Below are 57671 nucleotides of genomic sequence, written 5' to 3' on the forward strand. Positions count from 1 at the left end.
AGATGTGTATAAGAGACCAGGGTGGCTTTGGCTCGACGGTCCCTTTTTTTAGTGGAGACGGCCAGTGAATCCCCCATGCTGGCGTGTCAGAGTCGAAGAGAACTGTGCTTTTTCTTCTCCTCCACTATGCTGACTCCACTCATAAAGGAGTTTTTTTTATGTAAATTTTGTGAATTGTATTGTTCAACACTTTGTTCATTTTTGTCTACAAAGAAAAAGGGAATCAACGGTATAATGGAGATTGGATCAAGGGCAACATTTAATAGATAAAAATTGGTATTTCATATTGACACAAAACGTACATATGACGACGCCCAGCGAGTGTGGTATCGTCCAAGATTTTACATTTTGGAAGGGAGGATATAAACATGGGAAATGAACATCAAATGCACGAGATGTCACCGGCTGCCGGAACCGCAACCTTTTCAGATTTATGGAGTCCGGATGTGATGCTTTTGTCGTTACTCGTGACTACTGTCTATTTTCTCATAACCGGTCCTATGCATAAACGTTTTGAAAACGCTACACCGGCGACTAGCAAGCAAAGATTACTTTTTGTGTTGGCAATCGTGTTGTTTTACACCGCACAAGGAAGCCCTATCAGTTATTACGGCCATCATTACATGTTTAGTTTGCACATGCTGCAACAATCGATCTTGTACTTTGCCCTGCCACCGCTTATGCTTCTCGCAATGCCTGAATGGCTTTTGGCCAAGATTTTCCGTCCGAAAGCGATGAAGTTCATACTAAACTCTTTGACACACCCGTTAGTGGCAGCGCTGTTGTTCAACTCACTGTTTTCGTTTTACCATGTTCCATTTATTTTTGATGCCGTCGCGATTAACCATGAGTGGATGACGTTTTATCATGTCATTCTCGTGATTGCCGCATTTGCGATGTGGTGGCCGATTGTGAGTCCGTTGTCTGATAACAAGCGACAACTGGCTGGATTGAAAAAACTGTCGTACGTTTTTGCAAACGGTGTCTTGATTACGCCCGCCTGTGCGCTGATTATTTTTGCTTCGGAACCGCTGTACGCTACGTATATAGCTGCGCCACAGCTATTCCAAAGCCTCGACGCGTTTAACGATCAGCGTCTTGGCGGAATCATTATGAAGTTGGTACAGGAGCTTGTTTACGGCTGTGTGCTGGCCTATGTCTTCTACCATTGGTACAAGGCAGAGAAGCAGGACGACATGCCGATGGATCAATCTTTCGGTGCTGAAAAGCCGACTTTTTAAATATGCGCGAACAGCAGAAACGTTTGTTGAATGAGGTGAAAAAATGGGGCTCATATTGCCTACGGTAAGTACGGCTTTTATCGTCATTAGCGGAATTCTCGTTGCGATTGGCTGGTACGCCATTGCGAAAAAGCAAGTAGAAAAGCATATGAAGATTATGAAATGGGCTGCGATCTGTGCCACGATTTTCTTTATCACTTATGTATCCAGAACGGCCTTTGTCGGAAATACGCATTTTGGCGGACCAGACAGCATCAAGCCAATCTATCAGACGTTCTTGTTCTTCCACATCATCCTGGCAACAGTCGGTGGTGTGATGGGTCTGATTACACTCAGATACGCTTACACGAAAAACTATGCTTCTCATCGTAAAATCGGTCCTTGGACGTCCATTGTGTGGTTTGTCACTTCCATTACAGGAGCGGCGGTTTATTTGCTGCTGTACTGGATTTATCCAGGTGGCGAGACGTCTGGCGTACTGGATGTAATTTTTGGTAAGTAATCGTTTTAGTAGTTTTTTGGGCATTGGATACAATGTAGTTAGTTTATCCAGTCATGATTCGGATGTTCAGATAGAAGGAAACAGGAGGTACAAAACGTGGACCAGCAAATGCCGATGCAGGAATCGCTTGATGCCGATGCTGCTTTGCAGACACAGCCGGTAGGGCCAGCTACCTTTCAGGATTACGTACAACTGACGAAGCCTGGTATTACCCTGTCAAACTTGATGACCACTTTTGCTGCTTTATGGTTAGCGTCCTACGGTTATCCGAACTGGAAACTGGCTTTATTCACCATGCTAGGAACCGCTTTGGTCATTATGTCGGGTGCGGCTTTAAATAATTTCTACGACCGTGATCTGGACAAAAAAATGAAGCGGACGCAAAATCGTGCGGTAGCGACGGGAAGAATTTCTGCTCGTAACGCGATCCTCTTAGGGATTGGCCTGCTGTTGGCAGGGGTTACTGTGTTGGCTGTATATGCGAATCCCTTGGCGGCGGTTTGGGGATTAATCGGTCACATTTTTTACGTGTTGATTTACACGCCGCTGAAAAGAGTAACAACTCTCAATACGGTGATTGGTGGTATTTCAGGTGCAGCTCCTCCAGTGATTGGGTGGGTAGCAGTAACAGGCACCATGGACATGACTGCTTGGCTGTTGTTCCTGGTCTTGTTCTTGTGGCAGCCTCCCCATTTTTTGGCGTTGGCCATGCTGAAAACAGAAGAATACCGTGCAGGTAATCTGCCGATGCTACCGGTAGTAAAAGGCTTTGCCGAGACGAAGCGACAAATGGTGCTGTGGGGTTCGGTGTTGTTCCCGGCTTCTTTGCTGCTGTTCGTCCACGCTAGCCTAGGCTATGTGTATTTGCTCGTCATGGGCGTGATGGGGATTGTGTACATGGTTCTGCTTTTACAGGGGTTTAAAACCAAGGATGATCTTACTTGGGCACGCAAACTGTTCGGCTATTCTATCCTTTATTTGACCGTGTTTTGTGCAGCGATCGTCATTAGTACCATGGTCAACTATTATTGACACGAAACACTCACTAAATGTTCACGGAACATCCCTTGCTTAGCAGGGGATGTTTCATTATCGTAAAAGAGGACATAGAACGAGGTGTTGTTTGATCCTCACAAGAAACAGGGTGAATTACTATGGAAAAATGGCTGAAGCCGTTAGCTTTTCTTGCTACCGTGATCATGTTTATCGTGATGGTAGCCGGTTCGCTTGTTACCAAGACAGATTCAGCACTCGGCTGTGGAAATGACTGGCCGCTGTGCAACGGTAAATGGGTTCCGGAATATACGTTGGCATCCATTATTGAATATTCTCATCGCCTGATTACAGGTGTTGCCGGTATTGTTGTTGCGATTTTCTCTGTACTTTGCTGGCGCTATTACAAAGGCAACCAAGAAGTTCGCAATCTCGCTATTTTTGGTTTGTTTTTCATCGTAGTGGAGTCCATTCTCGGCGCTTCTGCCGTCATTTGGCCACAGTCCTCATCTGTTTTGGCTCTGCACTTCGGATTCTCCTTGCTTGCTTATTCAGGCGTGTTCTTGTTGAGTGTGTTCGTTTATCAGCGGGAAAAAACGCAAAGCTTGGTGAAAACGACCGTCTCAAAAGGCTTCCGCAACTGGATGTGGTTCGTCGCTACTTATACGTACGCTGTCGTTTATCTCGGAGCGTATGTCAGACATACGGGTTCAAGTATGGCATGCAGTGACTGGCCGCTGTGTCAGGGACAGATTATCCCAGAGTTGTACGGACAGACTGGTATTCATTTTGCTCACAGAATCGCTGCGATGGTGTTGGGATTCTTGTTGTTGGGGACAATGATTTACTGCATACGTCATTTCAAGGAAAAACGGCGTGACTTGTACGGTGCGAGTATCCTGAGCTTTATTCTTTGCATCGCGCAGGTGTTCAGCGGTGGCTTCGTCATTATTTACAAGCTTCACCTGTACGCTACGCTGACTCATTCCATGATTATCACCATTTTGTTCGGGATCATCTGCTACATGTGCTTGCAGACGTTGAAGTCACCGACAAATGAAAAGCTGAGAAGATAAGAGGAAAGCTGCGCTCCTGATTCGTGGAGGGTAGCTTTTTTTATATGATGTGGCTGTGGTGGGGAAGAAGTGCATTTCCAGTCTACGCTTCGGCCTACGCCCTGCAAGGGGGATTCATTGTCCGCTAAGACGCCATTTATTTCTTAGCTGGGTGGAGCTCCAGAGGCGCTTGGACTGGAAATGCACTTCTTCCAACGCTACTTTCGATAAAACCAATTGCGAGTGGATTCAAAGATGCTTCATGTCCTACTTTCACGATGGTGTAAACGTAGCGGAGTAGGTACACAGCTGTTGGAAAGTCCTGTCACATGTTCGGAAGGAGACCGCCCGAACGAAGAGAGGAAAAAGGCGACTGGAGAACATGTGACAGGGCCTCGCCCCCACCCCAACCGATTGAGGACATCGAATTACAGACCGTCAGGCTATTGCCCAGACGGTTTTTCAACATTCATCGGAACAAAAACACCATTTTCCCAACGATACATTTGCAAAGCAGTCTCAGGCTTGCCCGGCAGCAGTTCACCTGTATCCGGGTTTAGCTCCTGCTTCGTTTGCCAGTGGTAGAGCAGTGGTTTTGCTTCGTCATCATGTACGACTTGATAACTGCCGACCGTCCGGAAAAGTTGACCACCTGGCACCGAAACCGTTTCCTGCAGCAGTCCTTCCCATGCTTTGACCAAACGACCTTTGTCCAAATACCACAGATTCGCCTCGTAGACCGATATGCCTGATCCGCCAGTATGCTGGACGGTTTCAAATACTCGTTTTTCTGCGAGTAGACGCGGTTCAACTTCAGTGTTCTTATCAATCTCGGAGTAATTCACTTCACGCGTATAGTCCCAATGATCCAATTGCAGGCGCGGTGGATTCCATTCCTCTTCCGCGATGAGGGCATACGTACGATCAGGCTTTTGATCCAAAACGTAAAAATTCCCGATATGTACGCTGCCGTTATGCTTGGCGACAATTTCTGGTTCCGGGTCATCATCGAGATTGACGAGTTGAAAATCAAAGTTGTCGGAAACAACTGGATCTTTGGCTTGCTTGTTAATCCAATCCATTATTTGGGTCTTGGTAGGCTCTCTGGAGGCAAGGGAAGAGGGGGCAGTGAGGACGAGACTGGAGACGGCAAGTCCTACTGTCAGGGTGAGCAACAGGCGGGAATTACGCAACGGTAACGAGCTCCTTTCCGGGATGAGATCGATGAATCGTGACCTTTTCAGTTGGAAGACGAGCAGTCAGGAGCAAAAGTAACGGGGAAGTGGAGTAAATTTCAACCGCGAACCGGGCTGTCTTTTGTTACAATGAAAAGCAAACACATGATCGTGGAGAGTGATAGTAGACATGCGGATATTACATACAGCCGACTGGCATTTCGGGCGGCAGCTGGAAGGGCGGGACCGACGGATAGAACAAACAGCTTTTGTGGACGAGCTCTGTCACATCGCTGATGAGCGGGAAGTGGATTTGGTGCTCATTGCTGGGGATGTGTACGATTCGGTCAATCCGCCTGCTTGGGCGGAAGAGCTTTTTTATGATGCATTGGAGCGCTTGTCTTCGGAAGGCAGGCGAGGGGTTGTCGTGATCGCGGGGAACCATGACCAGCCTGAGCGAGTGCGGGCAGCAGCGCCGCTTGCCACAAAGCACGGAATTGTTTTGTTGGGGTTGCCGAAGGAAGCGCCACTGCTGACGCAGGAAGCATCGACTGATCGCGTGCAACTTGTGCAGGGAGGCCCTTCTTGGCTAGAAATGAAGATTCCTGGCTGCGCAGCGAATGCGGTCATTTTGGCTTTGCCGTATCCTTCTGAATCGCGATTAAAGGAGCTGTTGAGCGAAAGCTTTACCCAGGAGCAGATGCAGCTTGCTTTTTCCGAGCGCATTGCACAATTGCTTGCTGATCTGTCTGTTCATTTTCGTGAGGATACGGTCAACCTGGTCACGAGCCACTTGTTTGTCATGGGCGGTAAGGAAACAGATTCCGAGCGACCGATTCAAATTGGGGGAGCGTTGACTGTATCACCGCAGGCTTTTCCGAAGAACGCTGATTATGTGGCGCTCGGCCATCTCCATCGACTGCAAAAGCTCAGTGACAAGCCGTTGGTGCGTTACAGCGGTTCACCGATTTCGTACAGCTTTTCCGAAGCAGGTCAGAGCAAGGCAGTCGTACTGGTCGAGGTGGAGCCAGGGCAAGAAGTGCGTGAGGAGATCATTTATTTGACGAGCGCACGGCCATTGGCACGTTGGAGGGCGACGGAGGGAATCGAGCAAGTCGAGCGCTGGTTGGAAGAGGGACGAGATGCAGGGGCGTGGATTGACTTGGAGCTGCATGTATCTGGCGTGATCGACCCGGCAGAATTTCAGCGTGTCCGCAAGCTTTCGGATGATTTCTTGAAAATACAACGTGTTGTCGTGAGAGAAGAGCGTGAGGAGGAAGAGGAACAGCGAGTCGAGCTGACAGAGCTGACGTCCGATCAATTGTTCAAACGCTTCTATGAACGGAGACGGGGAGCAGATCCGGATGAGCAGCTGGTGGCCTTGTTCCAGCGTCTATTGGCAGAAACCGGAGGAGAGGGGGAAGAAGAGTGAGACCGATACGATTGAAGCTGGCAGGGATGCACAGCTACAGAGAAATGCAAGAGGTCGATTTCGAAGTGCTATGTCAGGCGGGACTGTTTGGGATATTCGGTCCGACTGGAAGCGGGAAATCGACAATCTTGGACGCGATCACGCTAGCGTTGTACGGGCAGGTCGTCCGGTTGGGCGGGGGAAACCATCCGAAAGAAGTGCTGAACCAGCTGGAGCAGCGCGTATTTGTGTCCTTTACCTTTGAGCTGGGGACTGGCGATGAGCGCAAGCAATATACGGTGGAACGGGAATTTGGCCTGGATAAAAAGGGAAACAAGAGACAACCGGAAGTAAGGCTGATTCAGTCGGGAGCCTTGACCGGAGAGCCGGATGTCGTATTGGAATCCAAAGCCACGTCCGCGACTGCCGCGATTGAGGCGCTGATTGGTCTCACTTTGCAGGACTTTACCCGGGCGGTCGTTTTGCCACAGGGGCAATTTTCCCGTTTCTTGACGCTGAAGGGCAGTGAGCGCAATGAAATGCTGCAGCGAATGTTCCGCCTACATATTTATGGGGAAAAGCTGAGCGAGCGCGTACGGCACGCGTTGGAGCAGGTCAAGGAACAGATGCATCGCTTGCAACTGGCGAGTGCAGCTCTGGGTGACGCAGGTCCGGAAGCCTTGGAGCTGGCGAGACATACATGGGAGGAAGCTGCGCAAAAAGAGCAGGAATTCACCCAGCAAAAGCAGGAGCTGGCCGGGAAGCTAAAGGAGCTGGAGCAGCTGAACCAGTGGCATCAGGAGCTATTGCAAGTCCAGGTGCAACTACAGCAGCAGGAAGCAAATGAAGCGGAAATGGCATCCCTAACCGCGAAGATTCGCGAATGGGAATCGAGTATTCGATTGTGGCCATTACTCCAGCAATATGAGCGTTTGGATCAGGAATGGCATGCGACCGGTACGGCATTGGAACGCAGCCGCGAACAACAGGAGAGTGCTCGTTTGGCCGTAGATGAGGCAGAGCAAGCATATCAGAAGGTTCATGCCGAATTGGCTGTACAGGAGCCGTTACTGATTCAGCAAAAGGGCAGGCTGGTACAGGCACAGGAGTGGGAAGAGGAGCTAAAGGCGATCCGGGAAGAGTGGACAGGTCTGGAGCGAGAGTGGAATGAAGTGTCAGTCGCCTTGACCAACATAGAACAACAGTTGGAAAAGGATGAAGCCGAATTAAAAAACTGGGAGCTAGCGTGGGCGGATCTGCAAGAACAGATGAAGCAGGTCACGATCTCTCCTGAATGGCGAGCACAAATAGCGGCAGCCAGAGAAGCGAAGCAGCAGTGGGAACGAGACTATGCCAAGGTACGTGAGCTGGAAAAAGAACAACTCGCAGCAGAGGAGCACATCCAGGCGGCAACCCATACGGCCGATGAGAACAAGCGCAGCTGGGAAGTGTGTGCGAATCGGTTGGCACAAAAAAGAGAAGAGCTGGCAGCACCTACCGACTCGGCTTTGATGAGCGAAGCAGAATGGGAGAAAGCAAGAAATGTACTGGCAGACATGAAGCAGGTAGGTCGCCAGTGGCGGGAAGTATTGCAGGCTTTCTCATCATGGCAGGAGAAGTCGCAACACATCGTCCAGGAGCGTAAGCAGTTGGATGAGCGCAATCAAGAGCTGACTGGGGCAGTAGAGACAAGCGAAGCACTTGTGAAGAGTCAACTGGTCCAACGAGATGAGCTGCGCCAAGAATGGGAACGCTGGCAGCAGGAAAACATGGCGCGATTTTTGCGCGAACGTTTAGAGGAAGGCAAGGAGTGTCCGGTATGTGGTTCCGAACACCACCCACACGGGCACCAGAACCATACAAAAGCGTCTGAAGTGGGGACGGAGGGTGATGCCCTGCGTGCCCGAATCAAAGCGTCAGAAGAGGCTTTGCGTGCGGCTGAGCAAGAAGCAGGCAAGACCAAGGAAGCCTGGTTGGCAGCAAAGGGAGCGCTTGCTGCTTTTGATGAGCGCCTAGCAAGCGTAAAGGCTGAACAGGAACAGCTGGAAGCGCGCTTGGAAGCGATCAAGGCAGAGTGTCGCGGGTACGGACAGCCTTGGATCGTGGATTCTTTTGAAGAGCTACTCGGAGTCTATCAGCGCGAGGAAAAAGAACGGATCGCCAAGCAAGCGGAAAGAGAGCGACTAAAAGCAGAGCGTGAGCAATTGCAGCAGCAGCTGGAGGCCTTGCGTGAGGAAGAAGCGGAAAAGAAACGCTTGATGGAGCGGAGCACGCTGTTGCTCGAGCAGGCACAGAAGGCAATCAATGACAATAAAGCTCGCCTAGACGCTGCATCCATGCAAGAAAAGCAATCCAGAGAAGAGCTCGACGCGAAGCGCAATGAGCTTCCCATCGAGGAAATCGAACAGCGGTACGAGGAAATCGGAAAATCAGATCGCCGTTTAGCAGAACTACAGCAGGTACGATCCGAGAAAGAAACGCTGCGCGGAAAGCTGACGATGCAAGTAGAAGCCGCCAAGTCGCGCAAGGTAGAGGGCAAATCACGGGAAGCGGCGCTGAAGGAAAAGCTTGAAGATAGAAAGCGCATGTGGGAACAAAAACATGCCCAATGGCTGGAACGCACGGGAGGACTTACTGCGCAGGAGTGTCTGATGCGGGTAGAGGATTCTCTCCTCGGTTTGCGTCAGGCAGTCACGTTGGCAGAGACAAAGCGCAAAGAGACCGCCGAGGCGCGGGAAACGGTGCAAAACAATCTGGTCAAATATTCGGAGACGTTGGCCATCCTCACACGGCAACGCACGGAAGCTCACGAGACATTGTACCAAGGCTTGCAAGAAACAGGTCTCGGCACTGTCGAGTATGTACGGGAGCGGTACGCAGAGCGCGAGCAATTGCCACAGGCACAGGAACAAGTCGAGGCTTACACGCGAATCGCAGGGCAGCTTCGTTACGAAGAAGAAAGACTACAGCAAGCAGTAGCAGGCCGTTCGTTTACGCAAGAAGAGCTCACCACTGCAAAAGAGGCATGGGAGCAATGGGAGCAAGCCTTCCAGGAGGCGCAAAAGCAAGTCGCTGTCGCCAAAGAGCACGTAGATCGCATGGAAAAAAATCATGACAAATGGCAAGAGCTTCATAAAGAGATGGTACAGCAGCAGGATGAGCAGAGCCGCTTGGAAGAGTTGAAAAAGTTGTTTGAAGCCAAGGCGTTTGTCCAGTTCATTGCGGAGGAAAAACTGGTATCAATCGCCAGAGACGCTTCGTATCACCTGAAGCGGATGACCGCCAATCGTTACGGGCTGGAAATCGGCGACGAGGGCGAATTTGTTTTGCGAGATGAAGGAGCTGGAGGAATGCGCCGTCCAGTAAGCACATTGTCTGGCGGGGAAACATTCCTGACTTCCTTGTCGCTGGCTCTTGCCCTGTCGATGGAGATTCAAATGCGTGGCGGCCGCCTGGAGTTTTTCTTCTTGGACGAAGGCTTTGGGACACTCGATCCGGAGCTATTGGAAGTCGTTATGGATGCGCTTGAACGACTGCGCATGGACGATTTTACCATCGGGGTCATTAGCCACGTCCCGGAAATACGTGTGCGCATGCCGCGTCGTCTGGTCGTGACACCAGCAGAACCGATGGGAAAAGGCAGCATGCTGCATCTGGAAATGGAGTAGGGAAGGGGAAAAATCATGGCAGTCCAATTTATACTGGGGCGGGCAGGAACGGGGAAGACAGAATCGATCCATCGGCAGATGCAAGCCCGGCTACGGGAAAAGCCGTTGGGTTCGCCTATGATTCTGCTCGTACCGGAACAGGCCAGCTTTCAGGAAGAGTATGCGCTCGCCACACTGCCAGAGCTAGGCGGTGTGATGGGGACACAAGTGCTCAGCTTCGGTCGATTGGCTCACAGGCTCATGCAGGAGCTGGGCGACCTGACTACCGTGCCTGTTGACGATCTGGGCAAGCATATGGTTTTGCGCATGCTTTTAGAGCGGCACAAGGAAGAGCTGAACGTATTCGGGCGCTCGGCGACACAGCCTGGGTTTGCTTCTCAGCTCGGTCGCTTGATTAGCGAGTGCAAATCGTATGGGGTATCCTTCACCGATTCCGAGAATCTGGAGTGGGGAGGAGCTAATCTCAATCAAAAAATACATGACCTTCGCTTGATTATGAATGCGTACGAGGCTTACTTGTCGGAGGGGTATTGTGATGCGGATGACATCCTGAACCGAGTGGCCACAATGGTACGTGATTCCATGTACATCAAGCAGGCTGAAATATTTATCGATGGCTTTACCGGGTTTACGAATCAAGAGCTGCGCTTGATCGAACAGTTGATGCAGCACGCCAAGCAGGTGACGATTGCACTGACGCTTGACCCGAATGAACGGGACGCCTCTGTGGATGAACTGGGGCTGTTCCACCCTACACTGCGAACATACCAAGCCTTGACACTGATGGCGCGTGAATCGGGTGTCTCAATCGCCAAGCCGCTTTTATTGGCCGAGGCACAGCGATTCAGGAGCAGTCCATGGCTTCGTCAGGTCGAACAAGTGTATTTCCAATGGGGAGACCCGCCAATCCCGGATCAGCCCGGACGTTCGGACGAAGTGACGATGCTCTCAGCAGTGAACAGGCGAGCAGAGGTAGAGGCTGTGGCGCTGAAGCTCCTGACTCTGTCGAGAGAAGAGGGGTATCGCTGGAAGGACATGGCGATTTTGCTTCGGGAAATTGGTACGTACGCTGACGAGATTTCGGCTGTATTTACCGAATACGGCATCCCGCACTTCTTGGACCAGAAGCGCTCTGTCATGCACCATCCCTTGGTAGAGCTGGTGCGCTCGGCATTGGAGGTCATTGTCACAAAATGGCGCTACGACGCTGTTTTCCGCTGCTTGAAAACAGACCTGCTCCTGCTGGATATCACCGATGAGCATACAGCCCGGAAGGAAATCGACCGACTGGAAAATTACGTGCTGGCTCATGGTGTCTTTGGCTATCAATGGGCAGAAGAATCTGCTTGGCATTTCCGCGGGCAAGCTGGCGCTGAGGAAGACGCGAAAATCGATGAGTTGAGACGCAAATATGCAGCGCCGCTCCTGTTCTTTGAAAAAGAGATGAAGCAAGCAACGGGCAATAACGTACAGGAAATGACTCTTGCCCTGTACAACCTTCTGATCGCGCTGGATGTGCCTAACAAGCTAGAGAATTGGCAGCGGAAGGCAGAAAATGACGGTGATCTCGATGCAGCACAGGTGCACGGACAAGTATGGACGGGATTGATCGAGCTGATGGATCAGGTCGTGGAGGTCATGGGCGACGAGAGCATGGATCTGGCGACATTTGCTCGTGTGCTCGACAGCGGTCTGGAGACGATTGAATTGGGACTCGTTCCCCCGGCGCTGGATCAGGTGCTGATCGGGGCCATGGAGCGCTCCCGTCAACCGGATGTCAAAGCTCTGTTTTTGCTTGGCGTAAACGAGGGCATTATTCCGTTGCGTCCAAAAGAAGAAGGAATTTTGGATGAGGCGGAACGTGAGCGACTGGCTGAAATGGGAATGTCTCTGGCACCGAGTGCAAAGCAACGGCTGATGGCTGAGCCTTACCTGCTGTACCAAGCGATGACGAGACCATCGGAGAGACTAATCCTGAGCTGTGCGTTGGCAGATGAAGAGGGCAAGGCACTGCTGCCCTCCTCCGTGTTTACACGCATCCGGGAAGTGCTGCCGGATATCCCGCATCAGGTGTTTTATAACGAACCAACCGGGCAGCACGAGACCGATGCATTCTTGCTCGGTCATCCGAGACGTGTGTTCCGCCACCTGTTGACGCTATTGCGATCTATGAAGAAAACAGGAGAGCTGCCAGATTTCTGGTGGGAGGTATACGATTGGTATATTCGTACCTCTTCCGATGTCAAACGGGAGCAGTGGCTGTTGTCCGGCTTGCGTTACTTCAATCGACCGCAGGAGCTGGATTTAGAAACGAGCACGACCTTGTACGGCAAACAACTAAAAATGAGCGTGTCTCGTCTGGAGCGGTTCCAGTCATGTCCGTTCTCGCATTTCTCTTCTCACGGTCTCAGATTGGCAGAGAGAACGATGTACAAGCTGGAACGTTTCGATGTGGGAGAGCTGTTCCACGCATCACTCAAGCGAGCTGTTGAAAAAATGAACGAAGACAATCTGGAGTGGAGCAAGCTGACGGAAGACAATAGCATGCAGCTTGCAAATGTGGTTGTAGAAGAACTGGTTCCTGCGACTCGCAGCAGCATTTTGACGCGGACCGCCCGATATCGTTATTTGTCCGGCAAGCTGAAGCGAGCAGTTGGCCGCGCGATTTACGTACTCGGGGAGCATGCGAAGCGCAGCCGTTTTGCACCAGTAGGACTGGAGGTTTCGTTTGGGCCGAGTTCAGATTTGCCGGGATTGGCTTTAACGCTTGAAAATGGCGTGGAGCTTCAGGTAATCGGACGAATTGACCGCGTTGACCAATCACTGGATAGTGAGGTCCCGTATTTGCGCGTGATTGACTACAAGTCCAGTCCCAAGCAGCTGTCTCTCTCCGACGTGTGGAATGGCCTGAACTTGCAACTGCTCGTCTATCTGGATGTCGTCGTGGCAAATGCGGAGGAATGGCTGGGGAAAAAAGCCGAAATGGGAGGCGTTTTCTACTATCAGGTAGCCGATCCTTTTGTGACGGCAAAACGCTTGCTAACGGTTGACGAAGCGGCAAAGGAGCGGGCAAAGCGCTTGCGCATGAAAGGCTTGATGCTCGCAGACCCAGAGCTGGCACGAATGATGGATGGCTATGTAGAGCAAGGGGCGTCAGAGCTGGTGCCATTTGAAATAAAAAAGGACGGAACGCTTTCGTCGCGATCATCTGTGGCAACAGCCGAGCAATTCCAAGCCTTGACCTCCTATGTTCGCGATACCGTGAAGCAAATCAGTACGCGCATGACCAACGGGGAAATCCAGATCGAACCGTACACAAATGGGACGATGACCGCTTGCGATTACTGTTCGTACAAGCCAGTATGCAAGTTCGATGGAGATGCAGGCGGGAATGAGCACCGACAGCTTGCCAAGTGGAACAACAAGCAAATATGGAGCATGCTGGCAGAACAGCAGATGGCAGGAGAAGGAGGAATGACCGATGGCGGATCAACAATTGCAGGCCAAGCCTGAACAATGGACGGACGAGCAATGGCAAGCGATTATCCAGCGCGGGAATAATCTCCTGGTGGCAGCGGCAGCAGGCTCAGGGAAAACCTCTGTTCTGGTTGAGCGGATTATCCGACGCATCATGGACGAGAAGGACCCGGTTGGTGTCGATCAGCTGTTGGTGGTGACCTTTACCAATGCGGCAGCGGCAGAGATGCGTCACCGGATTGGCGATGCATTGCGAAAAGCATTGAAAGATGACCCGCACTCTTCTCATCTGCGTCGACAACTGGCTCTACTCCAGCGGGCGACGATTACGACACTTCACTCGTTTTGCTTGGGGATTTTGCGCCAGTATTACTATCTGATTGAACTCGATCCTGATTTTCGCATTGCCGATCAGATGGAAGGCGAGCTTTTGCGGCAGGATGTCTTGGAGGAACAGCTGGAGAGCTGGTATGAGAATGACGTGGATTTTCATGCATTAGCTGATGTGATGCTGGACGGTCAGGACGATCATGCTCTCACCATTTTGCTGCTCAGGCTGTATGAGTTTTCACGCAGTCATCCGGCACCAGAACAATGGCTCGGGGAAGCGGCTGGAATGTTTGCGGTTCACGATAAAAACGGTCTGGACGGACTGGAGTGGACCAGAAGCGTGCTACGTTCTGTGGAGCTGGCACTCGGTGGAATGACGGCTAAGATGCGCAGGGCAGTTCTATTGGCAGGCTCACCGGAAGGGCCTGCTGGCTATTTGCCTTTGCTTGAGGCGGAAGCAGCTGCCCTAGAGCGTGCTGGAGCGGCTTGCATAGATGGCTGGGAAGCGACTGTCGGAGCTGTCCGAGGAGTTGTATTTGCCAAGCTGCCTCCAGTGAAAGGTACAGATCCGCTCGTGAAGGAACAGGTGCAAGACCTGCGAAACAGCGTGAAAAAGGAACTGGCAGAGCAAATCGAGCAATACTTTTCTACGACAGCCGAGCAGTACGTTGCGGATTTGCAGCGGATTGCTCCTCACATGCAGACATTGGCAAGACTGGTGACAGCATTTTCGGACGCATTTCAATTGGAGAAGCGCTCGCGTGGCTTAGTCGACTTTGGCGACTTGGAGCATCTTGCTCTGCGCGTTTTAACCGAAACGAATGAGTCTGGGGAGACTGTTCCTTCGTCTATCTCGACCCAATTGCGTGAACAGTTCGCTGAAGTGCTGGTAGACGAATATCAGGATATCAACCTCGTGCAGGAGACCATCTTGCAAATGGTTTCCCGAGACGGAGCGGATGGTCAGCCAGCGAATCGCTTCATGGTAGGTGATGTGAAGCAGAGTATTTATCGGTTCCGCTTGGCAGAGCCGAAGCTGTTTCTCGAAAAATATGTGACCTATCAAAAAGATAGGGACGCTGACGAAGCGTGCATCGGACGGCGTATTGATCTGGCGGCAAACTTCCGTAGTAGAAGAGAAGTCGTAGATGCCGTTAACTTTTTGTTTCGTCAGATCATGTCTCACGGGGTAGGTGAGATTGGTTATGATCCTTCGGCGGAGTTGATCAACCGTGCGTCTTATCCTGAAGCACAGCCGAACCGTTTGCAGGCAGAGATGCATCTGATCGACCGGAATACAGCGATAGCAGAAGAAGGTCAGGTGGTAGTTGCCGAGTCAACTGATGAGGGCGAAGCAGGTATTCCCGAGACAGCAGGAGAGTCCGCAGAGGAAGCGAGTGTAGCACAGCTGGAAGCGCGACTAATCGCCAGCCGCATTCGACGTTGGATGGAGCCAGGCGAGGGAGAAGAGCCACTGCTCGTTTTCGATAAAAAGGCTGGGGGAATGCGTCCCCTGGCCTATCACGATATCGTTATTTTGCTTCGTGCGACCTCAGGCTGGGGGCAGACGATGCAAGAGGAGCTGCACGCGGCAGGAATTCCCGTGTATGCGGAGCAGACTGCGGGTTATTTCGCGGCGACGGAGGTAGAAACGATGCTCTCCTTGCTGCGTGTCATTGACAACCCGCTCCAAGACATTCCATTGGCAGCTGTATTGCGGTCTCCTATCGTCGGCTTGCGGGAGGAGCAGCTTGCTCAAATCCGCATTCACTACGCGACAGGGCCGTTTCACCAAGCCGTACTCCAATATGCAGAGGAACGCCCGGCCCAAGAGTCGTGGGAGAAAAGGCTACGACAGTTTTTTGGCCGATTGGATCTATGGCGGACAGAGGCTCGCAGAGTTGCTTTATCGGAACTGCTGACGATGCTATACCGGGAGACGGGCTATCTCGATTATGTGGCGGCTCTGGAAAACGGTCAGCAGCGACAGGCCAACTTGCGTGCGCTCTATGATCGTGCGAGACAATACGAAGCTGGCTCCTATCGAGGTTTGTTCCGCTTTTTGCGCTTTGTCGACCGTCTGCAAGAAGCGGGCAATGATATGGGTGAAGCACGAACCATCGGAGAAAACGAGGATGTCGTACGCATCATGACGATCCACAAAAGTAAGGGGCTGGAGTTCCCGGTTGTTTTTGTGGCGGGTATGGGCAAGCAGTTTAATACGATGGATTTGAAAAGCCAGTTTTTGCTGCATAAAGATCTGGGCTTTGGCCCGATGGCAATCGAGCCCTCCATGCAGCTGCGCTATCCGAGTCTGGCTGCGCTAGGCATCCGGCAAAAGCTGCGTCGGGATATGCTGGCAGAGGAAATGCGTGTGCTTTATGTGGCTTTGACGCGTGCACGCGAGAAGCTCATTCTTGTTGGTTCATCGAGGGATCTCGCAAAAAGTGTGACGGACTGGGGCAGACAGGATGACAGCGAGCGGCTCAGTGACGAAGACTTGATTCAGGCAAAAGGATACCTGGATTGGGTAGGGCGTGCGATGCTGCGACATCCTGGCGCAGGATTACTGCGGGCATATCCAGAGCAACAAGGATCAGGAGATGTCGTGAGAGTCAGAAGTGTGCTGGATGATTCGGTTTGGTCGTTTCATTTCTATCAGGCAGATGAGCTCCGTGCTCAAGGAGAGTCAACCAACGACGAGGCGTTTTTGTGGGAGCGCATGACCAGACGAGAGGCGATTAAGGAACGACCGTCTGATGACACGTTGCGAGAGATTGTCGACACGAGGTTAGGATGGCAGGACCCGCATCCCATTGCGCCACGCGTCGCTGCGAAATGGAGTGTCAGCGAACTCAAGCGACATGCCAAAGTCAGCAAAGGCGGACAGCCACTCACACTGCCGTCGATTACGGAAAAGCCAAAGTTTTTGTCTGATCAAAAATCCAATCGACTGACAGCAGCAGAAAAAGGGACAATTACGCACTTAGTGTTCCAACATCTCGATTTGAAGCGTCCGCTGGATGAAGCGGATATTCGGGAGCAGGTGATGGTACTCGCGGCACGTCGCTTTTTGACTGATGAGCAGGTACAAGCAGTAGATGTTCCACAGATCGCCCGATTCTTCGCTGATCCTTTGGGGCAGCGAATGAAGTCGGCGGCGGTCGTGCATCGTGAATTACCATTTACCCTCGTGCTTCCTGCTTATGAAGTAGAAGCGGAGTTAGGTGAAGAGAGCAACGAGCAGGTTGTCGTTCAAGGGGTCATTGATTGCCTGTTGGAGGAACAGGATGGAAGCCTCGTCCTGATCGATTTCAAGACAGATTGGATGGCAAAAGAGGCGACTGCGGTAGCCATCGAAGAGATGAAAAGAAGATACGAAGGGCAGATCAGGCTATACGTTCGGGCGATCAAGCAGATCATCAAGCCAAAAGGGAACCTGTCTAGTTATCTTTATTTACTCTCAGGTGGATTCTCTCTGTCGTTTTCGGATGAAAGCTTGGAATAGTATGTTGGGCCGTCAGGGTTAATATTCTGGCGGTCTTTTTGTTTATTACTGCTGCTGTGGTTGAGGAAGAAGCGCATTTCCAGTCTACGCTTCGGCCTACGCCCCACAAGGGGAGATTGACTGTCCGCTTCGAAATGAATGGCGGGAGCGCTTCAAACGTAGCAGTTTCGATGAAGGATTCCATAAGTGAAGCTGAAATTCCCCGCCATTTATTTCGAAGCTAGGATGGGCTCCAGAGGCGCTTTGACTGGAAATGCGCTTCTTCCTACGCAACTTTGATTAATAAATACGAAAGTAAATTCGAGGAGGCTACTTTGAACTGCCCCCCACTATGAACGAAAAGCGGGAAGAGATCAAAGCGGTAGAAAGCACTGTCACATGTTTGGAAGGAGACCGCCCGAACGAAGAGAGGATACAGGCGACTGGAAAACATGTGGCAGGGCTTCACCCGATCACTACGGTTAGAAGACAAACATTAATGGTTTTACGAAATGGGAACATACGTGCTATAATCAGTTAAAATTTTCCGAATCTACATAATGGTCAAACAAGGAGCGAGTCCAATGAAGATGTTGTTCAAGTATAACTGGCAGGTACGGGACGAATGGATGGAATGGTGCAAGCAGCTTCCACCAGAAGAATTGCTGCGAGAGCGCACAGGTGGGGCTGGCACGATTTTGTACACCTTGTTTCACATTGCTGACGTGGAGTATAGCTGGCTTCGGGGCGTGCAGGGAAAGCCGGATATTCAGGTATCGTACGCAGATTACAGGTCACTGGAAAAGGTAAAAGCACTGTCAAATGCCTGGCGCGTAGAATTGCGTGATGTCATCGAGAATTGGTCAGACGAGATGGAGAACGAATCAGTAAAGGTCGCCTGGGATGATGAAGTGTACACGAAGGGGGAGCTGCTTCGCCATGTCATCGCCCACGAGATTCATCACATGGGACAGTTGTCCATTTGGGCAAGAGAGCTCGGGATTGCGCCAGTTTCCGCCAATGTCATTGGGCGCGGATTAGCACGAAGCTAGCCCTGACAAAATCCGATCCAAGCTGCGTCTGTGCATAATTTTCCTCCAAACGGATCATACTCCAACTGTTTTCAATCACGGTTGGAAGTGAATGACCCGCTTGGGAGGTCGCACATGATGTCATGGAAAAATCAATTGCTGAGGAAAAAGTCAGTTGCACAAATGCTGGAGCAGGTGGATAAAAACGAAAGCTCTCTCAAAAAGTCACTAGGTGCTTTTGACCTCACGATGCTGGGCATCGGCGCGATCATGGGAACAGGGATTTTTGTGTTAACGGGAGTTGCCGCTGCCTTGCACGCTGGACCGGCACTTGTTTTGTCTTTTGTTATTGCAGCACTTGCCTGTGTGTTTGCCGCACTCTGCTATGCGGAATTTGCTTCGACTGTTCCGGTGTCGGGAAGCGCTTATACATACAGCTATGCGGCATTTGGCGAATTTGTCGCGTGGATGATCGGGTGGGACTTGATTCTCGAATATGGAGTGGCTTGTGCTGCGGTGGCAAGCGGATGGTCGGGGTATGCCCAGGGATTGCTAGCCGGGTTTAACATCCACTTGCCGAATGCGCTCACGAGTGCGTTTGATGCATCAAAAGGAACGATCATCGATCTACCTGCGGTCCTCATCATTATCATCATTACAGCTTTGTTGATGATGGGAACGAGAGAGTCAGCCAGCTTGAATACCATCATGGTGTTGATAAAAATAGCGGTAGTTGCCCTGTTCCTCGTCGTTGGAGTCATGTATGTTAAACCGGAAAACTGGAGTCCATTCATGCCGTTTGGTTTTGCGGGAGTAGCGACTGGTGCCGCAACGGTGTTTTTTGCTTTTATTGGATTTGATGCGGTGTCTAGTGCGGCCGAAGAAGTCCGCAATCCCCAGCGCGACATGCCAATCGGGATCATCTCGTCCTTACTCGTCTGCACGATTTTGTATATTGCAGTCTCACTGACATTGACAGGGATTGTTCCGTACAAATTGTTGAATGTCAAAAATCCGGTCGCGTTTGCGCTCACCTATGTCAATCAGGACTGGGTAGCAGGCTTCATTTCGTTGGGAGCCATTGTCGGGATCACGACAGTGTTGTTAGTCATGATGTATGGACAAGCCCGGATGTTTTTTGCGATGAGCCGAGATGGCTTGCTCCCTGAGCTCTTCTCGCACGTACATCCCCGCACACAGGTACCACAAAAGAGCACGCTCGTCGTGGCAGTATTAGTTGCAACCTTCGGTGGATTATTGCCCCTCTCTAGCTTGGCCCAGCTCACTAACATCGGAACGCTGTTTGCTTTTATTTTGGTCTCGATTGGACTAGTTGTACTGCGCCGCACTCACCCGCAATTACCGCGGGCTTTCCGGGTCCCGTTTGTTCCGCTTGTCCCCTTGCTTGCGGTTCTCTTTTGCGGATATCTCGTTTTCAACCTGCCTACGCTGACCAAGCTCGGTTTTCTCGGTTGGCTGTCGGTCGGAGCGATCGTCTATTTCCTTTATGGGCGCAAACACAGTCGATTGGCAAAAAAAGACGACTCCTCCCAAACATAAATAGCTGGTTAATCCGTTTAGGCATGTTTTTCGTGAGCATGTCTTTGTTTGCTATCTGACAAAGCGATCCCATCCATGGTAGAGTAAAAGCAACCAAAACGACGAGGGAGAGCAGGCTATGAAGCGAAAACGAGCAGATCGACCTGGTTGGAGACGCGTGAAGCGATTGGGCTACCAGCAAAAGTGGGTAGAAGCTTTATCTTTCTCTGGGTACACTGTCCGCCTTTCTCTGGACGAAGTAAGTGAGCCTGCCTATATGCCTGTCGGGGATAAAACACTGTGTGTGGGCGATAGAGGATATGTGTACTTGCAATATTTTCCCCATGGTCAAGCTTATGCCGTTACGAAAATGATGGATGAGTTAGGGAATACCGTGCAATGGTATATCGATATTTGCCGGGGACATGGCAAGGATGAGAACGGGCATATCTGGTATGACGATTTGTACCTCGACATCGTGGTACTGCCGACAGGAGAAGTATACCTGCTTGATCAGGATGAGCTCGATGAGGCATTGAAAAAAGGCGTTATCACGAGCGAGGATCACCAGTTTGCCTCCGAGACCGCTGATCTTTTATTACGAAATATTTTGTCGGGCAAACGGGATGACTTTGATTTTCCGAATTTTTTTGTATAAACGTATGAAAGAACGAAGGCGGTTGTCGCTTTCGTTCTTTTTTTGCTCGACGTACCGTATTTTGGAGTGGAGTCGGAGGCTCGGAGCTTGTCCTAGTCCAAAATAACCATATTTTTATTTCGTGTAAAAAACTGTATGTTACGCCTTAAAAATGAAATACGATTTTTATGTACACACAAACTATTTTGGAGGAGAAGTATGAAGAGATTAGTTCAATCCTTACTCGCAGTAACACTCATGTTCAGTTTAACGCTAAACAGCAACAGCGTATCAGCAAAATCGGAGAAAGAAGAGCTTGGTGTACCGAATCAGTTCCTTGATGATGAGCAGCTAGAGGAAAATGACGCGAAATTCAAAAGTGAATACCAACTTGATAGCACGTATATTTCCGACAACCTAATCAGTTATCCAAAACCTGGGGATGTGTTCGTATCAGTTTCTAATCCTATTATTGCGCAGACAGATGTTCCTACAAACATTCGACCTGCGCTAACATTCCTGGTGCCAATTACTTTTGACAATGATCCGTCAACAGTAGTATCGCTCTATAAGGTTGAAGGAAAATCACCAGTCAGCGGAAAATTGGAGATTAGAAATAACACACTCTATATTCGTCCTGACAAGACTTTGGAATCCAATACGAAATATGCGATCGAGATTGACAAAGGAGCAATTGTAAGCACCATTGATTCTACTAAATCGATCGATAAGTATTTATTACAGTTTGTGACCAGCAACAACGAAGCGCCTATAGTAATCGATGTAAAGCCGTATGGAGAGGAAACAAAAGTGGATGTAGATGCGGTTATTGCAATTAAGTATGATCGCAAAGTGATAAGTGGAACAAAGAAATTCCTATTAATGAATGACAATGGTGCGAAGGTTCCTGCAACTTTTACTGTCAGTAATGACACTGTAACGATCCAACCGAAAGCGCCTTTAAAAAATAATGTAGAGTACTACATAGATGTAGCCCAAGGAGCAGTAAAGGATACATCAGGGAATGAAAGCTATAAATATTTTTCCGTGTTTTCAACAGGCACTCCATCTGATTCAGGGGCCATTCCTGAGGATCCAGAACCAATTGATCTTGAATTAGGTGACATTTCAATAGAGTTTGAGTAGAAAAAATCAGTGAAGATTGGATTGAAATTTGCGACTGCTACATTAAAGGGCGACAAGTGTATAGGGTGAAATGTAAAGAAAGAAGGGGTGTCTCTCTCCCAGAGAGGGCCCTTTTTTCCTTTTTTGAAGGAGATAAATATATGATAACGTGGTCACTCGGACATTTGGTCACTCTCGCTAATCTGAAGCGTACGGGCAGCAATTCAGCTCGTGGCGAATCAAGGATTTGCCGATTATGCCGTCCCGATTACGCTTGGTCGTGATCTTTTCTGGATATGGGAGTAGAAGTAGCCATCATGATCGGAGAGGGCAATATTTTTCGTGGAAACATGGCCGATCCACGCAAGGATTCTACCGCGAAGCAGTATGTGGAGGTTTCTTTTGACGAGGTGGTCAGAAGAGATTTGCGTGTCATGGATCAGTCCGCAATGATTTTGGCCAGAGACCACCAATTGCCTCTGCACGTGTTTAACTTTGACCAACTGGGAGCCATGGCGCGGATTTGTCGAGGGGAGCAGGTAGGTACATACATTAGCACAGAGCTTGCGGTAGCCTAGGACAAGAAAATAAAGTCCTTGACTGCCGCAGACAATTACATCTCACCTGGTGTTTTCTGCCCGATGCGGGGGATATGCCGAAGCTTGATCACGGTGAGTATGGCGATAGCGATCATGAGCCCGCCACTAACGGCCACAACAGCATGCATGCTGTCGGTAAATGCTATCTGGGCGCCATGAAGAAGTGTTGAACCAATAGGTTCGCCGACTTTCCACTGTTGCTTCATGATCAGCCCCTTTCTGGGTCGCTAGCGTTTCACCGGTGACTTCACTATAAACCGTTACGTTACGTAATGGTCAAGGAGCCTTATGAAGTTTTTTCCAATTCGTCTAAAACTTTATGACCTCGGAACATTTAAAAGCTCCTTCTTCCTGCTTTTTTGTTTACAATGGATAACAGGTTGTTGAATTGGTTTGAAAGGATGTCGTACATGAGTAAAACAGTTGTACTGGCAGAAAAGCCTTCGGTTGGACGCGACATTGCGAAAGTATTGCAGTGTCACAAAAAAGGAAACGGCTTTTTTGAAGGAGATAAATATATCGTAACGTGGGCGCTTGGGCATTTGGTCACTCTCGCTGATCCTGAAGCGTACGGGCAGCAATTCAGCTCGTGGCGAATCGAGGATTTGCCGATTATGCCCTCCCCATTGCGCTTGGTCGTGATCAAGGAAAGCAACAAGCAATTCCAAGTCGTCAAACAACAATTGCGTCGCAACGATGTCGGGCAGATCGTCATTGCGACGGATGCAGGGCGTGAAGGAGAGCTCGTTGCCCGGTGGATTCTCGAGCTGGTTCACGTGAATAAACCAATCAAGCGTTTGTGGATTTCCTCGGTGACAGATAAGGCGATCCGTGAAGGCTTCCGCAATCTAAAGGACGGCAAAAACTATGAAAACTTGTTTGCCTCCGCCGCTGCTCGTGCAGAAGCAGACTGGCTCGTAGGAATCAATGCCACCCGCGCTTTGACGTGCAAGCATAACGCACAGCTCTCATGCGGTCGAGTCCAGACGCCAACACTCGCTATTGTGGCATCGCGAGAAGAGGAGATTCGTCGCTTTACACCCAAGCCATTTTACGGGCTGTCTGCGGTGGCTCAAGGTCCGATTCAGCTCCAATGGCAAGATCAGCAAACGAAGGATGTCAAAACGTTTTCCAAGGAGAAAGCGGATCAGCTCACAGCTTCGCTCAAACAAGAGAAAAGCGCAAAAGTCATCGAGATTACTCGTGCACACAAAAAGACGTATGCTCCACAGCTGTACGATTTGACGGAGCTGCAACGGGATGCCAACCGGATGTTTGGCTACTCACCAAAGCAGACGCTGTCTATCATGCAAGGGCTATATGAGCATCACAAGGCCGTGACGTATCCACGAACGGACTCTCGTTATCTCTCTGCTGATATCGTCGAGACGCTGCCGGATCGAATCAAGGCTGTCCAAATGAAGCCATATGCGCCTCTCGCTGCCAGAATCCTGCGTGCGCCGATCAAAGCGAACAAATCGTTCGTGGATGACAGCAAAGTATCAGACCATCATGCGATCATCCCGACAGAGCAAGCTGTTTTTCTCGGTGATTTGAGCGATAAGGAGCGCAAGATTTTTGACCTCATCGTGAAACGCTTCCTGGCTGTTCTGCTGCCTGCCTTCGAATACGAGCAAACGACCATCCAGACGAAAATCGGGAATGAAACGTTCCTGGCAAAAGGAAAAACCGTGCTCTCCCAAGGCTGGAGAGAGGCGTATGACCACGATGTAGAAGAAGACGATGCGAAGGATGACGTAAAGGAACAGATTCTGCCTTCTCTAGCCAAAGGAGATCGCCTGCACATCCAGTCGATATCCCAGACTAAGGGCGAAACGAAGCCGCCAGAGCCTTTCACAGAAGCGAGTCTGCTGTCTGCGATGGAAAACCCGGCGAAATACATGGCGAACGAGAGCAAGGATTTGATCAAAACGATTGGGGAAACGGGCGGACTGGGTACGGTAGCCACTCGCGCGGATGTGATCGAGAAGCTGTTCAACAGCTTTTTGCTAGAAAAGCGCGGCAAGCATCTTTTTGTCACCGCAAAAGCTAAGCAATTGCTAGAGCTCGTCCCAGATGAAATGCAGTCGCCGACCTTGACCGCCCAATGGGAGCAAAAGCTCGGTGCCATCGCCAAGGGAAGCTTGAACAAGCGAGCGTTTATCGAAGAGATGAAATCGTACGCCAAAGAAGTCGTCCAACAGATCAAGAACAGCGATCAGACTTTCCGGCACGACAACCTGACCAGAAGCAGGTGCCCGGAGTGCAATAAGTTTTTGCTGGAGGTAAACGGAAAGCGCGGCAAAATGCAGGTGTGCCAGGATCGGGAATGCGGCTATCGCAAAAGCATTGCCAAGCAGACCAATGCCAGATGTCCAAAATGCCACAAAAGATTGGAGCTGCGCGGAGAAGGGGAAGGACAAACCTTTGTCTGCGGTTGTGGGCACAAGGAGAAACTGAAGACCTTCCAGGAGCGTCGCGATAAGGAAAAGGGCAGCAAGGTTTCGAAGAAAGAAGTAACCAAGTATTTGAAGGGGCAAGACAAGGAACAGGACGAAGGAATCAACTCAGCGTTGAAAGACGCCCTGTCCAAATTAAAGTTCGATTAAAAAGGCATGAAACAAAAGCATGAAACAAAAGGCGGCCGACTATTCCTGTCAGCCGCCTCATTATATTTACTTTTTCTCCAGCACAGCAAAGTAATTTTCTTCATCGTCTGCGAAGTTAAAGACGCGGCCCGAAGGCATCGTAACAATGTCTCCAACCTTCACACTTTTATTCATGAGGTCGTTACGCAATTCCTCGATATTTTCCGAAAAGAGCAGAAGCGAAGGAGTGCCAAGATTCATTCCGGGCGACATTTTCGCAACCCATTCTTTATTGTGCAGAACGATGCTTGTTTCAGCGCCTTGTGCGGGAGCAATTTCAATCCATCTCATTTCACCGTTCTTCTCTTCTGAAACAACACGAAACCCTAGTTTTTCTGTCCAAAAGCTCACTGCTTGATCCTGGTTATTGACATACAGCATGATTTGACCGACTTTGCTAATCATCATAGCCATTTTCCACTCCCTACATGGTAGTTAAAAACCCGACGCTCCTAATCCTTTCCATCCCGACGGTATCTGATACACGATGCCAACGGACTTGTCTTCATCATAGCATGAATAATCAGACAGGGTTTCTTTTCGATTGCGCATTCTAGAAAAAGGAATTGCATTTCGTAAAAGAGGAGCATATACTCACAATTAAAAGTGAGTAATCACTCGCTAATTAAAAAGATCATCTAGAGCTTGTTTCTGTGGCTTGTTTTTTCCTCATAAAAAGAAAGTGATTACTCACTCTATTACGTAGGTAGGGGGAAGCGTTTATGAAACCAGTTGTTCGCTCTATATGTATCGGGGGACTGTTACTGGCATTGTCGGGCTGCAATTGGACATCCGAAAATCATCCGTCTCTGTCCGGCACAATTGAGGCCATCGAGCTGCCGATCGTAGCGGAAGTAGGCGGATTGGTGACAAACGTTACGGCAGAAGAGGGAAGTGCAGTAAAGAAAGGACAAGTGCTAGCCCAAATCGATAAACGAAGCTACCAAATTACTGTGGCAGAAGCACAGGCAGCATTGGACCAAGCGACAGCTAGACTAGAAGAGGCGAGGGCTGGTTCACGCGACACGACGATCCAAAGAAGCTTGGCCAACGTCCAGCAAGCAAATGCGAATATCCAACTGGCACAAGCGAGAAAAAATCAGGCGGAAGCAGGAAAAGCACGAGCGACTGAGCAGATGACGCAGGCAGAATCGCAATGGCAGGGGGCGCAGCAGACCCTTTTGTATCAACAAAAAAGACTCGAGGAAGCAACAGCGCTCTTCGAAAAAGGAGCAATCTCTGCCAAAGACCTCGACACGCAAAAAGAAGCAGTGAACCAGGCAAAAACGCAGGCAGATCAATGGACGGCACAAGTAGCTCAGACACAGGCACAGTACCGTTCTGCACAAGAAGACATCGCTGCTGCTGCGGCCCAAATCGGTACAGCACAAGCCGCGCAAGCCGGAGCGCAGGCGGATCTCGATCAGGTGAAGGAAGGAAGTACCGATTACGCAATTCGGGCACTGCTCGCCACCCAGCAGCAGGCAAAAGCGAAACTGGATCAAGCCTTATTGCAGTTGGAAAAGTCCAAGATTACTGCAACAGACGATGGTACTCTCTTGCGCTCCTCTATCGAACAGGGGGAAGTAGCCAAAACAGGCGCTACCTTGTTTACGATGATGAAGCCAGATCTGCTCGAGCTCGTCGTGTACATCCCGGAAGCACAATTGAATCGGGTGAAAAAAGGGCAAGAGGTTGTCATCAAGGTGGATGCCTATCCTGAGGAGACCTTTACGGGAACGATCAGTCGCATCTCAGAAAAAGCAGAGTTCACGCCGAAAAATGTACAGACGCCAGATGAACGCACCAAGCTTGTGTTCGCTGTTACGATACACATCACAGAAGGACTCGACAAAATCAAACCTGGCATGCCTGCCGATGTGCTGCTGGCAGACGAGGAGGGAGGCCAATGAACGCCGCTATCCAATGCGAGCAATTGACGAAGCGTTTCGGAGAGCGAGTAGCGGTGAACAGCTTGACGCTGACGGTTCCGAGAGGTTCGATTTACGGTTTTTTGGGTCCGAATGGCTCAGGGAAATCGACCACAATCCGGATGCTTTGCGGTTTGTTGACCCCGACGACGGGAAAGGGGACGGTACTTGGGTTCGACGTCATGACACAGAGCGAGGAAATCAAGCAACGGATCGGGTATATGTCACAAAAGTTCAGCCTGTATGAAGATTTGACAGTAGAAGAGAATCTCGATTTTTATGCCGGAGTTTATCAATTAAACAGCGCAGAACGTAAGCAGCGGAAAACGGAACTGATTGAGATGGCAGGCTTGACCGGCAGGGAAAAGCAGCTTGCGGGTTCGCTTTCAGGGGGATGGAAGCAACGCCTCGCGCTCTCCTGCGCTCTTTTGCACAAGCCGGAGCTGTTGATTTTGGACGAACCGACAGCAGGAGTCGATCCTGTTTCCCGCCGGATTTTTTGGGACGTCATTCATGAGCTGGCGAGACAGGGGATCACGGTGCTGGTGACCACACACTACATGGATGAGGCGCAGACATGCGATTGGATTGGCTTTATCTTTTTTGGCAATCTGCTGGCGGAAGGCACTCCCCAAGAATTGATTGATCGCTTGGGAGTAGGCAATCTGGAGGATGTCTTCATTGATTTGGTTAGGCAGGAGGAAGCCAGACAGGCGGCGGAGGAGGGAGTCCGATGAGGCATTTTGTCTGGGAGCGTTACTGGTCTGTCGTGAAGAAGGAAGTCATCCAAATCAAGCGAGATCGTCCCAGTCTGGCGATTGCACTGGTCATGCCGCTGATGCTGTTGTTTTTGTTCGGATATGCGGTCAACACAGACGTCAATGACATCCATATGGCAGTCTGGAATCAAAGCCCTTCTGCTGCCAGCCGAGAGCTGGTGGATCAGTTCGTCAATACACGTGTATTCGAGGTGGCAGCCCATGTAAGTGGCTACGAGGAGATCGAAGCCATGTTAGACGATGGCTCCGTAAATGTAGCGCTCATTATCGGGCCAGACTACACCCGCAAGCGTGATCGCAACGAGCCGGTAGATGTGCAGATGCTTATTAATGGTTCCGATCCGAATATCGCCCGGACTGCCACTTCTCAAGCTCAGTTGATCGTTCAACATCAAGCGATCACGTTGCAGGAAATAAAGCTGCAAAAACAAGGCTTGGGGGAGCTGGAACAACCACTCGGCTTGGATACACGCGTGCTGTTTAACCCCAATATGGAGAGTATTGTCTTCAATATTCCCGGCCTGATCGGCTTGATTATGCAAAACGTCACGATGATTCTGACGGCATTTTCCCTCGTACGAGAGAAGGAGCGGGGAACGATGGAGCAGTTAATCGTGACTCCGATACGCCCATTGGAGCTGATGCTCGGCAAAATTACCCCTTATGTAGGTGTAGGTCTCTTTTCGTTTTGTCTGGTGCTATTGGTTGGAACGTATTGGTTCGGGGTTCCGGTCAAAGGCAGCATTTCGCTTCTGGTGACGTTGTCTGTCTTGTTTTTGGTGACGACGCTTCTCTTGGGCATTTTCATTTCTACGGTGGCAAAGACTCAGCTTCAAGCGATGCAAATGGCATTCGCCTTTATCCTGCCCAGCGTGCTTCTCTCCGGCTTTATGTTCCCGCGCGATTCAATGCCGCTCGTGATACAATGGTTAGGCGGGCTCGTCCCGTTGACCTATTTTCTGGAAATCTTGCGGGGGATTTTCTTAAAGGGCGTGGACATCGATGCGCTCTGGAAGGATGTCGTCGGAATGAGCAGCTTTTGTCTCTTGATCCTGACCGTCGCGATCCTGCGATTCCGCAAGAAGATCGAATAAGAGGAGCGTAATGGGTGATGAACAAGCCGCCAACATTTGTAGAAGGCCTGTTGCAATATGTAGAAGAGTTGAAAGACGAGAGTGAGATGACGGAGAAGCAGCGCAATATTTTGCGTGCATCAGTGAAGCTGTTCGCCGAAAAAGGCTTTCATGCCAGCTCAACCTCTGAAATTGCCAAAGAAGCAGGAGTGGCAGAGGGAACGATTTTTCGCCACTACAAATCGAAAAAGGATATTTTACTTGCCGTCGTAGCACCTGTGTTGGTCAAATTCGCGGCACCGTTTATTTTGAAGGATGTCCGTGAGATCTTCAAAGAGCAGAATAAAAAAACATTCTCCCAAATCGTGACAGAGCTATATCGAAACCGGATCGACTTGGTGCTGGCGAATGAAAAGCATATTCGCATTTTGCTGCAAGAAGCCTTTTTCCACGACGAAATCAGAGAAGCACTGATCGCTACAGTTTTTACAGGTGTGAAGGAGATGGCAAATAAGCTGATCGAGGCAAAGGTAGAGGTGGGCGAATTGCGTCCGCTCCCGACACAGGCTGTCTTTCGGGCGATCCTGTCCTCGATGATCGGCCTCGTTTTGTTCCGGCAAGTTTTGGATACCGATGAATTTACACAGTTCAGCGACGACGAGCAAATCGCCCTGACCGTAGATATTTTGCTAAACGGGATTGGAAATCACTCTATCTAAAAATTTTTATCGATAAGTGAACGTTTTTCTCTCGATTTGGGTATAGAAATCTCTTCTGGGAATGGTATAATTGCAAACAACTTTTTGCTGTTTTTTATGATGGAGGAGAGTAAACCATGCAATTGTTATCAGAGAGAGAATGGCTCGCGTATCGAGAGAAAAACAAAGATCGTGCGCGCATGCTGATTTCTTGCCCGGACCGCGCGGGTATCGTCGCGGCGGTGTCGAACTTCTTGTTCCAACAAGGAGCAAACATCGTTCAATCTGACCAGTACACGACCGATCCGGAAACAGGCCGGTTTTTCATGCGCATTGAATTCGATCTCATTAATCTGGACGAGCGCTGTGAAGAGATCAAGAAAGCATTCATCCCTGTAGCCGAGAGCTTTGGCATGGAATGGTCCTTGGTCGAAGCGAACAAGCGCAAGAAGGTCGCGTTGTTTGTTTCCAAAGAAGATCACTGTCTTTTGGAGCTCTTGTGGCGCTGGAAGTCCGGGGAGCTGTTCGCGGATATCGCGGTTGTCGTCAGCAATCATCCTGACATGCAGGAGACTGTCGAGTCCTTCGGTATTCCGTATCGTTGTATCCCCGTTACGAAGGATAACAAGCCGCAGGCAGAAGAAGCGCAGCTGGCAGCAGCAGAGGGCGTTGATCTGATCGTTCTGGCTCGCTACATGCAGATTTTGTCTCCGCGCTTTTTGGATGACTACGCGATGCGGATTATCAATATCCACCATTCCTTCCTCCCAGCCTTTGTCGGAGCGAAGCCTTACGAGCAGGCGTATCGCCGTGGCGTGAAGCTGATCGGGGCGACTGCTCATTACGTCACAGAAGAGCTGGACGCAGGGCCGATTATCGAGCAAGACGTTCAACGTGTATCGCATCAGGAGGACGTCGAGGCACTGAAGCAGCTGGGACGCCAGGTAGAGCGTACAGTGTTGGCGCGTGCAGTTCGTTGGCATCTGGAGGATCGGGTGCTGGTGTACGGCAACAAAACGATTGTGTTCCCATAAGCATTGCGGATAAGAAGAGGCTATTCCTTGGAGGAAAAGCCTCTTTTTTGCATGTTTTCTGGAAGAAGGCTGCACTCACGAAGATCTCTCACGCTTTAGCAAATCCAAAAACTGAGCCACAACAGGCCGCTGATCTGTCTCACCGTCACGCGTGCAGACATACAGGGGACGCTTGATCTCTACGCCTGGCACGGTTACTCGACCGACCTCACCACGCTCTACCATTTCCCTAACGGCCAGAGCAGGAGCCAGCATCGTCCCATATCCCGCCCGGACGGAGTGGATAGATTCGACCAGACCGTGATACTGCATACCGACCTGTGGACGTTTCACACCGTGCTCGCGACAGAGAGCAAAAAGCCAATCGCGGGTAGAACTACCTTGTTCCCGCAACAAAAACGGCTCCTCCACGAGCTGCTCCATACTGATCTTTTTTCCTGCAAGCGGATGGTGAGCAGGCAATATAAACCAATAAGGCACATCCATCAGATGATGCCGATTGATAGGGAGCTCATCCCACGATTCCTTGATAATAACGGCCACGTCGACCTCACAGCTAAGAAGCAGTTCAATGGATTGCATGGAATTGCGCGTGCGAATTTCCACATCCACTCCTTCAAAATCGCGCTTGTACTGAGCCAGCCACTGTGGCACGAGATAATGCGAGGGGAGAAAGGTAGAAGCAATGCGGAGCTTTCCTTTCTTTCCTTGCTTCATCTCTGTCAGCTGTGTTTCGATTTCGCGTTCCCAGTCGTAAATACGACGTGCTTTTTCAAAAAGAAAACGCCCCTCATAGGTGAGAGAAATGCCGCGACCATCCGGGACGAGCAAGGTCATGCCCCATTCATTTTCGAGCTTGCGGATTTGGGCACTGACGGCAGGCTGGCTGATCGAGAGTGCGATTGCTGCCTCGGTGACACTACCTCGTGACGCTACTTCTACAAAAATGCGGAGTGCATGTAAATTCATTCTGTACCTCGATTCATAACTTTTGTTTATGAGTTGTAGATAAAGATGTATTAGAAATGATGAGTGATTGCGCGTAAGGTATAGCTCAGAAAGACAGAAAACGAGTAGAGAGAAGGATCAGGAGATGAGAGAGGTCAGTGGAAAGACACAAGTCGTGGCAGTCGCACTGGTGACAGCATTATGTATGATAGGAGATTCGATGCTGTATGTGGTGCTTCCTCTTTTCTGGAAGGAGGCGGGGTTAACTTCGTTGTGGGAAGTAGGGGTATTGCTGGCGGTAAACCGCTTCATCCGTGTACCACTCGGGCCCCTTGTTGGAAAATGGTATGAGCGCTCAGGAGGACGTACGGGTTTGATTTTGGCAGTGGGGCTGGCTTTTCTAACGACGCTTTCGTACAGCTTGGAAGGCTTTTGGCTGTGGCTTGTGATGCGATGCTTGTGGGGAGTGGCTTGGACATTTTTAAGGCTAGGTGCGTATTCCTTGATCGTGACTGTTTCCGAAGGGCATAATCGCGGGCAGCTCATGGGCTTGTACAACGGACTGTATCGATTAGGGAGCCTCGGGGGTATGTTGGTCGGAGCAATTCTGGCTTCTTGGTACGGGCTGTCTGTTGCTTCCATCGCTCTCGCGGTGCCTTCCTTGTTTGCGGCGATTCTCGTTTTTCGCTATATAAGGCCTTCCTTTAGCAGTCAGGATCAGACAGGCGTGAATCGGATGGTAACAGGAAAACGTATGTGGAATCAGGGAGCGGTGCTGATGACGATGATTACGGCACTACTCGTCACGATGGTGTACCAAGGGATATTTACCTCCACGTTAAGTAGAGTGGTCGAAGTGCGCGATCCATTTATTGTGGCCGGCGGAGTCGTGTTAGGGGCAGCAGTCATTGCGAGTCTGGTACAAGGCATACGCTGGGGATGGGAACCATGGGCTGCCCCGTTAGTTGGTACATTGTCTGACAAGCATGGCAGGACGAAAATGTTCATCGTGACTTTGCTTGTCGCTTCGTTTCTGTTTGCTGCGTTGCAGGGAACGACACGCCTGCAAGGAACGAACGCACTCTTGATATGGTTTGCCATTTTATTCGGCATTCAGTTGACCGCGACGATTATCACGACTGTGCTGGATACAATCGCGGCGGATGTAGCAGCGAGACAGGCCAACAGCCATGCATGGATGACACAATATTCAGTCGTGAGCGATCTGGGCGCGGCGTTGGGGCCGCTCCTTGCCTTTTGGCTGGATGAACATGTAGGACTGAGTGTGATGTACATCGGAATTGCTATTGTGCTGTTTATGCTTGCACTCGCCTGGTTGGGACGACCGAAGCTGATCAAGATGGAAAACGTCTCTTGATCGTGGCCATGACGTGGGCAATCGCAGCCTCTTTATCAGGACCATGCAGCAGCATATGATTGGAATTCTCGTACCAAGAAATGTGCGGGGAAGCTGCTTCATCCACACTGGTCGCGAGTATTTGTGCACTCACGGCGTGGACAGTATCATCCCGCCTTGCTTGCAGTAGGACGTATGGCGTCGTAATTTTGGACAAAAGCGGCTTCGTTTCTGCCAACAGCCTGCGAAATTGCAGCATGCTGCTAAAAGGGATTCTGCCGATGCCATGTATGTAGCGTTTGGAGTGGGTAGAGAAATCCTCACGCAAATAGTGCATCGCCTCTTTGACATCCCAATATTTATAAGGAGTGTTGAGGGTAAACAGCAGGGCGACGGGGTATTTCGTCGTCAAGTGAAAGGCGAGCAGTCCCCCCATGGAAAATCCGATGACCACGATGGTGTCAGCGCGCATGGCCAGTCGCTTGTAGCCTTCTTCTGCCGAGCGGAGCCAGTCGTGGCGGGTGCTTTTGGCCATGTGACGACGAGTAGTCCCATGACCCTCCAAGGTAGGGCATTCCACGTGATAGCCAGCCTCGCGGAGCTTTTTGGCGAGTGGGAGTATGTCGTTGATGTCTCCGGCAAATCCATGGATGAGTAAGCAACCGACTGTTCCTGACATGGAATCTCTTCCTCTCAGATACTGGGAAATTTGATGGATCATCCATATTATATACGAAAAGGTGAGAAGGAGGCGACCGCGCAAGTGTGTGCACACAAGCAAAAAAAGGAAAGAAAAAGCGACTTCACGCGGCTGCGATGAAGTCGGCTATTTTACTAACGGGGTTCTGTACCTGAAAAATAGGTTACAGCCCAATGGTTTTCAGTTCTGGAGAGATAAGTAGAGTAGGCTGCGTGCAGGCTTGGATATCTTCGGCTGTATAGCCTTCTGCTACTTCGACGAGGACAAGTCCGTCTGGTGTTACGTCCATGACAGCTCTGTCCGTAATGATACGGTTGACAACCTTCTTGCCAGTAAGCGGCAGGGCACATTCATTCAAGATTTTAGTCTCACCATGCTTGTTGACATGATCCATGATGACGACGATTTTTTTCGCGCCGTGGACGAGATCCATGGCACCGCCCATGCCCTTGACCATTTTGCCAGGAATCATCCAGTTAGCGAGATCGCCCGCAGCAGAAACCTCCATCGCCCCCAAAATAGCGAGGTCGATATGGCCGCCGCGAATCATCGCAAACGATTCAGCACTGGAGAAGTAGGCCGCACCTGGAATAGCCGTAACGGTTTCTTTTCCGGCGTTGATTAGATCAGGATCGAGGTTTTCCTCTGTCGGGTAAGGGCCAATTCCGAGCAAGCCGTTTTCCGATTGCAGAACGACCGTTTTTCCTTCCGGGATGTAGTTGGCGACGAGCGTGGGCATTCCAATCCCCAAGTTGACGTAAAAGCCATCTTCTATTTCCCCAGCGGCACGAGTGGCGATTTGCTCACGTGTAAGCGACATCTGTGTTTTCCTCCCTTGAATGTAATCCGGTTCTCTCTTTTGCTGTTTACGAGCGGACAGTGCGTCGTTCGATGCGTTTTTCGAACGAGGGTGCCTGTATCACACGTTGCACATAGACACTTGGTGTGTGAATATGCTCAGGGTCCAGTTCACCTGTCTCTACGATTTCTTCCACTTCGACGATGGTGATTTTTCCGGCTGCTGCCATCATCGGATTGAAGTTTTGGGCTGTTTTGCGGAAGACGAGATTACCCATTTTGTCAGCTTTCCACGCTTTAATGAGTGCGAAATCACCCGTGATGCCATATTCAAGCATGTACTCTTTTCCTGCAAAATCGCGCGTTTCCCGTCCTTCAGCGATAGGTGTGCCGACTCCAGCTGGGGTATAGAATGCTGGAATGCCAGCTCCGCCTGCACGAATTCTCTCCGCCAGCGTCCCTTGTGGTGTCAACTCAACTTCGAGCTCACCGGACAGAAATTGACGTTCGAATTCCTTATTTTCTCCCACATAAGAGGAGACCATTTTTTTGATTTGCTTTTCGCGTAAAAGGAGACCGAGTCCCCAATCGTCTACCCCACAATTATTTGAGACGACTGTCAAGTTTTTCACTGCTTTGTCTCGCAGGGCGATAATCAGATTCTCCGGAATTCCTACCAGTCCGAAGCCGCCCACTAATAAAGTGGCACCATCGTGAATATCAGCCACGATGTCCGTGTACGAAGTGTAAATTTTGGCCATGACGATCACTCCCACCATGAAAAAATAAAGGATTTGTGTAAGCGTTAACAATAGGAGCAATGCAGTTGCCCCGTTTTCCTGCCCTTCTATCATACAAGATACGAGTTACAAACAAGTGACGAGACATTTGGATTATAAAAAATAATGTAAAATGACAGAAAAGTAGTACAACTATACCATTTTTTTCTGTAAAATATATTTTGTCAATATTCGTCGTTTCTTTGTCAGTATAGGAAGATTCAGGGGGAAATGTGGGGTTGCAGGAATGAAAAATACGAATAAATGGATAAGTCTTACGGTTGTGATCCTGCTACTCGTAGGGTGTGAAAAGCTAAATGAGGATGTTTCAAGTCTGAAACGAACAAAAGAAGAAACGGTCATCAAGGTAAAAACGGTAAGTGCGTATACGGTGGAGAATGGCAAGGATGAGCGACTGATGGAAGTCGCAGGTGTAGTGGCACCGCGTCAGGAGCTGGCTTTATCGTTTGGCGCCTCAGGCAAAATTTCAGGCATTCTTGTTGAAAAAGGAGCCACTGTCAAGGCGGGGCAGACGTTGGCGACATTAGATGGAACGGCCCTGCAGCAAGGAATTCACGCAGCCCAAGGACAGGTAGCAAGTGCTGCAATCAAGCGGGAAAAGGCCGCCAAGGGACCGGAGAGTCATGAGGTGCAGACCAAGAAGCTACAGGTAGAAAAAGCGAGAGAACAGATGCAAAAAGCTCGCGACGAGCTCTCCAAAGCGGAGGTTCTGTATGCGAATGGAGCCATCTCGAAAGATGAAAAAGACAAGCTGGCCTCGGCACTGCGACAGGCCGAGCTGAGTCTGGAAGAAGAGCAAGTTGCGTACAACAACCTGCTGACGGGCGCCGATCCACTGGATATCGAAGAAGCGAATGCAAGCGTCCAGCAGGCCAATGTCCAATTGAGCCGCGCGAAGCAGGAAGCGGCTGATGCGGTGATCAAAGCTCCGTTTACAGGTGTGGTAGCTGCGATCTCCAAGACAGCGTCGGAGCAAGCAGGACCTGGGACAGAGGTCATTCGGATGGTCGATACGAGCTCTTGGCTTGTCAAGCTACAGGTAGAAAGGGAGCAAATCGCCCATTGGCAGGCAGGTAAAGTGGTAAAGGTGAAAGCTCCGGACGGCAATGAAGCAGAAGGAAAAGTGACGTTTGTCTCACCTGTTATGGATACCAGCTTAGGGTCTTATCCAGTCGAGGTGACCGTAGACGGCAAGAATGTAGCGTGGAAAGGTGGCATGACTGTCACTTGTCAGTATCAGCTGCCAGCGTCAAATGTTGCGCTCGTTCCTGTTAGCAGCATCGGTGTCTCTGATGAAGAATATTACGTCATGAAAATCAATGAACACTCAGTGGAAAAGACGTTTGTCAAAGTGGGGGCCTTGCAAGGAACCTTCTATGAGGTAGTGGAAGGTCTTGTGCCTGGTGACCAGATTGTTGCGGCAGGCTTGTCGTATGTAGTGGATGGTGAGGCGGTGAAGGTGGCCGATGAATAACAAGACACTTTTATCGATTGTCCCGTCCTTTACCCGCATTCTGGTGGTCATTTGCTGTCTACTTGCGGTAGGAGCCTGGTTCGGTCTGGATATCAAGACTTTTCCGGATCGGTCTGTGCCTGAATATACAATTAGTCTCTCAGCACCCAAACTCTCCTCTGCGGAAGTAGACGAATCAGTCGCGAGAAAAGTAGAGGAAGCGGTACGTTCATTGGGCAGTGTGCTTACGATTGCTTCCGAATCTCGGACGGGGTCGGCGGTTATTACTGTAAAAACATCGGAACAAATCGGTTCGGATTACAAGGAACGATTGGAAAAGAAGCTGGGAGAAATCACGAAGCAGCTGCCAGTACAGGAATGGAGCGTCAGTCAAAGCAATCTGGCAGACAGCAAAATTGGCTTTTATGTACTGTACGGCACGGACTTGCAGACCTTGTCTGACGTTGCCCAAAATACCGTCTACGACAAATTGATCAATCTGCCAGGGATCGCTCGCATCGAAATGGACAAGCAAGCCTTGAAAGAGCAGGTAGATATCATTTTCCGACCGTCCATGCTACTCGCCTACGGGCTCACACCTGCTGATGTTTTGTCGCAACTGCCCACAGATGTGGTTGGGGAAGAGGTAGGCTCTGTTGGAGCTGATAAGGATCGAACCATTATTCAATGGACGAGTAAATCGGAAGGGCTGCAAGATCTGGGTAAGCACTTGATCCCCACCGATAAAGGATACGTACCACTACATACGTTGGCTGACATTCGTGATCGACGTGGGAGCAAAGGCGAACAAATCGGGATGTATCGAGGCTCGCCTGCATTAGGAATCACGGTGTATGCAGCAGATGTCGGGCAATTGCCTGTAATCAGCAAGCAAGTAAAGGAAGCGGTTGCCGAGTTGAACCAGGCTTCAGGCGGCAAGTACCGCCTCGATTTGTTTCGTGACGACGCGCAGACAATCACCGCTGCATTGAGGCAGCTTGGGGCATTAGCTGTACTAACTGCTGTCATCTGTTCGCTCTTTTTGTACCTGACCCGAAAACAATGGGCAGGGGCTGTACTTGCGCTTTTTGCAAACGTACTTGCGGTCGGCAGTGTTCTTGGGGGCATGTGGCTTTGGGGAATCCCATTGACGCTCTCCACGCTTGGGCCACTCGTGTTGTTTTCGCTATTGTTCACAGGCGCAGGCTCTGCGTTGTTTCATCAGTTTTCTCGCCTGCCCTCGTACTCGTTTGTTCGTTGTTTGCAAATGGCGTGGGGGTTGATGAAGCCGTTTTTACTCACGGTTGTCGTAGTGGCAGCCTGTTGGACAGGTGTCGTATTCACTGATTTCCTCAAGGCAGAAGACAAGGTTGTCTTGTACGATGCTTGGCCCGTTCTTTTGCTGGGGACGTTTGCTCTTATTCTTGTCTATGGATTTATCACACCTGTACTGACAGGAACGTGGCTGGAAGCTTCCGAACGAGTAGAGAAGGAAACACCACGGGCCTCCAATAAGGTGACAAGTTTTTTTCAAGATCGCTGGGAACGACTGGTGGAACAAGGGTATTTGCCTTATGGAATCACACTGGTTGCCTCGCTTGTCTTCGTCTTTTTGCTCAAGTCGTTTATTCTTGTAGATCCGTACGCCAAGCTTGATTATGGGGAAAAGTCGCTTTCTTTGCCAATGGTGCAGGGAAGCAGCATCGATGAGGCCATGCGGGCAGCACAAATAGCCGAGGAGCGTTTGCTCGCCATTGACGAAGTCCGAGATGTCTACACGATTGCTTCCGAAGAAAATCTGAGTTTTCAACTTAAGCTCGTGGACAAATACGATTGGACGCAATCAGTTTCGGAGCTGGAAAAAGTACTGGACAAAGAGCTGCGAGATATTCCTCAGACAGATCCGTTTGCGCTGGTCATTAATAAAGATAAGGCAACACGTCTCGTCTTGACGATCATGGGGCCATCCTTGCAAACGACGCAGAACATTGCCAATGAAGTATTGGCATTCATGGAAAAACAGAGTGCGAAGGATAAAGAGGGGCGAGAACTTGTAACAGATGAACGAATCGGTCCAGGTGCAGAGGGGACCTTTATCGACATTCGTCCGAAACAAGAGATGCTGGCACGTTACCGGATTACGCAAGAGGAGATCAAGAGACAACTGGAGAGCTATTTGGGAGAAAAAACAGCTGGCAGTGTCTATTGGAATGAGCGTCAGGTACCGATTCACATCCGATTCCCTGACGGGTGGATGGACTATCCGGATCAAGTGAAAAATATATTGATTCGAACATCACAAGGTACGGTGCGGTTATCTGAGCTGGTAGATTGGTCGATCGGCAGCGAACCGCCCACTTATCAACGGGAAGACGGACTGTATGTCTTCAAGGTAAGCAGTGCCGTCTCAGACCAAAGTCGAATTGAGCTATGGTCTTACATCATTCCATATTCCATGCAAGAAAAGGTGACGATACCCGAAGGCTACACGGTATATAACAACGATGAGCTGAAGAAATTGGAGGAGAAAAAGCTCAACAAGGTTGATTGGAGCAGCCGATTCTTGACGATTGGCAGTCTGATTGCCCTCGTACTTATCATGAGCTTGCTTTTGCAACGCAGAACGCGTGATGGATTATTTGCCCTCGTTCTCTTGCCTGTCTTGTCTGGAGGCTTTGCGCTGGGATTGCTGTGGCTGGATCGACCGATGAACGTGATGAGCTTCTATGGTATGGTTGCTGTCATTGCCGTCATCATTTTGCAGGCACTTCTTGCGCTGGATGAGCTGTACAAGGCCCAAGCCGAACAGGAACGAGTTTGGGACGGTATCAAGCTGGGGGCCAAACGCACCATGCTTAATCAAGCGGGGATATATTTGGCGATCGCGTTAGCCAGCCTTCCACTAGCTGGGGGCTTGGGGAGTGGGAATGATTCGTTTGCGTCCTTTGCCAGCGTATTGTTGCTTGGCGTTCTAATGGGGGCTTTTGCCACAATGACACTTCTTCCTGGTATGCAACATGCAGCTGTTCAAAGACAGTCTGCCCATTCTGAGATGTCCTTGCCGATCCTTGCTCGTCATTTGCGGATTTGGTGGGAAAACAACCAAGTACGTCGCCGCGATTTCAAAGAAAGAAAACGGGAACAGGCTCGCTCACAAAAAACAGGGCAAGTCGAAGCCTCGAACCACGATTCCCGGGAGTATGTACCTGTACAAGAGGACTTCCTGCCACTTTCTTCTTCTACACATGACGCCAACCTCTAAAATAGGTTGGCGTTTTTCTTTTTCAATCGTTCACGTAGCTGTAACCGACTAACTAGGTATACGTCATGGTAAGATAGGAGAGAGAATCGAAAGCAGGGGGTAGCAAACACGTGCGTCGATATCGAAAAGTATGGGATTACTTGCTTTTGATTGGCATTCTACTCGGGTTGTTCATTTCTTCTTCACAGCCATACGCCAAGCAAGACATGCGAGGGACGATAGACAAGCTAGTAGATGAACAGAGCTTACAGGACCGTATAGGCGACATATCCATTCCTTACGGAGGCAAGGATGTGAGCTTGGAAGAAAAGGGAGCGGCTGGTTTTATAGAGTTCTTGATACGAAAAGGGACACACTTTACTGTTTTTGCCCTCTTGGCTTATAGCTGGTATCGCGTATTTTCGCATCATCTCTCGTTTGGGCAAGCACTGCCCTGGAGCGCTTTTTGCAGTGTGATGACGGCTGTTTTGGATGAATGGCACCAGACGTTTACACCGGATCGAACCGGAATGGTACAGGATGTTTTGCTCGATGCATCTGGATCTGTCACGATGTTGTTGATAATTGCTCTCAATTACCTGTATTCACGGAGAGCATATCGTTATAAAATGTAGGAAGCCTATCCATCCTAGTAGGAGAGAAGGCTGTGATGAATGATTGGAGAGTGGATTAGATCGTGGTAGAAAAAAAGAATGTCCTTGTACTGAACTGTGGAAGTTCTTCAGTGAAGTACAAGCTGTATGAAATGCCTTCCAAAACATTGATTGCACATGATTATTTGGAGCAAATCCAGCGTGACCAATATGAAGATGCTATTCGGGGAGTGTTTGAATCCCTCAAACAATATTCGATAGATATCGTTTCCCATCGTGTTGTTCACGGCGGCGAAGCATTTAAGCAGTCCGTTATTATCAATGACCAAGTAAAAGAAGAAATTCGTAATCTGTCCCGTTTCGCCCCGCTGCATAACCCCATTAACTTGACCGGGATTGAAGTTGCTCAAAGTCTGTTTCCTGATTTGATTCACGTTGCTGTTTTTGATACAGCGTTCCACCAAACAATGCCACCATCCTCGTATTTGTACGCACTGCCTTATGAATACTACGAGCAATACGGTATTCGCAAATACGGTTTCCATGGAACGTCTCACCGCTATGTAATGGGCCGTGCAGCAGAAATGATGGGTCGCTCGAAAGAACAGCTTCGTCTGATCAGCTGCCACATCGGAAGTGGGGTTAGTATCACAGCGATCAGAAATGGTGAATCGTATGATACATCGATGGGGATGACACCGTTGGCTGGTTTGTCCATGGGTACGCGCAGCGGAAACATTGACCCAGGTATCATCCCGTATATTGAGGAAATTGAAAAGACCGACACGGCTGGCGCTATTAAGATTCTGAATAACAATAGCGGTCTCATGGGCGTATCGGGTGTATCCAACGATTTGCGCGACGTTATGAAAAAAGCAGAAGAGGGACATCTCCGTAGCAAGTTGGCGCTGGAATTGTTTACCACTATTCTGCATAAGCATGTGGGACTGTACCTTGCTCGACTGAATGGCGTAGACGGTATTATCTTCACGGCAGGTGTTGGAGAGAATAGTGCTGCCGTGCGTGATTTGGTATGCTCTGGTCTCGAATTTGCCGGGGTAAACCTGGATCGTGAGGTAAACCGCACTAGCAAAGGTGAGGCATTCATCAGCACGAAATACTCTCCGGTAAAAGTCATGGTAATCCCGACAAATGAAGAACTTGTAATGGCGATGGATGCATTCGCACTGGGCCATAACTAGCTTGGAGTATGCGCCTAGAAAGAATAGGCTTTTCAGTATTGGAATTTCTCTGCTATACTAAGAGAATGAGGCTTCTGGTTTGAGGTTCTCACCATTTTTCTGAAAAAATAAAAGGAGTGCAAACTGGATGGCAGTACAAGTGGGAAGCATCATCGAAGGAAAAGTGACAGCGATTAAACCGTTTGGGATGTTCGTAGCAGTCAGCGAAACCGAGCAGGGGCTGGTCCACATTTCCCAAGTAGCAAACGGTTTTGTTAAGGATATCAATGATCACTTTACCGTGGGGGCACAAGTAAAGGTAAAAGTACTCTCCATTGATGATGCAGGTAAAATCTCGCTTTCGGTTCGCGCAGCACTCCCAGCGCCTGAGCGTCCGGAACGTGAAGAGCGCCGTGGTGGTGGATATCGTGGAGGCGACCGCGGAGGGAATGCAAAACGAGAAAGCGGAGCTTCTTTCGAAGATAAGATGAAAAAATGGATGAAGCACAGCGAAGAGAACCTTGCGACAATCAACAAAAAGAACGCAAAACGCGGCTACTAAGCCTTGCGATAACGTAAGAAGGACGGGATATAGCTCCCGTCCTTTTTTGCGTTTCCTATTCGAGAGGATTCTCCTCTTTTTCCCAGTATTCAATCCCGCCGAGCATCTCTTTTACTCGAAAGCCGAGAGCGGCCAGTTTCACGCAAGCCTTTGCAGCACCGTTGCAGTTGGGACCCCAGCAGTAGACGACCATGAGCTTGGTCGGGTCCAGAATAGCCGTCGTTTCAGCGGAAATAAGCGAATGGGGGAGATTCAGAGCCCCAGGAATATGACCGTCCCGATACGCTTTCTCGCTGCGAGCATCCAGGATGTAGAAGCCTTCTACTCGGTTTTGGATGTCATTCCATACATCAGCGACATCTGTTTCGAGAGAAAGCTTGTCGAGAAAATGAGTGCGAGCTACTTCAGAAGACGCGGCGGGTGTTTGCAAAACAAGGGACATATCAAAATCCTCCTCGTACCGTGTGATGGTTTATGTCCAAAGCATAGCATTGAAGCAATCATCACAGTTATCTATACTATTTAATGAGCATCATTACTAATTTCTATGGGAGGAAGCGGGATGGAGCTGGTCTATTTACATACTTTTCGCGAAGTAGCCCGGTATGGGAGCTTTACACGGGCAGCAGAAGAACTGGGCTATGCTCAACCGACGGTAACGGCACAAATGCAAAAGCTGGAGCAGTCGTATGGAGCCCCGCTATTTGAAAGATACGGACGCAAGCTGCGACTGACGCAAGCAGGAGAAGCCTTGCTGCCGTACGCTCGGGAATTGATTCGTCTGTATGGGGAATCTAAAGAAGTGATTAAGCAACAGACGACAGGTCCGATTGCCATTGGAACGATCGATACATTGGCGGCGTTCTTTCTGCCGCCGTATTTGCAGGCTTTTTGTCAGCAATATCCTCAGGTTGATTTAGTATTGCGGACGGCTGGGGAAGCAGAAATTGTACAACAGATCAAGGATGGCTATCTCGATATCGGGATCATTTTCGATCGCCCTTGTACAGACCCTGAGCTAGTCACCCATGTTATTCGCGAGGAAGAATTGGTGATCGTCATGCCACCCGCCCATCGATTTACGACAGCAACAGCACTCACTGTCCATGATTTGGGCGGAGAGCCACTTGTATTGACCGAAGAAGGATGTACGTATCGGGGCATGCTGCTGGAGGCCTTTGGAGAGGCTGGGATGAGTCAGCGAATCGCCTGTCAATTCAGCAATCCGGAAGCCATCAAGCAGTGTGTACGCTGTGGCTTGGGTGTAGCTTTGCTGCCGCACATGGCGGTCAAGAGAGAGCTCGCAGAAGGGATGCTCACAGCCATACCGTTTCAGTCAGATAAGCCGCCTTTTTCCATTCAGCTTGTTTATCATAAAAAGAAATGGCTATCACCTTCGATGGTGACGCTTGTGGATACGATTACGAGATCACAGAGAGAGGAATCGTGAGCAGGATGCAGCTAGATACTTCACCATTTGTCGCATGTACACCCGAGGAGACAGTCCATCCGGGAGTGCGGCTCTATACCGTCAGCTACTACAGTCAAGACTTGCTGGTAAAAGCAGCATTGGCTGTACCAGAGGCCTATTTTCAGGAGGGAGCATGTCTGTCGGCTCTCCTGTATTGCCGAGGCGGGATAAAAGGAGTGGGACGCGTCAGACCCGAGCGAATCAGTCAAATGGCCGCCTTTGGCTACGTGGTCCTCGCTCCTCATTACCGTGGCAACGAAGGCGGAGAGGGCCGGGATGAATTCGGTGGGGCAGACAGGCATGATGTGTTTGCCGCATTTGAATTGCTCCGCAACCTGGAGAAGGTGGACAAGGGGCGAATCAGCGTCTACGGTTTTTCACGCGGTGGCGTCATGGCCTTGTTTGCTGCAATGGAGTGCAAAGGCGTGCTGTCTTGCGTCGTATGGAGTGGCGTCAGCGACATGTTTTTGACCTATGAGGAGCGGGTTGATCTGAGAAGGATGCTGCGCAGAATCATCGGTCACCCGCGCAAGCAGGAGGATGCCTACCGCGATCGGACGCCTTTGTATCGGATGGACGAGATTTCTTGCCCTGTGCTGATCATCCATGGAACGGAAGATGAGAATGTGGGAGTGGAGCATGCTCATAAATTGGCAGATGCGCTGATTCGGGCAGGCAAACCGTATGAAAAATGGCTGGCGCAAGGGGCCAGCCATCTGTTTGTCGGAGAAGCTATGGAGATGTATACGCGCAAGATGTTCGCTTGGCTGGATGCGCAATCCTAATCTTCTTTTGGTGTAAGCGGGAGCGTGATGATGATTTCCGTCCCTTTCCCCAGCTTACTGTTCACGTGCAGATCCCCACCGTGGTTTTCGACCATTCGTCGGGAAATCGGCAGCCCCAGTCCTGTTCCATCCTCTTTTAAGGAGAAGAACGGATCGAATATGCGGACCAGATACTCTTGGGAAATGCCTTCTCCCGTGTCTGTAACATGAATATGGACAGCTTGATCGTCCAGGCGGCTTTCGATGGAGAGAACGCCGCCGTCTTTCATGGCTTCAATGCTGTTTTTCATTAAATTTAACAGGATTTGCTTTAATTGCTCGACATCGACGTGAATACGAACGCTTTGATCACAGCGATCTACGATTTCTATTCCATGCAGCATGGCCTCGGCTTTCATCAAGGGAAGAATCGAATGAACGACACCGGCTAGCGCAACCTCGCGATAATCGGGCTTGGACGGTTTAGAGAGCATCAACAACTCCGTCACGATACGGTTGACCCGTTCAATTTCCTGCAAGATTAAGGGTAAGTAGTACAAATCGCGCTCTTGATTCGATAAACGCTGTTCCAATAGCTGAATAAAGCCGTAGATGACCGTTAGCGGATTGCGAATTTCATGAGCGGCTCCCGCTGCCAACTGACCGACCATGGCCAGCTTCTCGGATTGATTCAAGTACTCTTGAATTTGCTCCTGCTCCGTAATGTCCAAGAAGGCGACCATCCACCCGGTTTCCTGATCGTGGTGATGATTGTGCAAAGGGATGTAGGAGACCAGGGCAATGAATGGCGTGTCGTCTTTTTTGTACAAGGTCATTTTGCGATTGACGAACCAGGGAGTCGGCTCATTGCGTGTGGGTGCTTCAAAGGAATCCTTGGACACGGGATAGCCGTGATTGTCGAGCTTGACCAAATGCTGTGCCAACTGGTTTACATGAAGACCAACTGTCGCATGGGAATGGGTAATAATCCCAACAGGCAGAGAGTTTAAGATTTGCTCCCGGATGTTTTTTTCTTCGGTCAAAATTTGCCGTTGTCTTTCATCTTGTGCGAATAGATTGGCAATGCTGCTCGACATTTTATTGAACTCCTGCGCCAACTCAAGGAATTCATCTTGATGGGTATAGACGATTTGCTGACCGAATGTTCCTTTCGATACTTCACGTGCTTGCTGCATCAGGGACTGGATTGGGCGCAACAGCTCATTGCGGAAGTAAAACGTACAGAACAGCCCAAACAAGATAGAGGCTACGGAAACCGAATACGTCAGGATCAACGAGACTTTTATGCTCTCATTCGAATTCTGAAACTCTTTGTTCGTCTGATACTCTAGCTGATTGAGTGAGAAAGAGAGATCACGTTCCAATCGATCGAGCAAGGGCTTTACTTCGTTGTCTAGTACATAACTGACGGCTGGAACGTTCCCTGCTTGCAGCAACGGATTGATTTTGTTCAAAAAGATAAAGTCCAGTTGGGATATCGATTCAATAATGGTAAATAAGCCACTGTTCGCCTCGGTTTTGGGAAGCGAGGAAAAGCGAGCCGTATCGATCAGATTTGTATAGTATTGATCCAAATAAGACTCGTCGCGTGTCGATGTATACATGTTCAACGCATATGTCTTGGTGTATATCTGGTTTTTGACTTCCAGTAAGGCGCTCGTTTGCGGCAAGAGGTTTTGCGTCAAATACACTTCATCAGAGGTGACCTTGGTCATTTGATAGCTGAACAGGGTCGTCACGCAACCGATGAGAAGCATCATTACGAGATAGCTGAGCATGATTTTTTTCTGAAATCCGAGATTGCTGAAAAGGGGCATGCTGATTAACCTCCATACGAGCCACGGGAAGGAATGAGATTTTGCAATTCCCGTTCTAAATCTTCACGTACATTTGCTGGCACCATGTGACCGAATTGACTGAGATGGTTGACTCCTTCGGCAAGTCCGTACATGACTTTTCCATTCGGGAGATCCCCTTGAATAAACTGTTCCATGATGATGCGGTAGCATTGACGAACATCCTGCATCATGGAGACCAGCACGTAGTCTGGAGCGATGTAGCGCTGATCGGCAATGTATCCGATGGTGAATACGCCTGCGCGCTGCGCTTCTGTAATCACTTCGAGATTGAAGCTGTCGCCTGTGGTGTAGATGACATCCACACCTTGAGATATCATGTCGCGAGTTCTGCGAATGGCTCCCTCAATATCATTGAAATCAGGAACTTTTCCCACGACGATAGACGTGTTGGGCGATTCCTTTTTCACTCCCTCGATAAAGCCTTCTACTTGTAGGAGCTCTGTGGGCTTGTCTACCAAGATGTATCCAACTTTATCCGATTTCGACATCTTCGCCGCAAGTATGCCGACGAGCTTGCCAGCAGGCTTCATATCGTAACGAATCGTCGTCTGATTCGGATGCGGAGCCTCTCCGTTAAAGGAAACAAAGTGTGATTTCGGATACCGAAGCGCCACGTCTGTAAAAGGATCAGAGAAGATGAGGCCATGACCGAGTATGAGATCATAGTCGTTGGCTGCATATTTCTCAGCCACCTTCGTGATCTGCTCCGGTTTTATATTATTGGCGATTTCGAGTGAAAAGTTAAATCTTTTTTGCAGTTCTGTCATACTCTCCAGTGCACTGCTATTCCAGCCCTGATCATAAGTGGGGCCCTCCAGCAACAGGGCGACACGCACTTTGTCAGAAGAGTGGCTGCTTTTATTTATGACTTTATCGAGATGCTTCATGCTTGTAACGAATTGACTGGTAATGAGCAGAAGCAGCCCGACTACCAAACCGGTAAATAAGACGGGAAATGGCAGCAGCTTTGGCATGCGGGATTCCTCCATAGAAAAAAAGCATAAACCACATAAAAATATAAATACATGTCATGCCTATTATATCGGTTCTCTGAAGGTTGTGCATGGAAAAAAGGGATACGGACAGGCTAATCGTATGGAGAACATCCTGCCAAGCGGAAACAGAAGGGAGGCGTACACGCGATGGAAAACGATAGGGTGGAAATCCCCCAGATTCATATTCCTGATGAGGTAACACAGGTCGATCGACCGGAGATTGGTGAGACCACTCCACACCCGAAACCAGATAGCCCTCTGGCGTCGAGCGGGACAGTTGAACCCGTCAGCGACAATGTTTCGAAAGAGAGCAGCGAGCGAATCGGCTTTATTTCATAAAACCGATCGGAGTTGGCGCTATTCGACAAAAGAAGTCATTTTCTCTCGTGGACAAGGCTTGCGATTTCTGCAAAAGTAGGAAGTAGAATAGCAAGCGAGATGCGAGGGGATAAGACTGCATGGCCCGATTGCTGATAGTAGATGACGCAGCCTTCACGAGAAGGGTGCTGGCGGATATGCTAGGCGAACAACATGAAGTTTGTGGAGAAGCGACGAATGGCTTGGAGGCAATTGAAAAGTACAAGGAGCTCAAGCCAGATATTGTCACGATGGATATTACCATGCCGCACATGCACGGGATTGAAGCCATGCGTCACATCTTGGATTTTGACCGTGATGCCAAAATTTTGATCTGCTCGGCAATCGGGCACCGGCAGAAGGTGCTGGAAGCGATGAAAACAGGAGCGAGTGATTTCGTCGTGAAGCCTTTTCAAAAAGAGCAGATACTTGATGCAATCGCACGACTTTTGTAGACAGGAAAAAGCAAACAGCCGCCAAATCCCGGGTGGGAAGGCGGCTGTTTTTCTATAAGCCAAGATTTACAAGCTGATTTCTGTTCCAATGCCGTTTGCTTTCGCACGTTCATAAACCGTTTTGGCAACGGCTGTGTCCAAATAGGCAACACCCACGGATTTGTACAGCGTGATTTCTTCATCGTTTTCTCGGCCAGGCTTTTTCCCAATCAGAATGTCTCCCAGCTCAGCGTGCATTTGTTCAAAGCTCCATTCGCCGCGCTCAATCGGAATGAGCAGATCGCCTGCCTCGTGCCGGGCTCCCTCGAGTGTATCAACCACGACTTTGCTGCTTTGTACGGTAGTTGAGTCGACTTCCTGCATATGCGGAAGAAAAGCACCGATGGCATTGATATGCGTACCAGGACGCAAGCGTGATCCATCAAACAACGGGCTGGTAGCCTTGGTGCTGCAAATCACGATTTCGGCATTCGCCACCGCTTCATTGGCATCATCCATAACCGTGATTTCGCCTTGCCACTCCGGATAGAGGGAGAGAAGTGTTTGTTTCATTTCGTCCGCTTTCTCACGTGTGCGGTTATAGAGATAAATGTTTGTCAGCGGACGGACTTCCATGACGGCTTGAATTTGTCCGATGGATTGTGCCCCGCATCCCAATACAGCGCAGCTTTGCGCATTTTCTTTTGCCAAGTATTTGGTTGCAACGCCACTGCTTGCACCTGTGCGCATAATCGTCAACAGGCTCGCGTCCATCATCGCCACATGCTGTCCTGTTTTTGCTTCGGTCAACACGATTACACTTTGGAGTGCTTTGATATCGTGCTTGTGATTCTCCGGGAAAATGCTGATGATTTTTACCGCTACGTAATCGTCCGTTTCCAAATAGGACGGCATGTATAGACTGGTCGCTCCGTATTTCGGATGGTCAATAGCAGTACGAACAGGGGTGCTGACGTTTCCTAGCATATGCTCTCGGAAGACGTGTTCCACATCTTTCAAGCAATCTTTCATCGTATAGATTTGTTCAATGTTTTCACGGCTTAATAGTAGCATCTCATTCTTCCTTTCCATCAGGATTCATCCAAATCCAAATCCTTTGTTTCCTTCGTTGCAGAAACCGCAATGAGAGAAATAACCCCGGAAATTACGATGTACAAAGCGATTGGCACCCAGGAGTTAAAGGAGCTTAACAAGGCAGTAGCGATCAGCGGAGCAGTACCACCCGCCAAAGCAGCACCGAGCTGGTAGCCAACCGTTACCCCAGTATAGCGTACATTCGTGCTGAAAATCTCCGAGAACATCGTACCCAATACAGCTGTGACCGGAGCCCAGAGAATCCCGAGTCCGATGACTGTAGCGACGGTAAGCCAAAGGGCTGATTTCAATGACAGCATATAAAAGTAAGGGAATGCAAACAGCATCATCGCTACAGTCCCTGCGATATACAAAGGCTTTCTGCCGACTTTATCTGACAGCATGCCCATGTACGGAATCGCGATGGTTGTCACCAATGTGGCGATCGTCACGGCATTGAGTACCGTTATTCGGTCGTAGCCCAAGTAATTCGTCGCGTAGGCAATAATAAACGTCGAGAAAATATAGAACGGCGCCGTCTCTACTACTTTGGCTCCGACGGCAATCAGAACAGCTTTCCAGTGATAGCGGAATGTATCTACGATGGGAACTTTCGCAATGTTCCCCGTCTTTTTTGCTTCTTGAAAAGCTGGCGTTTCATCAATGCCATTGCGAATCCAGAGTCCTAAAAAGACTAGTGCTGCACTCAACAGAAACGGAACTCGCCAGCCCCAAGACATGAATTGATCATCGGGAAGCGCACTCATCAAAGAAATGGCCAACGTACCAAGCAGCATGCCGATGGTTACACCCATTTGCGGGATACTTCCAAAAAAGCCGCGTCTGCCTTTGCCGGAATACTCTACGGCGAGAAGCAATGCCCCTCCCCATTCACCGCCGATCCCCAAGCCTTGAATCAAGCGCATCAGAACGAGAAGAATCGGAGCCCAGATGCCAATGGCATTGTAATCAGGCAGCAAACCGATCAAGACGGTAGCGCCTCCCATCAGAGACAATGTCAAGACCAGTGTTTTTTTACGACCGATTTTGTCCCCGATATGACTGAAGATCACGCCACCCAATGGCCGGATGAAAAAGGGAAGACCAAATGACAGATAAGAGAGCAGTAAGCCTACACTTGGATCAGAAGAAGGAAAAAATAGCTTGTTGAATACGAGCGATGCCATGGTTCCATACAGAAAAAAGTCAAACCACTCAATGGAGCTGCCAATAAGGCTCGCGACCAAGGCTTTGTTTTGAACCTTTTTGGAAACGCCCGCTTGTGTTTGTAATGCCATCGGGTAATCCTCCTTTGTCGGTAAATATTGAAGTGTCACTTCAATTTATGAGTGAAGTAGCACTTCAATTTTCAGGAATGAAGCGATTACAAATCTGATAATAATAAAGATTATAAAATGCAATACAATTTGCAGCAATAGTAAAAATGGATACTTATGCTAACTTTACAACTTTTTTCGAGAAAGAGTATGATAGACCTATCCTTTTTACGGCGAGGTATGCAAATGGAACCTACCATTGGTGTATTAATCAAATCGCTTCGTGTCGGCAAAAAGAAGACACTCAAACAAATTGCAGAAAAAACGCAGCTGTCGATCAGCTTTTTGTCCCAAGTAGAGCGTGGGAAGTCTTCCATTACGCTGGAGTCATTGAAAAAAATTTCGGAAGCCTTGGGAGTGAGCCCAGGCTATTTCTTTTCGGGTGAGTCGAGTGGAGGGAATGGGCAGGTACGCAGGGCGAGCAAAGAGCGATCTGGGCTTTTGCATGCGCCTTTTGTGTATGAGGAACTGTCCGGTGATTTGGAAAATCCGTCACTGGTACCGATTCTTGTCACGCTCTCACCGCATGGAGAAAAAGGCACGCCTTTTGTACATAAGGGTCAAGAGTTTATTTACGTCCTCGAGGGTGTGCTGACTCTTTTGCTGGGGGAAGAGGAGCATGATTTGTTCCCTGGCGACAGTATTCACATGGATTCATCCGTACCGCACAACTGGGTGAACCGTACAGGTGAAGTCACCCGATTCCTTTGTGTCAATTCGCATGACAGCGACATGATTCCGACCGCTCCTTATTAATTAACCGAGAGCGTTTAGCGAAGTCATGTTTTCTACTATAATAGAGGAACGCGTACAAAAGAGCGGTAAAGAGGTGAAAGTGTGCCCGTAGAGCCTAACTATTTTCAACAGTATCAGCATGCTGATATCGACGAATTAGCTGATGTCATTGGAGAACTTTTGCAAAATCCGATAACGGTTGAAGATGCCGATCATAAATTGATTGCTTACAGCTCACACGGAGAAAGCACAGATGAAGCGCGCTGGTCTACCATCATGGGGCGACGGGTACCGGAAAAAGTGCTGACGCGCCTCTGGAAGGACGGCGTATTCCAGGAGCTGTTAACGCAAGACGACCCCGTACACATCCCGGCCAAGGACGAAATTGGCTTGGGTAAGCGTGTGGCGATTGCTATTCGCAGAGGGAGCGACGTGCTCGGTTACATTTGGGCACAAGAGGTGAATCGACCGATTACCCGGGAAGATGATGAAATTCTTCGTCAGGCAGCACGCGTAGCCGTCTCGCGTCTCATCCAGCGGCAGGGAAAACGCAAGGCGGAGGAGCAGCGACGCAAGGAATTTCTGTGGGAGCTGTTGCTGGGGAATCACAGCAGTGAGGCTGTCATTCGCCAAAAAGCAGACACCTTGCAGATGCAGCTTCCGACCTCTTATTTAATTTGTATTATTGAAGCGGCAGGAGCGCGTCTGGACCAGTACTTGTATCCGTTATTAATGCGTGACAAACTGCTCTGGGTTGTCGACGGCTCGCAAATCATCTTATTGATCGGTCTGTCCGAAGCGAAAAAAGACAAGAGTGACGTGCTCATTCGCAAGGTGGAACAGTTCCTCGCAGACTCGCTCGGCAAGCTCGAAGCACATGTCACGGAAGGACGCCAGGTGATTGCCGGGTACGGGAGAGATTACAAGTCTTATACGGATATTGTGAAAAGCTACAGGGAAGCGCTGCATGCGCTCAAGATCAAGAAGCTGTTTCCGCAGGAAAATGAGGGGATTCACGGGTACCACGAGCTGGGGATTTATCGCTATCTACTACAACTGAAGCAGTGGGAAGAGGAGCAGGGCTATCAGAATGAACGGCTGGAAAAGCTCAGACAGTACGATCGCGACAACCAGACCACGCTCTTGACGACATTGGAGACTTTTTTGGATGCCGCTGGCAAAGTTAACAAGACAGCAGAGCGCCTGCATATCCACATTAATACGTTGAGCTACCGACTGAGACGAATTGAGGAGATCATACGTGTCGATCTCGACAATATGAATCAGCGGGCTGCCTTATATTTAGAGTTGAAAATAGCCAAATTAGATGGGGAACAGTAGTTTGTTTGTGAATTTTCACAAATGAAAAGACGCTAAAATTAAAGGAATCTCCAAGGAGTATGCCGGAAGATACGCTGTACAATAATAGTAACCGCAAAGAAAACGGCGTTTCCAAGGAGGACATACTTATCATGATCGTTGGAATTCCAAAAGAAATTAAAAATAATGAGAACCGCGTAGCCATTACTCCAGCAGGTGTAGCTGCTTTGGTACAAAACGGACATTCGGTTCGTGTAGAAACAAGTGCAGGGCAAGGCAGCGGTTTTACGAATGAAGATTACAAGGCAGTAGGCGCTGAGATCGTAGAAACAGCAGCAGAGGCATGGGCGTCTGACATGGTGATGAAAGTAAAAGAACCACTCCCTGCTGAATATGGATTTTTCCGCGAGGGTCTGATTCTGTTCACGTATTTGCATCTTGCACCAGAGCCTGAATTGACTCGTGAATTGATCGATAAAAAAGTGATTGCAATCGCTTACGAAACCATCCAGCTCGACAATGGCGCACTGCCACTGTTGATGCCGATGTCTGAAGTAGCTGGGCGCATGTCCGTTCAAATCGGTGCGCAATTCTTGGAAAAGCAATACGGTGGAAAAGGCGTTCTTCTCGGTGGCGTACCAGGCGTACCAAAAGGCGAGGTAGTCGTGATCGGCGGCGGGATCGTAGGGACAAACGCAGCGAAAATGGCGCTTGGACTGGGTGCAAATGTAACGATTATCGATGTAAACGCAGACCGTCTGCGCCAACTGGATGACCTGTTCCAAGGCCGTGTTCAGACGTTGATGTCCAATTCCTTCAACATCGCAAACGCTGTGAAAAAAGCAGATTTGCTGGTAGGCGCTGTACTCATTCCGGGTGCTCGTGCTCCACGTCTGGTAACAGAAGATATGGTAAAAGACATGTCACCTGGTTCTGTGATCGTAGACGTTGCGATTGACCAAGGTGGATCGATTGAAACCGTAGATCGCATCACGACTCATGACAAACCAACCTATGAGAAGCACGGTGTGATTCACTACGCGGTAGCCAACATGCCTGGTGCAGTCGCTCGTACATCTACATTGGCCCTGACCAACGTAACCGTTCCTTATGCGGTACAATTGGCGAACAAAGGCTACGCACAAGCAATTCGCGACAACAAAGCATTGGCAAAAGGCGTAAACGTCATCGACGGCAAAGTAGCTTACAAGGCTGTAGCTGATGCGCATAACCTGCCGTATGCTTCTATCGAAGAAGTTTTGCTGGTGAAAAACTAGCCTTACGGTAAATAGAAAGAAAAAACTGCTTGTCCGTTCTTACGGCAAGCAGTTTTTTTCATTCATTCGGCCCAAGCGGGTCAGGGTATTTGGCCGAACCCATCTTCATTTTTCCAGAATCACTTAAGTACATATTCACCTGGATTTGGGCCAGGGAATCAGGTGTGAGCTTATTGCGCTTGCGTATTTCGTATTTTCGCCAAGCTTGGTAATCTTTTTTAAACAAACGTTCCTCCAAGCTATACAGATCAATCCCTGCTTTGACTCCTTTTAGAAACGTCCCGCGAATTTGCTCGGCTACCTGTTCTTCGGAGTTTTTCCGTACGAAAGCAGGCGTAACCGCACTCATCATTTCACGAACGAACCCCTTTAGTCGGACATTGACCTGATAACGAGGATGCTCTCCAGTGGTAATCGGAGTAATGTCCAATTCAACATGCTCAATGCGCATTGTCGCTTTGGGAGTGTTGTTTTGTCGCACAATGAGGCCAGCAAATTTCGTGTCACTATTCATCCACCGAATCCCCATTAAATCACGATTGGGGAAGTAACCCTGCCAATTTCCACGATGAATAGCGTGGATGCCATCGATGGAGAGGCGAGAAATAAAACGATTATTTTCTTTCCAGGATCGCTCGTACAGCGTGATGTTTGGCAATAACACGGTGTTTGATGGCTCCCAAAAGCTCGAGATAAACCGAAAAAATTGGATCGGCTCGATAAACGAACGCTGCTCGTAAACATCCTTTGGCTGATGCAAGAGAGAGTCCAATGGAGAAAATCCGACCAAAGAATGAGAGCTTAACACTTTGTCAATCGGCTCCCGCGTTCCGAATACCCACTTGGTGTAACGAATCAGACCGTATCTGTTCATAATATCGTGGGAGGTGATGACGCCCTTTTTCAAGAGGCGCTCATGAAATACGAGGGAGGATACAAAGCCTAGAAACACAGGTACCTGTGCGTTTTTTTGCAGGTTATCAAAGGCAGACTGAAGTGTATTCCCTTTCCCAATCGAAATGGTCGCTGGTGGCGATTGAAGGGTGGTTGATGACTCCTGCTTCGCGACGGTAGACAGATCGGTGGATTGGGCGTACATAACATACTCATTGTTGACGTAATCAATGCCCATGGCAGATAAGTAGCGAAGGTCCTGAATCGATTTCTGGTCCCAGCAGCCGCTAAGAAGAGTCGTTGCCAACAGCAGCATAGCAGAAGCAATCCGCATGCCCTTCATTTGTTATCGCCACCTTTAGCAGCTCTCGTCCGAAAAAAACTGGTCATGGACTTGAACAAGACAATGAACAGTGTGGACAAGGAGTTGGATGAACCCATCAAAATATACGATCTGCCAAAGGAGGTCAAGGTGGACAAGTAGTATACGATGGCAATCATCCCGAGGATAAAGCCGTACATGCCGATGGTTGCGGAAAGGAAGAAAACAGCGAAACGAGCCACGGTTACCGCACCGCTTAATGACTGATTGACCAGTGTGAAGGAGGCAACGACTGTAAGGGAGCCGATAAACAACATCGAAGGCGAAGTCAGGCCTGCACGAATGGAAGCATCTCCTATAATCAGTGCACCGACCAGTGCCAGTGTTTGCCCGACGTTTTTGGGCAGACGGGCGCCTGCCTCACGCAGAAACTCAAAAATGAACAAGATGAGAAATAGCTCCATCGGCGCGGAAAAGGGCAACCCTTTTCTTCCCTGCGTAACGGTTGCAAGTAATTGAAAAGGATATTGCTCTACATTATAGGCGGATAGTGCAATCCAGAAGCCAGGCAGAAAGATTGCGATCCAAAATCCACCTAGGCGCAGCATGCGTTCCAGCCATACATAGGTAACAGGGTACTGATCGTCTTCAGGAGATTTGATTAGTTCGAGTAAGGTTACAGGTGCCACGAGTGCCAAGGGTGAGCCGTCTACCAACACGACGACCTTACCTTGCAGCAACATGTAAATGACATAGTCAGGGCGTCCAGTATAATCAACCAATGGAAACAGGGAGTGAGTGTTGTCGCTCAGTATCTTTTCCAGAATGGCGCTGTTCACAATTTTTTTTGAGGTACATTTGTGTATTCTCTCACGCATCATCTCTACCAGATCTTCAGATACCCCATCTGTGATATACATCATACCGATTCTTGTGCGCGAGCGCGTTCCGAGAATAAAAGGCTCATAGGCCAGAGTAATCGTTCGCATGCGCTTGCGAATGAGAGCAACGTTCGTGGAGAGATCCTCGACGAAGCCGTCCCGAGGACCTTTGATCGAAATCTCTGTGTTGGATTCTTCCGGAGTGCGCTCTGGACGATTGGAGATGTCCCAGGCAAACGGAGGAGAGTCACCAATAAAAATCAGCAAATCTCCTGCAAACAGTCGCTCAACCCACAATTCTGGGTTCGTGAAGAGCGGGAAAAGAGGCAGAGAACGCAAATCACCAATAGCCAGGAATCGCTCCAATTGCGGCAATGCCGTATCTTGTAATTGACGAACGTCTGCAAGTCCTTCGCAATAAAGCATCAATACAGGCTGGTCCTCGGATGTGACCGTGCGCATAAAAACGACGTCCGCACAATGCGCGAATTTTTCCCGCAGTTCCTCTTCAAGGGTCATGGCCTATTCCCTCCTGTTTGGATGGCTTGCGTAAAGTAACCAGCATGAGTGCGAGAGTAATCACAACGATAATGGCTAAGTAAAGCGGATAGTATACGTGCGTCAGAAAGGATACGAACTGCATGTCACTGTAGGGGAGGCTGGTAAAGGCGATCATGCTTCCACCTAGAAATATCATCATGAAGTTGCGCTGTTTTCGGTTACGGATCGTGAGTAAATCTCCCAAGAGCAACAAGCAAATGGTGATGCGTATAAAAGCCCCAGCGAGCCATTGAAAAATGGAGAAAAACTCCATGTTCTCGATGTCTTTTCCAATTGTGAGCAGCCGCCATTGCTCAAATGCCGGAAAGCGTTGGCGTGCAGACTCCACAGGTCCAAATTCCGCAATAGCTCCTGTCAACGGACTGAGTGTCAGCACAAGCGTGATGCCAAGCATGACCAAAAAGTGTACGAGGCGCAATGGCTTACGTACGTGAGGTTGGAGCAATAGTAGCAGGAACATCTCTGAAATGCCGCCACCTACATAGAGCATCCCGTGAAAAAGAGGACGATACCCATGCTGGAAAAGTGGCATCAAAAGACTATAATCCTTTTTAGGAATATTGCCAAAAGCGACGAAAAATCCGAGCATAACCACGACGGGCAGCAAGATTCCTGCTGTGATTCCTACAGAGGTTATTCCACCAATTGCAGCGAGTATACATAGTCCCATTAAGGCTAAGGCGGTCACCCACTCTGGTGTTCGAGGCAAGTAGTTGACGGTCGTCCATGTCTGGGTATCGATCAGATTGGTTAGGGCCATCATGTACAGGCAGACCATGATGGGGATGAGTAACAGATGGCTGACGATTTTTCCCGAGCGTTGGGCGAGCCATTCATGCAAAGAACGTTGCTTCATATTTCGATTAACCACAAACAGCAAGTACGCCCAGAAGGAAAAAGGGATACCAGCAAGCAACACGCTCAACCAAGCATCTCTTCCGGCTTTACTCAATAAGAGGGGGATGACGGTTACGTGGTTCGTAATGCCGATCGTCAGCATCATCACCATAATGGCTTGACCAATCCCGATTTTTCCGTCCACTTTCATGAAAGACTTATCCCCCTGTGCGTGGTGGTGCTGTTAGGATTTGCCTGCTTGCTTGGAAATATGTATCAGGTATAAAGGTTACATCCGCCCGAAAAAGTATGGTATTCTACTATGAGGTAAAAAGGTAGAAACGGAGTAAGGAGTGCAGCCGATGTATCAGCTCATAAGAAAATACCTGTTCCAGCATGATGCGGAAGAGATTCATGAAAAGAC

49 protein-coding genes (1 of these 49 running past the window's edge) are annotated in these 57671 nt (G+C 49.5%); 34 read left to right on the plus strand and 15 right to left on the minus strand.

Annotation, left to right across the window (positions count from 1 at the left end; genetic code table 11):
• Positions 1 to 368 precede the first annotated feature (368 nt).
• The 4 genes from C7R92_RS21850 to C7R92_RS21865 all read left to right on the plus strand — a co-directional run bounded on the left by C7R92_RS21850 (position 369) and on the right by C7R92_RS21865 (position 3812).
• Positions 369 to 1241: a cytochrome c oxidase assembly protein gene (locus C7R92_RS21850; protein ID WP_106835625.1), complete on the plus strand. Its 873-nt coding sequence runs from the start codon at positions 369 to 371 to the stop codon at positions 1239 to 1241.
• A 43-nt stretch (positions 1242 to 1284) separates the two neighbouring features.
• The gene (locus tag C7R92_RS21855) at positions 1285 to 1743 is read left to right on the plus strand and encodes a DUF420 domain-containing protein (protein WP_106835626.1); all 459 of its coding nucleotides are present in this window, start codon (positions 1285 to 1287) and stop codon (positions 1741 to 1743) included.
• A 96-nt stretch (positions 1744 to 1839) separates the two neighbouring features.
• Positions 1840 to 2775 carry a heme o synthase gene (cyoE, locus tag C7R92_RS21860; RefSeq protein ID WP_069848996.1) on the plus strand — a complete coding sequence of 312 codons (936 nt, stop codon included), beginning with the start codon at positions 1840 to 1842 and terminating at the stop codon, positions 2773 to 2775.
• Positions 2776 to 2897: 122 nt separating this feature from the next.
• A complete protein-coding gene (locus C7R92_RS21865) occupies positions 2898 to 3812 on the plus strand; it encodes a COX15/CtaA family protein (protein WP_106835627.1) in 915 nt (304 codons plus the stop codon).
• Between the two features lie 422 nt (positions 3813 to 4234).
• Here C7R92_RS21865 and C7R92_RS21870 read toward each other — a convergent pair whose 3' ends face one another.
• Positions 4235 to 4984, minus strand: coding sequence for a hypothetical protein (locus tag C7R92_RS21870; RefSeq protein ID WP_106835628.1), 750 nt, complete (start codon positions 4982 to 4984; stop codon positions 4235 to 4237).
• Between the two features lie 172 nt (positions 4985 to 5156).
• Between C7R92_RS21870 and C7R92_RS21875 the strand changes: the two genes are divergently transcribed.
• The 10 genes from C7R92_RS21875 (at position 5157) to C7R92_RS21915 (ending at position 22249) form a co-directional block, all read left to right on the plus strand.
• Entirely contained in the window at positions 5157 to 6398 is a 1242-nt protein-coding gene (locus C7R92_RS21875) for an exonuclease SbcCD subunit D (protein ID WP_106835629.1), read from the plus strand.
• Positions 6395 to 10045, plus strand: a complete 3651-nt coding sequence (locus C7R92_RS21880) for an AAA family ATPase (protein WP_106835630.1) — start codon at positions 6395 to 6397, stop codon at positions 10043 to 10045. Before C7R92_RS21875 ends, C7R92_RS21880 begins: the two co-directional genes overlap by 4 nt.
• A gap of 15 nt (positions 10046 to 10060) precedes the next feature.
• Positions 10061 to 13558 carry a helicase-exonuclease AddAB subunit AddB gene (gene addB / locus C7R92_RS21885; RefSeq protein WP_106835631.1) on the plus strand — a complete coding sequence of 1166 codons (3498 nt, stop codon included), beginning with the start codon at positions 10061 to 10063 and terminating at the stop codon, positions 13556 to 13558.
• Positions 13527 to 17360, plus strand: coding sequence for a helicase-exonuclease AddAB subunit AddA (addA, locus tag C7R92_RS21890; RefSeq protein WP_106835632.1), 3834 nt, complete (start codon positions 13527 to 13529; stop codon positions 17358 to 17360). The genes addB and addA overlap by 32 nt, the downstream gene beginning before the upstream one ends.
• Before the next feature lie 563 nt (positions 17361 to 17923).
• Positions 17924 to 18391: a DinB family protein gene (locus tag C7R92_RS21895; RefSeq protein ID WP_106835633.1), complete on the plus strand. Its 468-nt coding sequence runs from the start codon at positions 17924 to 17926 to the stop codon at positions 18389 to 18391.
• A 117-nt stretch (positions 18392 to 18508) separates the two neighbouring features.
• Positions 18509 to 19930: a branched-chain amino acid transporter BcaP gene (gene bcaP / locus C7R92_RS21900; RefSeq protein ID WP_106835634.1), complete on the plus strand. Its 1422-nt coding sequence runs from the start codon at positions 18509 to 18511 to the stop codon at positions 19928 to 19930.
• Positions 19931 to 20048: 118 nt separating this feature from the next.
• A complete protein-coding gene (locus tag C7R92_RS21905) occupies positions 20049 to 20567 on the plus strand; it encodes a ribonuclease FAU-1 family protein (RefSeq protein ID WP_106835635.1) in 519 nt (172 codons plus the stop codon).
• 198 nt (positions 20568 to 20765) lie between these two features.
• Complete coding sequence (locus tag C7R92_RS21910) at positions 20766 to 21692, plus strand: Ig-like domain-containing domain (protein ID WP_106835636.1); 927 nt, start codon at positions 20766 to 20768, stop codon at positions 21690 to 21692.
• A gap of 140 nt (positions 21693 to 21832) precedes the next feature.
• Complete coding sequence (locus C7R92_RS32945) at positions 21833 to 21955, plus strand: hypothetical protein (RefSeq protein ID WP_412678985.1); 123 nt, start codon at positions 21833 to 21835, stop codon at positions 21953 to 21955.
• Positions 21956 to 21988: 33 nt separating this feature from the next.
• Positions 21989 to 22249: an amino acid kinase family protein gene (locus C7R92_RS21915; RefSeq protein WP_106835637.1), complete on the plus strand. Its 261-nt coding sequence runs from the start codon at positions 21989 to 21991 to the stop codon at positions 22247 to 22249.
• Between the two features lie 35 nt (positions 22250 to 22284).
• Here C7R92_RS21915 and C7R92_RS21920 read toward each other — a convergent pair whose 3' ends face one another.
• Positions 22285 to 22476, minus strand: a complete 192-nt coding sequence (locus tag C7R92_RS21920) for a hypothetical protein (RefSeq protein ID WP_244195795.1) — start codon at positions 22474 to 22476, stop codon at positions 22285 to 22287.
• A gap of 204 nt (positions 22477 to 22680) precedes the next feature.
• Here C7R92_RS21920 and C7R92_RS21925 point away from each other — a divergent pair, with 204 nt between their 5' ends.
• Complete coding sequence (locus C7R92_RS21925; RefSeq protein ID WP_106835638.1) at positions 22681 to 24879, plus strand: DNA topoisomerase III; 2199 nt, start codon at positions 22681 to 22683, stop codon at positions 24877 to 24879.
• A gap of 66 nt (positions 24880 to 24945) precedes the next feature.
• Here the strand turns inward: C7R92_RS21925 and C7R92_RS21930 are convergent, their stop codons facing one another.
• Entirely contained in the window at positions 24946 to 25323 is a 378-nt protein-coding gene (locus C7R92_RS21930; RefSeq protein ID WP_208636224.1) for a VOC family protein, read from the minus strand.
• Between the two features lie 317 nt (positions 25324 to 25640).
• Here C7R92_RS21930 and C7R92_RS21935 point away from each other — a divergent pair, with 317 nt between their 5' ends.
• From C7R92_RS21935 to purU, 5 genes are all read left to right on the plus strand, one after another.
• On the plus strand, positions 25641 to 26831 hold the full coding sequence (locus C7R92_RS21935) for an HlyD family secretion protein (RefSeq protein WP_106835639.1): 1191 nt from the start codon (positions 25641 to 25643) through the stop codon (positions 26829 to 26831).
• A complete protein-coding gene (locus C7R92_RS21940) occupies positions 26828 to 27586 on the plus strand; it encodes an ABC transporter ATP-binding protein (protein ID WP_106835640.1) in 759 nt (252 codons plus the stop codon). Before C7R92_RS21935 ends, C7R92_RS21940 begins: the two co-directional genes overlap by 4 nt.
• The gene (locus C7R92_RS21945; protein WP_106835641.1) at positions 27583 to 28722 is read left to right on the plus strand and encodes an ABC transporter permease; all 1140 of its coding nucleotides are present in this window, start codon (positions 27583 to 27585) and stop codon (positions 28720 to 28722) included. Before C7R92_RS21940 ends, C7R92_RS21945 begins: the two co-directional genes overlap by 4 nt.
• Positions 28723 to 28739: 17 nt before the next feature.
• Positions 28740 to 29420, plus strand: coding sequence for a TetR/AcrR family transcriptional regulator (locus tag C7R92_RS21950; RefSeq protein ID WP_007728114.1), 681 nt, complete (start codon positions 28740 to 28742; stop codon positions 29418 to 29420).
• Between the two features lie 116 nt (positions 29421 to 29536).
• Entirely contained in the window at positions 29537 to 30433 is an 897-nt protein-coding gene (gene purU / locus C7R92_RS21955) for a formyltetrahydrofolate deformylase (RefSeq protein ID WP_106835642.1), read from the plus strand.
• Between the two features lie 75 nt (positions 30434 to 30508).
• On the opposite strand, the gene C7R92_RS21960 is transcribed toward purU, so the two are convergent.
• Complete coding sequence (locus tag C7R92_RS21960; RefSeq protein WP_106835643.1) at positions 30509 to 31402, minus strand: LysR family transcriptional regulator; 894 nt, start codon at positions 31400 to 31402, stop codon at positions 30509 to 30511.
• 124 nt (positions 31403 to 31526) lie between these two features.
• Between C7R92_RS21960 and C7R92_RS21965 the strand changes: the two genes are divergently transcribed.
• Complete coding sequence (locus C7R92_RS21965; protein WP_106835644.1) at positions 31527 to 32759, plus strand: MFS transporter; 1233 nt, start codon at positions 31527 to 31529, stop codon at positions 32757 to 32759.
• On the opposite strand, the gene C7R92_RS21970 is transcribed toward C7R92_RS21965, so the two are convergent.
• From C7R92_RS21970 to C7R92_RS21980, 3 genes are all read right to left on the minus strand, one after another.
• A complete protein-coding gene (locus tag C7R92_RS21970; RefSeq protein WP_106835645.1) occupies positions 32737 to 33501 on the minus strand; it encodes an alpha/beta hydrolase in 765 nt (254 codons plus the stop codon). The genes C7R92_RS21965 and C7R92_RS21970 overlap by 23 nt on opposite strands.
• A 100-nt stretch (positions 33502 to 33601) precedes the next feature.
• The gene (locus tag C7R92_RS21975) at positions 33602 to 34258 is read right to left on the minus strand and encodes a CoA transferase subunit B (RefSeq protein ID WP_048034676.1); all 657 of its coding nucleotides are present in this window, start codon (positions 34256 to 34258) and stop codon (positions 33602 to 33604) included.
• 46 nt (positions 34259 to 34304) lie between these two features.
• Entirely contained in the window at positions 34305 to 34997 is a 693-nt protein-coding gene (locus tag C7R92_RS21980) for a CoA transferase subunit A (RefSeq protein ID WP_106835646.1), read from the minus strand.
• 265 nt (positions 34998 to 35262) lie between these two features.
• On the opposite strand from C7R92_RS21980, the gene C7R92_RS21985 reads away from it, so the two are divergent.
• From C7R92_RS21985 to C7R92_RS22005, 5 genes are all read left to right on the plus strand, one after another.
• On the plus strand, positions 35263 to 36510 hold the full coding sequence (locus C7R92_RS21985; RefSeq protein ID WP_106835647.1) for an efflux RND transporter periplasmic adaptor subunit: 1248 nt from the start codon (positions 35263 to 35265) through the stop codon (positions 36508 to 36510).
• Positions 36503 to 39751: an efflux RND transporter permease subunit gene (locus C7R92_RS21990; RefSeq protein WP_106835648.1), complete on the plus strand. Its 3249-nt coding sequence runs from the start codon at positions 36503 to 36505 to the stop codon at positions 39749 to 39751. The genes C7R92_RS21985 and C7R92_RS21990 overlap by 8 nt, the downstream gene beginning before the upstream one ends.
• 110 nt (positions 39752 to 39861) lie before the next feature.
• Positions 39862 to 40365, plus strand: coding sequence for a VanZ family protein (locus C7R92_RS21995; RefSeq protein WP_017251529.1), 504 nt, complete (start codon positions 39862 to 39864; stop codon positions 40363 to 40365).
• A 62-nt stretch (positions 40366 to 40427) separates the two neighbouring features.
• Positions 40428 to 41546 carry an acetate/propionate family kinase gene (locus C7R92_RS22000; protein WP_069848947.1) on the plus strand — a complete coding sequence of 373 codons (1119 nt, stop codon included), beginning with the start codon at positions 40428 to 40430 and terminating at the stop codon, positions 41544 to 41546.
• Positions 41547 to 41673: 127 nt separating this feature from the next.
• Positions 41674 to 42087: a S1 RNA-binding domain-containing protein gene (locus C7R92_RS22005; protein WP_007718541.1), complete on the plus strand. Its 414-nt coding sequence runs from the start codon at positions 41674 to 41676 to the stop codon at positions 42085 to 42087.
• Positions 42088 to 42142: 55 nt separating this feature from the next.
• Here the strand turns inward: C7R92_RS22005 and C7R92_RS22010 are convergent, their stop codons facing one another.
• Entirely contained in the window at positions 42143 to 42529 is a 387-nt protein-coding gene (locus tag C7R92_RS22010; RefSeq protein WP_106835649.1) for a rhodanese-like domain-containing protein, read from the minus strand.
• A gap of 120 nt (positions 42530 to 42649) precedes the next feature.
• On the opposite strand from C7R92_RS22010, the gene C7R92_RS22015 reads away from it, so the two are divergent.
• Positions 42650 to 43537, plus strand: coding sequence for a LysR family transcriptional regulator (locus C7R92_RS22015; protein WP_106835650.1), 888 nt, complete (start codon positions 42650 to 42652; stop codon positions 43535 to 43537).
• Between the two features lie 5 nt (positions 43538 to 43542).
• Complete coding sequence (locus C7R92_RS22020; protein ID WP_106835651.1) at positions 43543 to 44343, plus strand: alpha/beta hydrolase family protein; 801 nt, start codon at positions 43543 to 43545, stop codon at positions 44341 to 44343.
• On the opposite strand, the gene C7R92_RS22025 is transcribed toward C7R92_RS22020, so the two are convergent.
• On the minus strand, positions 44340 to 46160 hold the full coding sequence (locus tag C7R92_RS22025) for a sensor histidine kinase (RefSeq protein ID WP_106835652.1): 1821 nt from the start codon (positions 46158 to 46160) through the stop codon (positions 44340 to 44342). The genes C7R92_RS22020 and C7R92_RS22025 overlap by 4 nt on opposite strands.
• Positions 46161 to 46165: 5 nt before the next feature.
• Positions 46166 to 47176 (minus strand): BMP family ABC transporter substrate-binding protein, encoded by a 1011-nt coding sequence (locus tag C7R92_RS22030; protein WP_106835653.1) that lies wholly within the window; start codon positions 47174 to 47176, stop codon positions 46166 to 46168.
• A gap of 168 nt (positions 47177 to 47344) precedes the next feature.
• On the opposite strand from C7R92_RS22030, the gene C7R92_RS22035 reads away from it, so the two are divergent.
• Together C7R92_RS22035 and C7R92_RS22040 are read left to right on the plus strand one after the other, a co-directional pair.
• Positions 47345 to 47536, plus strand: coding sequence for a hypothetical protein (locus C7R92_RS22035; protein WP_069848936.1), 192 nt, complete (start codon positions 47345 to 47347; stop codon positions 47534 to 47536).
• Between the two features lie 119 nt (positions 47537 to 47655).
• Positions 47656 to 48009, plus strand: a complete 354-nt coding sequence (locus C7R92_RS22040) for a response regulator (RefSeq protein WP_017251521.1) — start codon at positions 47656 to 47658, stop codon at positions 48007 to 48009.
• 66 nt (positions 48010 to 48075) lie between these two features.
• Here C7R92_RS22040 and C7R92_RS22045 read toward each other — a convergent pair whose 3' ends face one another.
• Together C7R92_RS22045 and C7R92_RS22050 are read right to left on the minus strand one after the other, a co-directional pair.
• The gene (locus C7R92_RS22045) at positions 48076 to 49062 is read right to left on the minus strand and encodes an ornithine cyclodeaminase family protein (RefSeq protein WP_017251520.1); all 987 of its coding nucleotides are present in this window, start codon (positions 49060 to 49062) and stop codon (positions 48076 to 48078) included.
• 17 nt (positions 49063 to 49079) lie between these two features.
• Positions 49080 to 50381 (minus strand): MFS transporter, encoded by a 1302-nt coding sequence (locus C7R92_RS22050; RefSeq protein WP_069848930.1) that lies wholly within the window; start codon positions 50379 to 50381, stop codon positions 49080 to 49082.
• A gap of 225 nt (positions 50382 to 50606) precedes the next feature.
• Between C7R92_RS22050 and C7R92_RS22055 the strand changes: the two genes are divergently transcribed.
• From C7R92_RS22055 to ald, 3 genes are all read left to right on the plus strand, one after another.
• Complete coding sequence (locus tag C7R92_RS22055) at positions 50607 to 51176, plus strand: helix-turn-helix domain-containing protein (RefSeq protein ID WP_106835654.1); 570 nt, start codon at positions 50607 to 50609, stop codon at positions 51174 to 51176.
• A gap of 81 nt (positions 51177 to 51257) precedes the next feature.
• On the plus strand, positions 51258 to 52496 hold the full coding sequence (locus C7R92_RS22060) for a PucR family transcriptional regulator (protein WP_106835655.1): 1239 nt from the start codon (positions 51258 to 51260) through the stop codon (positions 52494 to 52496).
• A gap of 131 nt (positions 52497 to 52627) precedes the next feature.
• Positions 52628 to 53752 carry an alanine dehydrogenase gene (gene ald / locus C7R92_RS22065; RefSeq protein ID WP_069849144.1) on the plus strand — a complete coding sequence of 375 codons (1125 nt, stop codon included), beginning with the start codon at positions 52628 to 52630 and terminating at the stop codon, positions 53750 to 53752.
• A gap of 58 nt (positions 53753 to 53810) precedes the next feature.
• On the opposite strand, the gene C7R92_RS22070 is transcribed toward ald, so the two are convergent.
• The 3 genes from C7R92_RS22070 to C7R92_RS22080 are packed head-to-tail and all read right to left on the minus strand — an operon-like array spanning position 53811 to position 57458.
• A complete protein-coding gene (locus C7R92_RS22070; protein WP_106835656.1) occupies positions 53811 to 54989 on the minus strand; it encodes a Ger(x)C family spore germination protein in 1179 nt (392 codons plus the stop codon).
• Positions 54986 to 56368, minus strand: a complete 1383-nt coding sequence (locus tag C7R92_RS22075) for a spore germination protein (RefSeq protein ID WP_106835657.1) — start codon at positions 56366 to 56368, stop codon at positions 54986 to 54988. The genes C7R92_RS22070 and C7R92_RS22075 overlap by 4 nt, the downstream gene beginning before the upstream one ends.
• A complete protein-coding gene (locus C7R92_RS22080) occupies positions 56358 to 57458 on the minus strand; it encodes a GerAB/ArcD/ProY family transporter (RefSeq protein WP_106835658.1) in 1101 nt (366 codons plus the stop codon). The genes C7R92_RS22075 and C7R92_RS22080 overlap by 11 nt, the downstream gene beginning before the upstream one ends.
• Positions 57459 to 57609: 151 nt before the next feature.
• Here C7R92_RS22080 and C7R92_RS22085 point away from each other — a divergent pair, with 151 nt between their 5' ends.
• Positions 57610 to 57671, plus strand: partial view of a quinone-dependent dihydroorotate dehydrogenase gene (locus C7R92_RS22085; protein ID WP_106835659.1) — the 5' end (the start) only. Its footprint extends 1030 nt past the window's final position; only the first 62 of its 1092 coding nucleotides appear in the window; the start codon lies at positions 57610 to 57612; its stop codon lies off the right edge, out of view.

This window comes from Brevibacillus porteri (assembly GCF_003013475.1).
GTDB classification, from domain to species: Bacteria; Bacillota; Bacilli; order Brevibacillales; family Brevibacillaceae; genus Brevibacillus; species Brevibacillus porteri.

Excerpts from the sequence above, each read along its gene's own strand:
- C7R92_RS21850 (WP_106835625.1), top strand. The coding sequence starts at position 369 with ATGGGAAATGAACATCAAATGCACGAGATGTCACCGGCTGCCGGAACC.
- C7R92_RS21855 (WP_106835626.1), top strand. The coding sequence starts at position 1,285 with ATGGGGCTCATATTGCCTACGGTAAGTACGGCTTTTATCGTCATTAGC.
- C7R92_RS21865 (WP_106835627.1), top strand. The coding sequence starts at position 2,898 with ATGGAAAAATGGCTGAAGCCGTTAGCTTTTCTTGCTACCGTGATCATG.
- C7R92_RS21875 (WP_106835629.1), top strand. The coding sequence starts at position 5,157 with ATGCGGATATTACATACAGCCGACTGGCATTTCGGGCGGCAGCTGGAA.
- addB (WP_106835631.1), top strand. The coding sequence starts at position 10,061 with ATGGCAGTCCAATTTATACTGGGGCGGGCAGGAACGGGGAAGACAGAA.
- addA (WP_106835632.1), top strand. The coding sequence starts at position 13,527 with ATGGCGGATCAACAATTGCAGGCCAAGCCTGAACAATGGACGGACGAG.
- C7R92_RS21895 (WP_106835633.1), top strand. The coding sequence starts at position 17,924 with ATGAAGATGTTGTTCAAGTATAACTGGCAGGTACGGGACGAATGGATG.
- bcaP (WP_106835634.1), top strand. The coding sequence starts at position 18,509 with ATGTCATGGAAAAATCAATTGCTGAGGAAAAAGTCAGTTGCACAAATG.
- C7R92_RS21905 (WP_106835635.1), top strand. The coding sequence starts at position 20,049 with ATGAAGCGAAAACGAGCAGATCGACCTGGTTGGAGACGCGTGAAGCGA.
- C7R92_RS21910 (WP_106835636.1), top strand. The coding sequence starts at position 20,766 with ATGAAGAGATTAGTTCAATCCTTACTCGCAGTAACACTCATGTTCAGT.
- C7R92_RS32945 (WP_412678985.1), top strand. The coding sequence starts at position 21,833 with ATGATAACGTGGTCACTCGGACATTTGGTCACTCTCGCTAATCTGAAG.
- C7R92_RS21915 (WP_106835637.1), top strand. The coding sequence starts at position 21,989 with ATGATCGGAGAGGGCAATATTTTTCGTGGAAACATGGCCGATCCACGC.
- C7R92_RS21920 (WP_244195795.1), bottom strand. The coding sequence starts at position 22,476 with ATGAAGCAACAGTGGAAAGTCGGCGAACCTATTGGTTCAACACTTCTT.
- C7R92_RS21925 (WP_106835638.1), top strand. The coding sequence starts at position 22,681 with ATGAGTAAAACAGTTGTACTGGCAGAAAAGCCTTCGGTTGGACGCGAC.
- C7R92_RS21930 (WP_208636224.1), bottom strand. The coding sequence starts at position 25,323 with ATGATTAGCAAAGTCGGTCAAATCATGCTGTATGTCAATAACCAGGAT.
- C7R92_RS21935 (WP_106835639.1), top strand. The coding sequence starts at position 25,641 with ATGAAACCAGTTGTTCGCTCTATATGTATCGGGGGACTGTTACTGGCA.
- C7R92_RS21940 (WP_106835640.1), top strand. The coding sequence starts at position 26,828 with ATGAACGCCGCTATCCAATGCGAGCAATTGACGAAGCGTTTCGGAGAG.
- C7R92_RS21945 (WP_106835641.1), top strand. The coding sequence starts at position 27,583 with ATGAGGCATTTTGTCTGGGAGCGTTACTGGTCTGTCGTGAAGAAGGAA.
- C7R92_RS21950 (WP_007728114.1), top strand. The coding sequence starts at position 28,740 with ATGAACAAGCCGCCAACATTTGTAGAAGGCCTGTTGCAATATGTAGAA.
- purU (WP_106835642.1), top strand. The coding sequence starts at position 29,537 with ATGCAATTGTTATCAGAGAGAGAATGGCTCGCGTATCGAGAGAAAAAC.
- C7R92_RS21960 (WP_106835643.1), bottom strand. The coding sequence starts at position 31,402 with ATGAATTTACATGCACTCCGCATTTTTGTAGAAGTAGCGTCACGAGGT.
- C7R92_RS21965 (WP_106835644.1), top strand. The coding sequence starts at position 31,527 with ATGAGAGAGGTCAGTGGAAAGACACAAGTCGTGGCAGTCGCACTGGTG.
- C7R92_RS21975 (WP_048034676.1), bottom strand. The coding sequence starts at position 34,258 with ATGTCGCTTACACGTGAGCAAATCGCCACTCGTGCCGCTGGGGAAATA.
- C7R92_RS21980 (WP_106835646.1), bottom strand. The coding sequence starts at position 34,997 with ATGGCCAAAATTTACACTTCGTACACGGACATCGTGGCTGATATTCAC.
- C7R92_RS21985 (WP_106835647.1), top strand. The coding sequence starts at position 35,263 with ATGAAAAATACGAATAAATGGATAAGTCTTACGGTTGTGATCCTGCTA.
- C7R92_RS21990 (WP_106835648.1), top strand. The coding sequence starts at position 36,503 with ATGAATAACAAGACACTTTTATCGATTGTCCCGTCCTTTACCCGCATT.
- C7R92_RS22005 (WP_007718541.1), top strand. The coding sequence starts at position 41,674 with ATGGCAGTACAAGTGGGAAGCATCATCGAAGGAAAAGTGACAGCGATT.
- C7R92_RS22010 (WP_106835649.1), bottom strand. The coding sequence starts at position 42,529 with ATGTCCCTTGTTTTGCAAACACCCGCCGCGTCTTCTGAAGTAGCTCGC.
- C7R92_RS22015 (WP_106835650.1), top strand. The coding sequence starts at position 42,650 with ATGGAGCTGGTCTATTTACATACTTTTCGCGAAGTAGCCCGGTATGGG.
- C7R92_RS22020 (WP_106835651.1), top strand. The coding sequence starts at position 43,543 with ATGCAGCTAGATACTTCACCATTTGTCGCATGTACACCCGAGGAGACA.
- C7R92_RS22025 (WP_106835652.1), bottom strand. The coding sequence starts at position 46,160 with ATGCCCCTTTTCAGCAATCTCGGATTTCAGAAAAAAATCATGCTCAGC.
- C7R92_RS22030 (WP_106835653.1), bottom strand. The coding sequence starts at position 47,176 with ATGCCAAAGCTGCTGCCATTTCCCGTCTTATTTACCGGTTTGGTAGTC.
- C7R92_RS22035 (WP_069848936.1), top strand. The coding sequence starts at position 47,345 with ATGGAAAACGATAGGGTGGAAATCCCCCAGATTCATATTCCTGATGAG.
- C7R92_RS22040 (WP_017251521.1), top strand. The coding sequence starts at position 47,656 with ATGGCCCGATTGCTGATAGTAGATGACGCAGCCTTCACGAGAAGGGTG.
- C7R92_RS22045 (WP_017251520.1), bottom strand. The coding sequence starts at position 49,062 with ATGCTACTATTAAGCCGTGAAAACATTGAACAAATCTATACGATGAAA.
- C7R92_RS22050 (WP_069848930.1), bottom strand. The coding sequence starts at position 50,381 with ATGGCATTACAAACACAAGCGGGCGTTTCCAAAAAGGTTCAAAACAAA.
- C7R92_RS22055 (WP_106835654.1), top strand. The coding sequence starts at position 50,607 with ATGGAACCTACCATTGGTGTATTAATCAAATCGCTTCGTGTCGGCAAA.
- ald (WP_069849144.1), top strand. The coding sequence starts at position 52,628 with ATGATCGTTGGAATTCCAAAAGAAATTAAAAATAATGAGAACCGCGTA.
- C7R92_RS22070 (WP_106835656.1), bottom strand. The coding sequence starts at position 54,989 with ATGAAGGGCATGCGGATTGCTTCTGCTATGCTGCTGTTGGCAACGACT.
- C7R92_RS22075 (WP_106835657.1), bottom strand. The coding sequence starts at position 56,368 with ATGACCCTTGAAGAGGAACTGCGGGAAAAATTCGCGCATTGTGCGGAC.
- C7R92_RS22080 (WP_106835658.1), bottom strand. The coding sequence starts at position 57,458 with ATGAAAGTGGACGGAAAAATCGGGATTGGTCAAGCCATTATGGTGATG.